The following is a 40561-nucleotide window of genomic DNA, read 5'->3' on the forward strand; positions in this document are numbered from 1 at the left end:
CCACCGCGCCGCCGCCGGTGTTGGCGACAGTCTGCTGCGCCGTGATCATGTAATAGCGGTCGATCGACAGGGTGATGGTGAAGAGCTGGCCCTGCCCGTTGTTCCAGCGCAGCGTGACCGGCGAATCCACGGCCAGAGGCCCGCCGCTCGCCTGCCAGCGGGTGCGTGCATCGGGCACGCGGATATTGCCGCCACCCGCATCGGCTACCCAGCCGAACTGCGCGAATTGCTGCGCCGGCGTTCCTGCCGGGCTGAAGATGCGGATGGGGCCGCTATCATCATCCACGGTTTCCCGGTGCGTCTTGAGCACGATATCGTCGATGCGCGCACCGACGGGATTGATCGAGCCGGCAATGCGCGGCGCATCGATCGGCACGCGCGCCCCGTCGGCGAGCAGGGTTCCGATATCGGCGCGTTCCCGCGCGATGTCCGCAGGATCGCTCAGGCCGCCTTCGCGCGTGTGAATGGCCGGGGCCGCCCCGCCATCACCATCGGCGAGCAAGGCGCGGTCGGCGGGCACATCCTCGCGCTGTGCCTGTCCCACCGTGGCGGGCTGCGGATAGAACTGGCTCATCGCCAGTTCCCAGCCGAGCAGCATCAGGCCGCACAGAACGACGGCCATGATGATATTGCGCTGATTGTCCAAGGTAACCGGTCCCGTCAGAAGTCTTGATTGGGCGATGCCCTAGGGCACCGGATCATATCCATGGCCCCCCCATGGATGGCAGCGCATTATACGCTTCGTCGCCAGCCAGCTACCCTTGATTGCGCCATATTTGCCCAGCGCCTCGATCGCATATTGCGAGCAGGAGGGCGCGAAGCGGCACGACGGCGGCAAAACGCGCGAGGGGCCGATCTGCCATAGCCGCGCGAGAAGGATGAGAGCCTGTTTCATGTCTGCCGTCCATAGCGGAAAATGCGGATCGTTCCACTCGGCCCGGAAACGGGCATCAGCGCCGCGATTTGCGCGACCGGGACCGGCCACCGCGCGGCGGGTCGCCCTTGCCCTCGCGGAGGCGTTCCAGCGCAGCGTCCAGTTCGGCGCGCAGCATGGCGAAATCCCGTTCGACACCGCCGTCGCGGCCGATGAGAACATGATCGTGGTCGGCAAGGCCGCCTTCCGGCAAGGCGGATCGCAGCAACTCGCGGAAACGCCGCTTCATCCGGTTGCGGATAACGGCGTTGCCGATGCGCTTGGTCACGGTAATCCCGTAACGCTTGCCCTTCCCGCCATTGGCATGCGCGAGCAGCACGAAGCCGGGCCGCGCCACCCGCATCCCGCGATTGGCGGCAAGGAAATCGGAACGTTTGCGGATAATCGCCGGCGCTTGCCCGGACGGCGATGCGCCGACCGCCGGATCAGGAATTTCCGATACGCTCAAATCAGCCGGCGAATCTACGAAGACAGTTACAGACCGGCGTCGAAGCGAACTCCGTCACCGAACCGGCTAGCATCACACCGCGCAGATCAGGCGCAGAGATTCTTCCGGCCGCGGCGGCGACGATTGCGCAGCACCTTGCGGCCACCGGGGGTCGCCTTGCGGGCGAAAAAGCCGTGGCGCCGCTGGCGCACGAGATTGCTGGGCTGGAATGTCCGCTTCATAACGTCCTCGAAAATATGGCGATGGTGCGGATTGTCCCCGCACCATGAAACAAGCAAATGAAAATGGCCGCCCCTGCAGAAGGCGACCCCTGTATGCTGCGCGCAACTACTGCAGCGGCGCGCCGGAGTCAAGATAGCCGCGGCGCAGCGCGGAGCCCGCCCCCGCGATATCCGCTTTCGCCAGGGTAACACCCTGCTCCGGCTGCAACCAGCGGCGCATCTCGCCCCCGGTAAGCCATAGCGCATCTTCGAACCCGACCGAATTGGTCATGGCGTAAAAGGCCTGCGCCTGCCCGGGCGAAAAGCCCATTTCCTCGTAATAGTCGAGATAGAACCGATGTTCGCGCGCCTGTGCGGGAAAATCCGCCGCCTGCCGACCTTCGGCATCCATCCATGCATGAACGGCAAATTCCGCACCCTCGGCAATCTGCCGCTGCGCCCCGGCCAGGAACAATTCGACAGCGCCGGACCGAACCGAACCGCCGCGCGGGACCGATGTGGCGATACCGCGCGCGCGAATCATCCGTCCCAGCTCGAAATTGGCGGTATCGTGGTCGGTCCCGGGGCACTCGACCATCTCGAGAACCGCTATTCCGGGATGATCGCGCAGCAGGGCCGCAAACTGGGCGGGACTGTGTTCATCGGTAACGTCCAGCAGAGCCACCCGCCGGTGGTCAAGCACCTGGAATGGCCCGTATCGCTGCTGCTGCTGCGCGCCCGCTTGTGCCGCGCCCATTTCGGCCGGGGTCGCCTGCGCCGGTGCCGCACCATTCGCGGCGATGGACGCCACTCCGGTCAGCGGCGATGCCGCAGCGACAAAGGTGAGCAGGTAAGAGCCGGATTTCCACATGAGGCAAAGCATGGCTGCAAAGCCCTTGCCGAAACCCCAAGCGAAATGCTTTCCGGGCCGTTCACCAAAGCGGCATGCGTGATTTTACCCGCCGGCGGCACTGCGCCCCCTCGACCCGCTGGAACTTTGGCGGCAAAGGGCAGGGAAAGAGCCGACAGGCGTTTACAGGGGGAAGCGGGCATGGTCGCCCTTATCGGCACGGTCGCCTATCTGGGTCTGGAAGCCCGCAAGGTCGAGGTGCAATGCCAGATCGCCTCGGGCCTGCCGCGCTTTGCGGTCGTCGGGCTGGCGGACAAGGCCGTGGGCGAAAGCCGCGAGCGCGTGCAATCCGCGCTGTCCGCCATGGGCCTCGCCCTGCCGCCCAAGCGCATCACCATCAATCTGTCGCCGGCCGACCTGCCCAAGGAAGGGTCGCATTACGATCTGCCCATCGCGCTGGCCCTGCTGGCGGCCATGGGCGTGTGCGATGCCGAACAGATGGCGGATTGGGTAGCGGTGGGCGAGCTGGCGCTGGATGGGCGCATCGTCGCATCGCCCGGAGTCCTGCTGGCCGCGATGCATGCCGCGGAACAGGACGTCGGCCTGATCTGCCCCGCCGCGCAAGGGGCGGAAGCGCGCTGGGCCAGCGGCGTGCCGGTCTGCGCCGCGCCCGATCTCGTCAGCCTGCTCAATCATCTGAAAGGCACGCAGGCGCTGCCCGAACCGGCGCGGGGGGAGGTGGCACCAGCGCCTCCGGTGGCCGATCTGAAGCAGGTGAAGGGGCAGGAAACCGCCAAGCGCGGGCTGGAAATCGCCGCTGCCGGAGGGCACAATCTGCTGATGAACGGACCGCCCGGTGCGGGCAAATCGCTGCTTGCGTCCTGCCTGCCCGGCATCCTGCCCGACCTGACTCCGTCGGAAGCGCTGGAAGTGTCGATGGTGCAGTCGGTCGCCGGAACTCTGGAAAACGGGCAGATCAGCCGCACCCGCCCCTTCCGCGCGCCGCATCATTCGGCCAGCATGGCCGCGCTCACCGGGGGCGGGCTGAAGGTGAAGCCGGGTGAGGTCAGCCTGGCGCATCTCGGCGTGCTGTTCCTTGACGAACTGCCGGAATTCCACGGCATTATGTAGCAAGCGCACCAAATGAATTACGGACGCATCGCGACCGCTGCGCTATGCATCGCGGATGGTTACAACGCACGCAATCACCGCCCTGCGCGATAAGCGGGGAGAACTCGCCGGATCGATCGACGCCCTCCAGGACCAGCTCCGCCAGGCATTCATCGACATGGACCACATAGACGCGACCCTGCGCATGTTTCAGCCAGACATAGAGCTAGACGAAATCAAGCCTAAGCCCCTCCCTCCGCGCCACAGGGCGTTCAAGGGACAGGTAACGCGGGCGATCCTCGCCATGCTGCGCAAAGAGGGTCCCATGGACGCAAAGGCGATCACGCTGCGTCTAATGGCCGAGCGGGAGCTAAACGTGAATGACAGCGGCCTACAGAAAGCCATGCACAAGCGGATAGGGGCGGCGCTGCGGAACTTGCGCGAGCGTACGCTGGTGCAGTCCGAACAGGGCAAGGGCGGGCTGTTGCGGTGGTCTATAGCAGGTAGCTGACCGCGCCCCATAACATGGCGAGGCTGAGGGCTAGAAGGGCGGCGAATTCGAGCTTGAGACGCATGGGGCGAGCATAAGCCCGCCCCACACTTATTCAAAATGCGAATGAGCCTTGCGCAGGCGGTGCATCGGGGAAATGTTGTCCTTTTAGAACTTCGCAAACCCGTCCCGGATTTACGCCTACAAGCGCAGCAATCTGATGCTGATAAAGGCCCTGTCCATAGCGCAAAAACTTAATGTGGCTCGCCATAGCGGGGGTCACACGGTTGCTCGGTGTTCTTTTGGTAGCCATTGTCGTTTCGCCTTTTGCAAAAGCGACTGCGGCGCATTGACATCGCATGATTGAGACTCCAGAGAGCCATCAACTAGCTAGTCACCGCGCTGCAATCGCGGTTCCTGAAAGCCCCTGAGTGTTAGCGCACTTGGGGGCTTTTTCTTGGTTAATCAGGAATCCCTAAGAGTCGAGTCTCGTTATGTTCCCCTTCCACGATTCGGTGGGGATAAACGGCGGATTATGCACCGCGCTGCCAGTAACCAGCCCACTGGCGGCTAACCTTGGCTTCAAGCGCAGCACCCGTAAGCGTCATGGCCTGACTGCCATTATCCACCCGGCGCATGTCCTCGCGCCATGCACACTCGCCAGCGTAGGCGTACAAGTACGGGCCCGCGATATGATGGTGCGTGCCGGTTTCCATGCGGCGCAAGCGGCTAAAATAGCTTTCGGCCTGGTTGGTGCAAACGCCCTTGTCCATGAACTGGACGGAGTGATTGACCCGGTGCGTATCCCAACCCGCGTGCAGCGCATCCCATCCGGTGCCTTCATCAGCGTGGATGGTGGCCAGTGTACCGACATGATCGCGGACATGGGGAACGGCATCGCCCTCATTGGCGACCACAAAGGGAAGCGAACGGCCGCCGCGCTCGCGCATGATGACAACGCACTGGCGCTTGCCTGAGCGGTTGAACGACAGGCGCCGGTCCTTGCGATCGGCCTTTTTGTTTTCGGGTTTCACATAGCCGCCGAAATAGCCGCCATCGATCTCGACCGTGCCATTGAGCTTCACCGTGCCGAATTCCTGCGCCATCGCTTCGCGCAGCTTGTGGAACAGCACGAAAGCCGTTTTGTATTGAACGTCCAGATCCCGCGAAGCCTGTAGGGCTGACAGCCCCTTGGCACCGTTCACGAACAGGACGATTGCGGCTAGCAGATCGGTGAAGGACAGCTTGCGCGAGGCAAAGATCGTGCCGCTGGTGACGCTGTACTGGTGATAGCAGGCGGTGCACTTGTACTTGCGGCGGCTCTTGAGGAAATAGCTGTCTGCACAACCACAACGGGGGCACACGGCCTCGCCATCGGTATCGGGCCAGCGCATCTCGCAAAACAGGCCGTAAGCCGCGTCTTCACCCATGCGATAAACCTTCGCGAGGGAGAGAGTGCGGGCTTTTGCCGAGAGTAGAAAATGCTGTGCCATGTAACTGTTTCCGTTGCCTATGCATCGTTTATAGTTACATCACGCACTCTTGTCAATGGCATATGTATCGCCTATGATGATAAAAACCATCAAAGGAGCGATCATGTCGGCGGTTAAGGATAAGGAATGGGATGACCGGGTGAAGGGCCTCTTAAAAGCCGAGCTTAAGCGTCGGAACGTCACCTATGCGGAGCTTGTTGGAAAGCTGGCGGATATAGGGGTGCACGATAGCGAGCCAAATATTCGTAACAAGATCAGTCGCGGAAAATTCACCGCGGTATTTCTGATCCAGTGCTTGGCGGCTATCGACTGTCAACTTCTTCATCTCCAGTCTGGTTGAGAAAAGTAATGCCTGGAACAGACTTTATCTGGTCGAAATTGCTAGGGTGGACAAAGACGGTGACAGACAAAATATCGCCACCGCGAATCGATACATCCTGAAACGGAATTACATTATTCAATACAAGCTCTGTCTTAGTCAGGATAAATTCGCAATTTCCAAAGCCAACTCCGTTTAAGTGACAGTTACGCAAGAAAAATATATTTGCGGGGCCGACAAGCTCACAATCAGTAAATTCTTTCCCCGCTACCGTTCGGGTTAGAGGATGAGCTATATCCTTAATAGATATTCTTTGACGGTGAAAATCCTTCTCAAGAGGATTAATCGCATCGGTGGGGCGGTCAGCGCTCACGCGATTGATTAATTTGGCTTCCGCGAACCGCTTTTTTGAATAACCGACGAGTGCAAAGATGGCCGCTGCGCAGAGCGCCCCCACTAGCGCGGCTGTGAACCAGCCATAAGGGCCGAAGCGATCAATCAGTGCAACGCCGGATGAAAACCACCCGCTCAATACGCCGGCAGTCAAGATACCTGTCCCGCGAGCAAGTTGCCAAAGGGCAATCCGCGATTCAAGCCGGTCAACGAGTTTCTGTAGCCGCTCCCACATATTCCAGTACTTGCCCCATTCCGCTCAAAGTGTGGAGTCGGTTCATAGCGCGCTGTTTCGATATTGCTCAAATTCCATCTCCATTAGGAGCGGCATTCGCAGCGTTGTCACTTTCTCCGATATGTCCGCCAGCATAGGCGCTGGCACCCGTAATCGGTTTGGTGCGCTTGCTACATAATGCCGGAATTCCAGCGCGCCGTGCTCGATTCGCTGCGCCAGCCGCTGGAAACCGGGCGGGTCGATGTCGCACGGGCGAATGCGCATGTCAGCTTTCCGGCGCGGGTGCAGCTCGTCGCCGCGATGAACCCTTGCCGCTGCGGCCACCTGGGCGATCCGGCGCTGGCCTGCAGCCGGGCGCCGAAATGTGCGGCCGATTACCAGAGCAAGGTGTCCGGCCCGATGCTCGACCGGATCGACCTCCATATCGAGGTGGACCCCGTCAGCGCTGCCGATCTCGCCCTGCCTCCGCCCGCAGAAGGCAGCGCCGAAGTGGCCGCGCGGGTGGCGGCGGCACGGGCGATCCAGACGGCACGCAGCGAGCAAAGCCGCGCCCGCACCAATGCCGAACTGGAGGGCGAGGCGCTGGAACGCTTCGCCACGCCGGACGGTGATGCCCGTGCCCTGCTGATGCAGGCAGCGGAAAAGCTGCGCCTTTCCGCTCGCGGCTATACCCGTATCCTTCGCGTGGGGCGCACCATAGCCGACTTGGCGAAATCGGAGGAGGTCCGCCGCATCCATATCGCAGAAGCGCTGAGCTACCGCCGGCAACCACCCCGCGCGTGAACCCCCGCTAAACACAGGAACGACAATGAACCCGACCGATTTTGTCGCCCCCACCCGCAGAACAATCGCCCACACCCTGCCCAATGGGATTATCTTCGATCTGACGCCGGAACAATTCGCCCGGGACTGGGCGATCGGCCAGTTCTATTTTCATCTATAGACCGCTTACGCGATCTTGCGAAATCTGGGTGTGGCGCTCGGGAAAGCCGACTATGTCGCGCCTATGTTTCCTCATCTGAGGCTGGGAACGCTGCCGAAAGGCGTGGGCTGAGTTCCTCGACACAGGGCATTCACTGCGCCACCTGTTCCCACCAATCGGCATAGGGGGTTTGGCGGATCATGTGGCGATTGTAGTCGGGGGCGCCATCCGTCCACCAGACCGGCCCTCTTTCACCGAGCGCCTCCTTGGCCGCCTGCACGCGTGCCCGCGCTTCGCCCGTCCTTGCAGTGTCTCCTGCGGCGGCACGCACGGTGCGGCGAGCTTCCATGAGCGCATCGACAAGCCGCTGCCGCTCCAAATCGGATAGCGCCGGGTTGCTGGCCCGCCAAAGCCGTCCCCGCACCACTATGTACCGCCCGTCCGGCGTTTGCGGAGGCGCGGTCGACACGCTCAGGCTGCGTCATCCTTCACGCCGACTTGGCTGCGGTCGGCAAAGCGCAGGTCGCGATGCGTCAACAAGCGGCCATCATGCCCCAATATCGAGACAGGGCCAACCGGCAGGCGGTCGCGATCGTCCACCAGAACGGGATTTTCGGGTACTCTCGTCCCGTATTTCTGCCCCCATTGCCGCAGGGCCAGCATGGCCGGCAGGAGGTCATGACCCTTCTCCGTCAGCCGGTATTCGACACGCCGCCGGTCATCGCGGCAAGGCTTGCGATCAAGGATGCCATGGTCGACCAGCTTGCCCAGGCGGTTGCTGAGTATGTTGCGCGCGATGCCCAGCTCGTTCAGGAAATCCTCGAAATGGTGTATGCGGTTGAAGCTGGCGCGCAGGATCATGAAGGACCAGCGTTCGCCCATGACCTCGAGCGCGTCCGGCAGGCCGCAGGCCGTCAATTCACGTAGCGGTTCGCGCAATATTGCCATCGGCCGTTCCTTTCGCGCTGACGTTAGCCCCCTCGGGGGCGAAGGCGCAATGATTCAGACCAGCAGGCCCAGCGATATCAGTTCCGCCTCCAGCGCCGCAGCGTCGGTGAAATGATGCGCGTGCCAGCCTTCCAGCCGGGCCGCGGCGACATTGTCCTGGTTGTCGTCGATGAACAGCATCCGTTCGGGCGGGAATCCGAAGCGCCGGGCAGCAAGGCGGTAGATCGCCGGATCGGGCTTCACCAGCCGTTCCTGTCCCGACACGACGATGTCGCGGAACCTGTCCAGAACGGGTGTCGTCGGGCGGAACATGGCCCAGAAATCGGCGCCGAAATTGGTAATCGCGAACAGGGGGATGCCGCGCTCGTCCAGCCGGCGGACAAGGTCGTGCGTTCCGGCCACCGGACCGGGAAGGGTTTCAAGGAAACGCTCCGCATAGGCTTCGATAAGATGGGCATGTTCCGGGAAGTCGGCCTTGCGCTCGGCCACCATTTCGGCGATCGGCCGGCCGGAATCGTGCTGGAAATGCCAGCTTTCGGGCAAGACGTTCCCGAGGAAATATTCCAGCGCTTCCTCATCGTCGATCAGCTTGACGAAGAGCGCCCGCATTTCCCACTGCACCAGCACGCGCCCGACATCGAACACCACTGCTTCGATAGGATCAGCCATCCGGGTATTCCTGCCTGTTGCTGCGCCCTCAATGGCAACGGCCCGCGCTCCTGTGCGGAGGCGAGCCGACTTGCCCCGTCCGGCCCGGGCCGGATCCAGCCGGGTTCAGCCCTGGCGGGCCTTGAAGCGGCGATTGGTCTTGTTGATGACATAGGTGCGGCCGCGGCGGCGGATCACGCGGCAGTCACGGTGACGGTTCTTCAGCGACTTGAGGCTGTTGCGGATTTTCATGTCAGTTCCCGAAAAGATTGGCTGCGGAAGATACGCCTCCGTGCCGGAAATTCAAGGCGCGCACCTATGCGGGCAGCCGACGCGAGTCAACCATTGTCACCCTCGGCATTCCGCATTTCGGCGAGCTTCGTCTCCCACCCCAGCGCATGTGCGACGATGGTGGCGAGATCGTGATGCTGGGGTCGCCACGGCAACGTGGCACGGATGCGCGAGGGATCGGATATCAGCGAGGCGGGGTCGCCCGCACGGCGGGGCTCAAGTGTCCGGGTGATGGCGGCGCCGGTCACGCGGTCGACCGTGTCCAGCACCTCCCGCACCGAAAAGCCGCGGCCATAACCGCAATTCATCGTCAGCGAGCGTCCGGGGTCAGCGATCAGGGCCTCCAGCGCCAGCACATGGGCAACGGCCAGGTCGCTGACGTGGATATAGTCGCGAACGCCGGTGCCGTCGGGCGTGTCGTAATCGCTGCCGAAGATGGCCACGCTGTCGCGCTTGCCCGCAGCGGCCTCCACCGCCACCTTGATGAGGTGCGTTGCGCCTGCCGTCGACTGCCCGCTCCGCATCTGCGGATCGGCACCCGCCACGTTGAAATAGCGCAGCGCGGCGTAATTCATCGGGTGCGCCGCCGCCACGTCGGCCAGCATCCGTTCCGTCATCAGTTTCGACCAGCCATAGGGGTTGATCGGAACCTTCGGCGCATCCTCGCTCACGGGCGAGATTTCCGGCACCCCGTAAGTCGCCGCCGTGCTGGAAAAGATGAAATGCGGAACGCCCGCCTCGATTGCCGCCGCGATCAGCGCGCGGCTGGCGGCGGTGTTGTTGGCGTAATATTTCAGCGGGTCCGCGACCGATTCGGGCACCACGACGCTACCGGCGAAATGCATGATCGCCCGCGTTCCCCGTTCCGACACGATGCGCGCGACCAGATCGGCGTCGGACACGTCGCCTTCGTAGAAAGGCACATCGTCCGGCACGGCGAAGCGGAAGCCGGTCACCAGATTGTCCAGCACCGCCACCGGCCAGCCGGCATCGCGCAGGGCCAGCACGGCATGGCTGCCGATATAGCCCGCGCCGCCGGTGACGAGGACGGGGCATTCGGTTTGCAAGTTCCTGTTCATGGGCTGGCGCTATCACGAAATGAAAGCCGCCATAACAGCAATTCGGCGCCTTCGCTTCCGGAAAAGGCGTATAATGCAACCGGGCAACGGTTGAGGCGTTGTAATTCCGACACTCGTCAGAGGATGCCAGTCATGAAGAAACTTACGAAGCTTGTCCTTGCCACTGCGGCAGCCACCTCGCTAGCAGCCTGCGCCACCGCGCCCGGGCCGGTGGAGGTCACGCGGTTCCACGAACCGGCCAGACTGGCACAGCTGGGGAATGGCACCATCCATATCGAAAGCGCGCCTGCCTTCGGCAACGATGTTCCAGGCACCGGCCCGGAATTCGGCTGGGACGATGACGGGCTGAACAGGCCGGCGACCGGCGGGCTGGAACTTTCGCTGTACAAGGCCGCGGTGGCCGAGGAACTGCGCCGCCTGGGCTATCGCGAGGTCGCCCTTGGCGCGGCCGGACAAGTGGCCGAAGTGCGCCTCGACCGCCAGATCATCGGCCGAGGGCAGCGCCGGGGGCCGGTGAGCGTCGGGGTCGGCGGCGGGACCGGAGGCTACCGATCGGGAATCGGCGTGGGCCTCGGCTTCAATCTCGGCGGCGGCGGCAGCGGCGATGAAATGCTGACACAGCTGGGGGTGACCATTCGCGATCGGTCCAGCGGCGAGCCCATCTGGGAAGGCCGCGCCGAATTTGCGGTTGACCCGGACTCGCCGCTCGCACAGGCGAATGCCAATGCCGCCACGGTCGCGAACGCCCTGTTCCGCGAATTTCCCGGCGTCAGCGGCGAAACCGTGGAAGTAAAGGTAGACAGGTGAAAGACATCCAGATCGACAGCCAGTTCGACAGCGGCAATATCGAGGTTCTCTCCATCGACGGCGCAGGCGCGCGTCTCGCCCTGAAGAAGGACAACAATTCCGACTTTCGCCAATGGTACCATTTCCGCGTCGCCGGCGCGGCAGGGCGCGAACTGGAGCTGAAGATCACGGGGTTGGAGGAAAGCGCCTACCCCGGTGGCTGGACCGATTATGATTCGGCTGTCAGCGAAGACCGCGAATATTGGGGCCGCGCGCCCTCCTCCTATGACAAGGCGGAAGACGGCGGTACGCTGACCATCCGCTATACGCCGGCGAGCGATCTTGCCTGGTTCGCCTATTTCGCGCCCTATTCGCTGGAACGCCACCACGATCTGATCGCCGAAAGCGCAGCGTCCGACGGCGTGTCCTGGCGCAGTCTGGGCCGGACGCTCGACGGACAGCCGCTCGACTGCCTTTCCATGGGCGAAGGCGACATGCAGGTCTGGCTCTACGCCCGCCAGCATCCGGGCGAAAGCATGGCGGAATGGTGGATGGAAGGCGCGCTGGAAGTGCTGACCGATCCCGCCGATCCCGTGGGCCGCAAGCTGCGCGATCTCTGCCGTTTCCACATCGTGCCCAATTGCAACCCGGACGGGTCGCGGCGCGGCCATCTGCGCACCAATGCCTGCGGCGCCAATCTGAACCGCGAATGGGATAACCCGGCCGCCGACAAGGCGCCCGAGGTGCTGGCGATTCGCAATGCGATGGATGAGACCGGCGTGGATTTCGCCATGGATGTGCATGGTGACGAGGCGATCGCGGCCGCATTCCTCGCCGGGTTCGAAGGCATTCCGTCCTGGAAACAGGAACAGGGCAATGGCTATGAAAGCTACCGCGCGCTTCTCGACCGCCGCACGCCCGATTTCCAGACGGAGAAAGGCTACAGCATCGCCAGGCCCGGCACCGCCAATCTGTCCATGAGCACCAATCAGGTGGCCGAACGCTTCGGCGCGGTGGCGATGACGCTGGAAATGCCGTTCAAGGACAATGCCGCGCTCCCCGATACCGAACAGGGATGGAGCCCGGAGCGTTCGAAGATGCTCGCGCGTGACTGCCTCGCCAGCCTGCTCGAATGGATCGAGACGCGCAAAGGCTAGGGATCAGGCGCGGCGGCGGATCGGACGACCCGCAGCCTAGTCGAGGCTCGCCGGTCCGAAAGCATCGGGGAGCAACAGGCTGAGCCGGGTGCTGCGGGTCTCCTGCGGCCCTACGCACAGGATGATGGGGTCGGTACGCCCCAGCTGCGCCAGTTCATTCAATATCTGCCGGCAACGTCCGCAAGGCGTGATCGGTTCGGCCCCCGGTCCCGTGACGGCCACGGCAATCAGGCCGCCGCGCCGTCCCTGCGCCATGGCCCTGGCCACCGCGACGGTTTCGGCGCACAGCGCAAGACCGTAGCTTGCATTTTCCACATTGGCGCCTGTCACGACCGACCCGTCGGCAAAGCGCAGTGCCGCGCCGACGGCGAAGTTCGAATAGGGCGCATAGGAGTGATCCGCAGCGGCGCGCGCGGCAGCGATCAGGGGTTCATCCAGGCTCAAATTCTGCTTCCTCCGGTCAATTTTGCGCCACCATCCAGCGTAGCGACCCGCTTGCGGCAGGGCTGCGAAAATATTCGTTCGCCGTCCACAGCAGCCATGGCCGTCCGGCATATTCAGGCGGAAACCGCGTGCGCGTCAGCCACAGGTTCCTCTCGAAACGAGGAGCGAGGCCGTAGGTATCCTCGAAATCCCTGTCGATCTTGAGCAGGACGGGTTTGCCGGCGTGAGTCTCGATCTGGTTGATCAAGGTGGTAAGCTCGCTTTCGACTGCCGCCTCGCTGACCCGCTCGGGGCAGTTCTCCGCAGTTTCGGCAAGGTGGATCACGGGCGGCAGCAGCGTTTCGTCGCGCGGGATCATGGTGACGAAATTGGCGGTCTGGCGATCCGCCATGATGCAGGGATCGAAACGATGCACCGCACCTGCCAACAGCCCCGCATCGCGGGCATCGGCCAGATTGTGCACGAAGGCGGGATCGCGTCCCGATGCCCCCCTGCTTGCATCCAGATAAGCGAAGCTGGCACCCAGCGCACGCAGGGTACGAAAATTCACCGCCCCATCGGCCGAACCGATCTCGACCCCCTGGTCCGGATATTCTGCCGGGTCGGGGGTCCAGTGGCGGATCTCCCACCACAGCCAAACCGCCGCTGCCCCGCCCAATATCGCCAGCAGCAGGACAATCCGCATCCTCCAGCCGCGCCTTTGTGCCTTCCCGCGCGCCATCCGCCCTTCAGCCCTTGATGTGCAGGACGCAGATGAGGGTGAACAGCCGGCGGGCCGTGGCGAAATCCGTTTCCACCTTGCCTTCCAGCCGTTCCTGCAGATTTTCCGCCGCCTGGTTGTGGATGCCGCGCCGGGCCATGTCGATCGTCTCGATCTCGGCCGCCGTCGCCTTGCGGATGGCCTGGTAATAGGAATCGCAGATGGCGAAATATTCGCGGATCGGCCGGCGGAACCGGGCCAGGCCGATCAGCAGCGATTCGAGCGGTTCCCCCGCCTCATCCGCAATATCCATCGCCAGCCGCCCGTCGCGCACCGCCAGGTGCAGCCGAAAGGGCCCGTGATGCCCGCGCTGTACGGATCGCACGGGTTTGAAAATGTTCTCCTCGATCAGATCGAAGATCGCCACCCGCCGTTCCTGTTCGACATCGGCATTGCGCCAGAGGATCGTATCCTCGTCGAGGGCGATATGGCTGATGCGGTAATCGGTGGCGGGTTCGGACATGGAAATCGTGCCTTCGCAGATCGCAGGCATCGCGCGCAAGGGGTTTGGCATTCATCCCCGTAATCCACAGGGGGCCGAAGCGCGCCTTGCGATTTCCGCTCTTGCCTTACGGCAGGCAGCAGGCCCATTGCAGCGCGCATGGCCGATCTCGAACTTCTCCTTCGCCCCGACGCCTCCGCTGGAACGGACAAGGCGCAGGGCCGCACCCTGCCCGCCAATATCGAAGCCGAAGCGGCGTTCCTGGGCGCGGTACTGATCGACAACCGCGTGGTGGAGGAATTGCAGACACCGATTCGCCCCGAGCATTTCTTCGAACCGGTTCATGCCCGTGTCTTCGAGCGGATCGTCACCCTGCTCGATCGCAATGCCGTCGTCACGCCGGTGACGCTGAAACCCTATTTCGAAGCGGACGAGGCGCTGAAGGAACTGGGCGGGATTACCTATCTCGCCCGGCTCACCGCTGACGGGCAAGGGCTGCTTGCGCCGCGTGAACTGGCCGAACAGATCTACGATCTCGCCCTGCTGCGCGAACTGGTCAGCGTCGGCCGCAACCTGGTGGAAGGCGCGCTAGATACATCCGATGCCGTGGCGCCGCTGAAGCAGATCGAGAAGGCCGAACAGGATCTGTTCAAGGTGGCGGAAGGCGCCTCGACCAACAATGAAGCCTCCAGTTTCGGCATGGCAACGCACAAGGCGCTCGGCATGATCGAACGGGCGATCAATTCCGGCGGCAGCATCAGCGGCAAGACCACGGGCCTGTCCAGCATCAACGAAAAGATCGGCGGCTTGCACGACAGCGATCTCGTCATCCTCGCGGGACGCCCCGGCATGGGCAAGACCTCGCTCGCCACCAATATCGCCTATAATTGCGCGAAGCGTCTGCTGCAGGACCGGCAGGACGGCATCGAGGAGAGCGTCGGCGCGGGCGTCGCCTTCTTCAGCCTGGAAATGAGCGCAGACCAGCTGGCAACGCGTATCCTTTCGGAACAATCCAGCATTTCCAGTTCCGCGCTGCGCATGGGCAAGATTAGCCGGGAGGAATTCCAGAAACTTGCCTTTACCAGCCAGACGCTGGCCGAACTGCCGCTCTATATCGACGATACGCCTGCCCTGACCATCGCCGCGTTGCGCACCCGCGCGCGGCGGTTGAAGCGCAAGCATGATATCGGGCTGATCGTTGTCGATTACCTGCAATTGCTGCAGGGGTCGGGCCGTGCGACCGACAATCGGGTAAACGAAATTTCCGAGATCAGCCGGGGCCTGAAAACGCTGGCGAAGGAGCTGGAACTGCCGGTGATCGCCCTGTCGCAGCTGTCCCGTGCGGTGGAACAGCGTGACGACAAGCGCCCGATGTTGTCCGATCTGCGCGAATCGGGATCGATCGAGCAGGATGCCGACATGGTCTGGTTCGTGTTCCGCGAAGATTATTACGTGGGATCGCGCGAGCCGAAGCGTCCCGTGGAGGGCGACGACATGGCGACGCATGACGCCCATGCCGCATGGGCGGCGGACATGGAACGGGTGTTCGGCCTGGCCGAGCTTATCGTGGCGAAACAGCGCCACGGTTCGACAGGCAAGGTGCGGCTGAAATTCGAACCGCGTTACACCAAATTTTCCGACCTGGCGGAAGGCGAATACGACAGCTCCTACGAGTGATCCCGGCCCCCGGTCAAAGGCCGAGGTTCAGGCGCCGCGAGACGGTGTAATCCAGTACGGACACCAGCAGCCAGCTGAGGCTCCAGCGCATGCGGTTCCACAAGGTTGCGCGGCACGCATGAATGGCAGGCGTGATTTCCCGCGCGCCTGCCATCTGCGTATCGACGAACTGGCGCATCCGCTCGGCCAAAGCGGCATCCTCGATCCGCAGCATCAGTTCCAGATTGAGATAGAGGCTGCGCATGTCGAAATTGGCGCTGCCGAAATAGACGGCATCGTCCAGCACGATCAGCTTGGTATGCAATTTGGTGGCGTCGAATTCCCAGATCGCCGCACCTTTCTTGAGCAGATAGGCATTCAGCAGCCGGGTTGCGCCGATGGTGGCGGCATTGTCCGATTTACCGGCGAGGATCAGCCGCGCCTCGCCATCGCAGGCGATGCGGCCTATCCGTTGCAGCAGCCGTCTGGGCGGCGAAAAATAGGCCATGACCATGTCGAGCCTGCGCGCGCGCGCCAGGTCGCGCCCCACACAGCTGGCCCAGCTCGACAGGCCCTTGGTAGGGCCGCCGACCAGCAGGCGGACAGGCCCATCGCCCGGCTCCCAATCCTTGATGATCCGCCTGAGTGCCTTCCATTTGGCTTTTGGATCGGCGGTCCATCCGGCAAGACGGTCGAACCATGTCACCAGATCCGCGACCACCCGGCCTTCGATGACGATCGCGAGATCGCTCCACCCCTGTTCCTGCGGCGGCGCGAAATAATCGTCCTCGACGTTGAAGCCGCCGACCATGCCGATGGTGTCATCCACCACTACGATCTTCTGATGGTTGCGGATCAGGTAACGCTGCGTCCAGCGCGAACTGAACTTGCATTCCTTGCCACCGGCGGCGTTGAACGGCGCAAAGAAATCATCCTCCGCATCCGACCCGAATGAGTCGATCACCAGCGTGCAGTCCACGCCCCGCGATGCCGCCCGCGTCAGCGCATCGCGCAGCAGGCGGCCGGTAGCGTCATCGGCGAAGATGTAGAAGCACATGCGAATGGAATGCCGGGCTTCATCGACCAGGCGGAGCAATCGATCCAGCCGACCCCGTCCGCCGGGGTAAAAGGTAAGCTCATGCCTTTGCGCCGCCGCTGAAAAGGTGCCGGGTTCGCGATAGGCCGCGCCCGCGCCTGCCGTGCGCCGATCATCCAGACTTCCCGTGCCTTGCCCCGTCATGCGAAAGGTCTCTGGACCGGCTGGCATGGACCTGCAAGCCCTGGCGGATTGTTGACTTTCGCGCCCGCTGCGCCTAATGCTTCGACCTTCTCGAAATATCATCTATCTGGAGTGCCATATGGCGCGCGTCACTGTCGAAGATTGTGTCGACAAGATCCCCAACCGTTTCGATCTCGTTCTGCTGGCAGCCCAGCGGGCGCGGGAAATTTCCGGCGGTTCCGAATTGACCGTCGACCGCGACCGCGACAAGAACCCTGTCGTTGCACTGCGTGAAATTGCCGAACAGACGGTGAAGCCGAAGGAACTGAACGAAAGCGTCATTGCCGGCCTGCAACGCATCCTGCCCGATGATGAGGACGAGGCCGACGAGATCGGTTCGCTGAGTCAGTCTGCCGAAGCATTGCGGATCACCGCATCTGCGCCGGCACGATCCACCTCCGTGGGTTCCGATTACGAGGGGTAGGCGCCCCATCTTCCAACAGGAAAGGCCGCGATCCGGAAAGGAAAGCGGCCTTTTTCATGTGCGGCGGGTCAGGACACCCTTGCGCGGCTCATTTGCCGCGCCCGGTCTGCTCCTGCAGCGCATCGATCATCTTCGATGCTTCGGCCTTGGACAGTTCATTGTCGTATTTTTCCGGCTGACCCGCTTCTTCGCACAATGTCTTCAGATAGCTGGCCTGCGCGCCGGTCATCTTCTCGTCGCCCGTGGTCCAACTATCCGGGTTCTTCTCGGCGTTGGACACGGGGTCGGATTTGGGGTGTTCACTCGGGGTAGGGGCACTCATCTCAAGATCTCCTTCGATCCTACAACCCACATGTTCACGGACTGTTCCCACCCTGGCCCTGGCCTGACGTGCAGTAAAATGCCCCGGCAATCGTAGATCACCGGGGCCATTCTGTCATTATTCGCAGTGCCGATCGTCAGGCACCCTGCGGTGCCGCATCTCCTGCACCGCCGAACCTCTTGCCCGATTTCGGAATGGCGGAACCGCGCACCGGCCTGACCTGTCGCGGCCCCTTCGGTTCGTCTGGCCGGTCGATTTCGCCATTTTCCAGCAGCTGGTCGATCTCCTGCCCGGTCAGCGTCTCATATTCGAGCATCGCCTGGGCGAGCAGATGCAGCTTGTCCTCCTGGTCGGTCAGAAGCTCGGTAGCGCGCTTGTGCGCCCCTTCGACAAGATCGCGGATTTCGGAATCGATCAGCTTGTTGGTTTCGTCCGATCCCATCGTGCGGCTGGTCTGCCCCATGCCGAGATAGCCTTCCTGGCTATGCTCATATTGCAACGGACCCAGCTTGTCCGACATGCCCCACTTCGTCACCATGTTGCGGGCGAGGTCGGTGGCATATTGAATGTCGGAAGACGCACCGGAACTGACCTTGTCATAGCCGAAGATCAGCTCCTCGGCCACGCGGCCGCCCATGGCGACAGCCAGATTGGCATGCATCTTGTCGCGATGATAGGAATAATTGTCCCGTTCCGGCAAGCGCATCACCATGCCCAGCGCACCGCCGCGCGGGATGATCGTCGCCTTGTGAATGGGGTCGGACGCCTCCTCGTTGATGCTGACGAGCGCATGGCCGGCCTCGTGATAGGCGGTCATCTTCTTTTCGTCTTCGGTCATCACCATGGAGCGGCGCTCGCTCCCCATCATGACCTTGTCCTTGGCGTCCTCGAATTCCTGCATCGCCACCAGCCGCTTGTTGCGGCGGGCGGCCAGCAGGGCAGCCTCGTTCACCAGATTGGCAAGATCCGCACCCGAGAAGCCGGGCGTACCGCGTGCGATGGTGCGGCCATTGACGTCGGGCGCCAGCGGCACCTTGGCCATATGTACGTCAAGGATCTTTTCGCGGCCCTCGATATCCGGCACCGGCACGACGACCTGCCGGTCGAAACGGCCGGGGCGCAGCAGCGCAGGGTCGAGCACGTCGGGCCGGTTGGTCGCGGCGATGATGATGATGCCTTCATTGGCTTCGAAACCATCCATTTCGACCAGCAGCTGGTTCAGCGTCTGCTCGCGCTCGTCATTCGAATTGCCCATGCCATGCCCGCGGCTGCGGCCAACCGCGTCGATCTCGTCGATGAAGAGGATGCAGGGCGCGTTCTTCTTTGCCTGTTCGAACATGTCACGCACGCGGGATGCACCGACGCCGACGAACATTTCGACGAAGTCGGACCCGGAGATGGTGAAGAACGGCACGCCCGCCTCGCCCGCGATGGCGCGGGCCAGCAGGGTCTTGCCGGTACCGGGGCTGCCGACCAGCAGCGCGCCCTTGGGGATCTGGCCGCCCAGCTTGGAAAAACGCGAGGGGTCTTTCAGGAATTCGACGATTTCCTCCAGTTCCTCGCGCGCCTCGTCGATGCCGGCAACGTCGGAAAACGTCACGCGGCCCTGCTTCTCGGTCAGCAACTTGGCCTTGGACTTGCCGAAGCCCATCGCTCCGCTGGCCCCGCCGCCTTTCTGCACCTGGCGCAGGGCGAAGAAGGCGATGCCGATGATGAGGATGAAGGGCAGCGAATTCAGCAGGATGGCGAGCAGCAGGTTCATCTGTTCCTGCGGCTGTCCCGAAAATTCGACGTCATTTTCGTCCAGCAACTGGGTCAGATCGGAATCGCCGGCCACGGGCACGGTCGTGAAGGCCTCACCGTTGCGCAGCTGCCCGGTGATCTTGTCGGGCGCGATCTGCACTTCCTGCACCTGGCCCGCCGCGACCTGGTCGCGAAAATCTGAATAGCGGATCTGGGATCCGGCATTCTGCCCCGCCCCGCCGAACATCGACACGACCAGCAGCAGGGCGAGAAATATACCGCCCCATACCATCAGGCTTTTCACCCAGGGATTCGGCCCGCCGGCATTCGGGTCCTGCGGTTCCTTGTTATCGCTCATCGAAGCATGATCCTTTCGTACCCATGGATAGATAGGTTGCCGGGGGTGAATGGCAAGATAACAGAGGTTGCCTGCCGCGCCGTCCCGATGCCGCAATCGCGTTGAAACCAAACGCTGCGGCAAACGCTGTTGCGAATGAGGCAGAACGCCGGACAGCATCGGAGAGGCAGGCACATGGCCGCACGCGCATATTGGCAGGGGCAGATCAGGCTGGCGCTGGTATCGATCCCCGTGGAAATCTACAGCGCCACGAAATCCGGTGCCCGCATCCGCTTCAACCAGATTCACGAACCTTCGGGCAAGCGCATCTCCTATGAGAAAACCGTCGAAGGCGTCGGCCCCGTCGACCGGGACGAGATCATCAAGGGCTACGAGATATCGAAGGGCAATTACGTCCTGCTGGATGACGCGGATTTCGATACGGTCAGGATCGAGAGCCGCAAGACGCTGGAACTCGTGCAATTCGTCGAGGCCTGCGAGATCGATCCGCTCTATTTCGAGAAGCCCTATTACGTGGTCCCCTCCGATAATCTGGCCGAGGAGGCCTTCGTCGTCCTGCGCGAGGCGCTGCGCAAGGCGAAGAAAGTGGCACTGGGCCAGCTTTCGGTGCGCGGAAGCGAGAAGCTCGTCGCGCTGAAGCCTTGCGGCAAGGGATTGCTGCTGGAAACCCTGCGGTATGCCGACGAGGTGCGGGCCGGTCAGACCTTCTTCGACGAGATTCCCGAGACGAAGCCAAAGAAGGATTTGCTGGACCTTGCGACGACCCTGATCGACCAGCGCAGCGCCCCATTCGAGGCCGATGCCTTCGAGGATCATTACACCGCCGCGCTGCGCAAGCTGATAGACCGCAAGGCGAAGGCCAAGGGCGGCAAGGCAGTCGTTTCCGACGTGGAGGAGCCGTCCGGCGAAGCCGGCGGCAATGTCATCGACCTGATGGCGGCGCTGAAGAAATCGGTGAGCGAGGAGAAGGCGGACAAGCCTGCCCGCAAGGCCACGGAAAAGAAGAAGAAGAGCGCCTGACATGGCGAAGAAATCCGCCAGCAGCAGAGCTTCGCTAAGCACCTACGACGCCAAGCGCGACTTCAAGCTGACGGCGGAACCGGCAGGCAAGGTGGAGAGCAGCGAGAGCGGCAACATCTTCATGGTGCAGAAACACGATGCCACCCGCCTGCACTGGGATCTGCGGCTGGAGGTGGATGGCGTGCTGAAAAGCTGGGCCGTGACCAAGGGCCCCTCGCCCGATCCCGATATCAAGCGGCTGGCGGTGCGCACCGAGGATCACCCGCTCGCCTACGCCACCTTCGAAGGCACCATTCCGAAAGGCGAATATGGCGGCGGTACGGTCATGCTGTGGGACCGCGGGCAGTGGGCGCCGGTCGAAGGCAAGAAGGCGAGCGATCTGGAGAAGGGCCATCTGCACTTCACGCTGGATGGCGAGAGGATGAAGGGCGAATGGCTGCTGATCCGCCTGAAGCCGCGCGGCAACGAGAAGCGCGAGAACTGGCTGCTGCGCAAGTTGCAGGACGAGTTTGCAGAGGCCGGCGACGCCCTCGTCCAGCGCGGCCTGACCAGCATTTCCACCGGGCGGACCATGGCGGAGATCGCCAGCGGCAAGGATGTGGACAGCGTCGCCGCGACGAGGAAGGCAAAAGCACCTGCTGTCAAGCGAGCAAAGAAGAAAGCGAAGCCCGGATCGGCCAGGCCGCCCGCCTTCCGCAAGCCGCAACTGGCCACGCTGGTCGATAATGTGCCGGCCGGAAATGGCTGGATGCACGAGATCAAGTTCGACGGCTACCGCGCTCTTGTCGCCGTGGCAGGCCCGAAGGTCAGCGTATTCACCCGCAGCGGCAAGGACTGGACCGACAAATTCGCTCCGCTGGTGGAGGAGTTCGCCGCACTGGGCCTCTCCCCCTGCCTGATCGACGGCGAGATCGTCGCCTACGGAGCTGACGGCAATCCCGACTTCTCGGCCCTGCAGGCGGTGCTGAAGCGCGGGCACGGCTCCCAAACGGCAGTCGATGCACTGTCCTTCCATGCCTTCGACCTGCTGGAGGTGGATGGAACCGACCTAGCGGAAGAGCCGAACATCGAACGCAAGGAAAGGCTGGAGGCGTTGCTGGCGCGGGCCGCCCCGCCCATCCATGTGGCCGAGCATGTCATCGGCGCGGGCGAGAAACTGCTGAAGACCATGTGCGACGCCGGGCAGGAAGGGATCATTTCCAAGAAGATCGATGCGAAGTACCGCCATGCCCGCAGCAAGGCCTGGTTGAAGGTCAAATGCACCCGGCGGCAGGAATTCGTCATCGTCGGATTTACGAAGTCGGGTGCGAAGGGTCGCCCTTTCGCTTCGCTGGTGATGGCGCAGAATGAAGGCGGCGAACTGGTATACAGGGGCCGCGTCGGCACCGGGTACACTGCCGACGATCTGGAGATGCTGGCAGGCAAGATGCGCCGCCTGGAACGCAAGACGCCTCCGGTCGAGGTGGACAAGGCGCAGATGCGCGGCGTCACCTGGCTGACGCCGAAACTGGTGGCCGAAGTGGGCTTCGCCGAGTTCACGGCCGATGGGAATATCCGGCACGGCTCGTTCCTTGGCCTGCGGGAGGATAAGGAAGCGGCAGAGGTCAAGTCGGAGCGCGCCGTAGAAGCGCCCGCCGCCGGGGATGAGATCGCCATCTCCAACCCTGATCGCGTTATTTTTCCCGAAAGCGGCCAGACCAAGGGCGAGTTGGCGGATTATTATGCCACCATCGCCCCGCTCATGCTGCCTTTTGCAGCGAATCGCCCCGTCAGCCTGGTGCGATGCCCACAGGGCCGGGCGAAGAAGTGCTTCTTCCAGAAACACGATAGCGGATCGTTCGGCGAACACGTCCATCATGTTCCGATCCGCGAGAAGGACGGCGGGACCGAGGATTACCTGTTCGTCGAGGACGCGCCCGGCATCCTGCAATGCGTGCAGATGGGCAGCATCGAATTTCACGGCTGGGGCGCACCCGCCACGGCAGTCGAAGCGCCCGACCGGATGATCTTCGATCTCGACCCTGACGAGGGTCTGGATTTCGACGATGTGAAGTCGGCCGCCAGGGACATACACGATCAGCTGGCCGATATCGGCCTGACCAGCTTCGCCATGCTCTCGGGCGGCAAGGGCGTGCATGTCATCGTGCCGCTGGGCAATCCGGGCGCGAAGGCTGGCGGGCACGATTGGGACACGCATAAGGATTTCGCGCGCCGCTTCGCCGAGGCCCTGTCCATGGCCGAGCCGGACCGCTTCACCGCCACCATGAGCAAGGCCAAGCGCAAGGGGAAGATCTTCATCGACTGGCTGCGCAACCAGCGCGGCGCGACGGCCGTCCTGCCCTATTCTGCCCGCGCCCGCGAAAATGCGCCGGTGGCGGTGCCCATATCCTGGGGCGAGTTGAAGAAGCTCGACGCCGCGAATGTCTTCACCATCGACGATGCCAAGCGGCTGACCGACCGCGCCGCATCGAAAGGCCTCGCCGGCTGGGGCTTCGCCACCCAGCGCCTGCCCGATTTCTGATGCGGATCAGCCGGCGGCAGGCGCTTTCTTCAGCAGGGCAGACCGGGTGCAGCGGCACACCACCTCGTCCCGCTGGTTCAGCAATTCATGCGTGAAGGTGACGATGCCGCTGCCGGGCCGCGATTTCGATTCCCGCAAGGCTGTCACCTCGCTCGTGGCGCGCATCGTGTCGCCGATGAACACCGGGTTCGGCATCGTCACCGCATCATAGCCGAGATTGGCGACCAGCGTGCCCAGCGTCGTGTCGCCGACGCTGAGGCCGACCATCAGGGCGAAGGTGAAAGTACCGTTCACCAGGATCCGGCCGAACTCGCTGGCGCCCGCAGCCTCGGCATCCAGATGCAGGGGCTGCGGGTTGTGAGTCATGGTGGTGAACAGCAGATTGTCCGTCTCGGTCACGGTCCGGCGGATCTCATGTTCGATCCGTTGCCCGATTTCCCATTCATCGAAAAACCTGCCTGCCATATCCACCCTGTTCCTTGCTCCGCGCGGTCAGATGGAGCGCGCGATAAGCATCTTCATGATCTCGTTCGATCCGCCATAGATGCGGCTGATGCGGCTGTCACGGAACATCCGGGCGATGGGATAATCGTTGATATAGCCCCACCCGCCATGCAGCTGCAGGCATTTGTCCACCGTTTCGCCCTGCAATTCGGTCAGCCAGTATTTCGCGATGCTGGCGGTGGTGACGTCCAGCTTCCCATCCAGCAATTTGGCGACGCAATCGTTGATGAACACCTTGGCCGCCGTGCCCCGCGCCTTCAGATCGGCGAGGGTAAACTGGGTGTTCTGGAAATCCCAGATCGTCTTGCCGAAGGCCTTGCGCTGCTTCACATATTCCGCCGTTTCATCCAGCGCGCGTTCGATCGTCGCCATCGCGCCCATGGCGATCAGCAGGCGTTCCTGCGGCAATTCGCCCATCAGCTGATAGAACCCGCGCCCTTCCTGCCCGCCCAGCACATTGTCGGCCGGCACGAAAACATCGTCGAAGAACAGTTCGGACGTATCCTGTGCATCCAGCCCGATCTTGTCGAGCTTCTTGCCGCGCTCGAAACCTTCAAGCCCCTCGGTTTCCAGGCACAGGAGCGAAATACCTTTCGCCCCTTCGTCGGGATCGGTCTTCGCCACGACCACCAGGAAATCGGCGATCTGGCCATTGGAGATGAAGGTCTTCGACCCGTTCAGGCGATAGCCGTTGCCGTCCTTCAGCGCCGTGGTGGTGATGTTCTGCAAATCCGATCCGACGCCGGGTTCGGTCATCGCGATGGCGGACACCAGTTCGCCCGTTACCAGTTTCGGCAGCCAGCGCTGCTTCTGTTCCTCCGTCCCGTGGCGGACGATATAGGGCAGGATGATGACATTGTGCAGGCTGGCGGCGAAGCCTTCGACGCCCTTGTGGCCGATCTGGTCCACCACCACCATGTCGTGCCGGAAATCGCCGCCATGGCCGCCATATTCCTCGGGCACGGACACGCCCAGAATGCCCGCCTCGCCCGCCTCGCGCCAGAAATCGCGTTCGACCTGCCCGTCCTCGCGCCATTTCAGCACCCGCTTTTCAGGTGCCTTCTGCTCGAAGAACTTGCCCACGGCGTCACGGAAGATGGCGATTTCCTCATCCGCCATGAAGTCGGGTTCGGGAATGTCGATAACGGGCATGGCGGTTTCTCTCCTGTTGGTTATTGTAGCCTTGCACTGGTATCGAAATGAAACCTATGTGCAAGCGGAATGCCGCAATCGAATGGCGTAGCACGGGGGGAAATGAAGGTTTGGAACTGATCGGGCCGACATCGCAAAGCTTCATGTCGCAGCGCACGCGCCTGCATTATGCCGATTGGGGCAATCCGGATGCACCGCCGCTGATCCTGCTGCATGGCGGGCGCGATCATTGCCGCAGCTGGGACTGGACGGCGGAACGCCTGCGGCATGACTGGCACGTGATCTGCCCCGATTTGCGCGGGCATGGCGACAGCGGCTGGAACGAAAATGGCTATTACCCGGCTGTCGGCTATGTCTATGACCTGGCGCAGCTTGTTCACCAGCTCGGCATCGCGCCGGCCACCATCGTCGCCCATTCCCTCGGCGGCAATATCGCGCTGCGCTATGCGGGCCTCTACCCGGAGAAGGTCCGCCGCCTCGTCGCCATCGAAGGGCTTGGCCCCAGCCCGAAGCGGCTGGAGGAGATGGCGCAGAAGCCGTTCCACGAACATTTGCGCGACTGGTTCGACAGGAAGCGGGAGGCGAGCGCCCGCTCGATTCGCAAATATGACAGCTTCGAAGAAGCGCTGGATCGCATGCACGAGGCGAACAGCTATCTCAGCCGCGACCAGGCCGTTCATCTGACCCGCCATGCCGTGCTGCACAACGAGGACGGCACCTATAGCTGGAAATTCGACCCGCATCTGCACGCCTGGCCGCCGGACGATCTCACCCCGGAGCAAAACCGCGAATTATGGGGTCGCATCACCTGCCCCACCCGGCTGATCTATGGCGACGACAGCTGGGCTTCCAACCCTGAGAAGGACGGGCGGATGGAGCATTTCGGCGGCAATGTCTCGCTCACCAGCTATGCGAATGCAGGGCACTGGGTGCATCACGACCGGTTCGAGGATTTCGTGACGGAAATATCCGCCTTCATCGCCGATTAGGGCCGTGCCTGCGGCCGGCTTACAAGCTGCGTGAGATTACTTCCTTCATGATCTCGCTCGTGCCGCCGAAGATGCGGGTGACGCGGGCATCGCGCCACAGGCGGGCGATCAGATATTCGTTCATGTAGCCCGCGCCGCCATGCAGTTGCAGCGCCGCATCGCAGACGCGGCCCTGCAACTCGGTGTGCCACAGCTTGGCCGCCGAAGCCTCTGCGGTCGTCAGTTCGCCCGCGATATGCCGCTTCAGCGCCCAGTCGATATGCGCCCAGCCGACCTGCAGTTCTGCCGCCAGCCCGGCCAGCGTGAATTTCGTGTTCTGGAATTCGAACACCGTGCCGCCGAAGGCCTTGCGGTCCTTGGTAAAACTTACGGCTTCGTCGAAGGCGCGCTGCGCCCCGGCCTGGCAGCCGATGGCGATGGAAAGCCTTTCCTGCGGCAGTTCCTCCATCAGGTGAACGAAGCCGCGCCCCTCCTGCCCCAGAAGGTTCGATTGCGGCACGCGCACATCGTTGAAGAACAGTTCCGAGGTGTCGGCGGAATGCTGGCCGATCTTGTCGAGGTTGCGGCCGCGTTCGAACCCTTCGGTGCCCGCATCGACCAGGATCAGCGAGGTGCCCTTCGCGCCCTGCGCCGGGTCGGTCTTGGCGACGACGATGACGACATCGGCATTCTGGCCGTTGGTGATGTAGGTTTTCGAGCCGTTGACGATATAGTGATCGCCATCCTTCTTCGCCGTCGTGGTGATGCCCTGCAGATCCGAACCGGTGCCGGGTTCGGTCATGGCGATGGCGGTAATGACGTCGCCGGTCATCATGCCCGGCAGATATTTCGCCTTCTGCTCTTCCGTGCCCAGCCGTTCGAAATAATTGCAGGTGATGTCGTTCTGCAACGTGAAGCCCGCGCTGCTGCCGATATAGGACAGTTCCTCGGCGATAACGGCATTGTAGCCGAAATCGAGGCCCAGCCCGCCGTTCTCCTCGGAGATGGTCGGGCACAACATGCCCGCATCCCCGAGCGCCTTCCACGCCTCGCGCCCGACGATGCCCTCTTCCTCATGCCGGGCAAGATGCGGGATCATGTGCTGTTCGAACACCTTGCGCACGGTGTCGCGGAACATCGCGTGGTCTTCATTATAGGCGGTGCGGGTAGTCGTATCGAGCATCATGGGCTTTGATCCTGTTCAGGTGCCTCGAGGTTAAGACGCCGTGCAATCTAGGCGATCACGCCTGTGTCACGCAATTCGGCGCAGGCAGCGGCGTCGAGGCCGAGTTCGGAAAGGATGGCGTCTGTATCCTGACCGGATTGGACGGCAGGATTCGGCACCGCACTTTGCGTCTCTGCGAAACGCGGCGCTGGTGCCGGCTGCATGCTGCCGCCGATCTCGACGAATGTGCCGCGCGCCTTGTTGTGCGGATGTTCCGGCGCTTCCGCCAGGCTGAGCACCGGCGCGAAGCAGACGTCGCTATGCTCCATGATCGCGCACCATTCGTCGCGCGTCCTGCTGCGGAACACATCGCCCAGCTTTTCCGCCAGACTGCCCCATGCGGAACGGTCCATCTGGCGATCGAATTCCTCATCCTCCTCCAGCCCCGCCAGCCGGCGCAATTCGGCGTAGAACTGCGGCTCTATCGAACCGATGGAGATGTATTTGCCATCGGCGGTTTCGTAGCTGTCGTAATAATGCGCCCCGGTATCGAGCATGTTCGCGCCGCGTTCGTCGCTCCACACGCCCATGTTCCGCATCCCCTGGATCATGCCCATCAGCACGGCGGTGCCATCGGTCATCGCGGCATCGATCACCTGCCCTTTTCCGCCATTTGCGACATGCAGCAGGGCCGATACCATGCCGAAGGCCAGCATCATGCCGCCGCCGCCGAAATCGCCTACCATGTTGATCGGGGGGGTCGGCTTTTCGCCCGCCCTGCCGAAATGATGCAACGCTCCGGCCAGCGCGATATAATTGATATCATGCCCGGCGGCCTGTGCGTATGGGCCGGTCTGGCCCCAGCCCGTCATCCGGCCATAGACCAGCTTCGGATTGTCGGCGATCAGCACCTCCGGCCCAAGACCCAGCCGCTCCATTACGCCGGGGCGGAAGCCTTCGATGATGCCATCCGCCTTGCCGCACAGCCTGCGCGCGAGATCTACGCCTTTTTCGCTCTTGAGATCGAGCGCGATGGAGCGCCGCCCCCTTGCCAGCACGTCTTTCACATTGGCAGGCGTCGTTCCGCCCCGTCGGCCGTCGGCGCGGTCAATGCGGATGACATCCGCCCCGTGATCGGCCAGCATCATGCCGCAGAACGGGCCGGGGCCGATGCCGGCGAATTCGACGATGGTAATGCCGGACAGCGGACCGGGCATTATTTGCCCTTCCAGTTGGGAGCGCGCTTTTCGGCAAAGGCGCTGGCCCCTTCGCGGGCATCTTCCGACATGAACACCTGCGGGAGCAGCTTCGCCTGTTGCTTGTAGCGTTCGGCGCGCGGCCAGCCGCGCGATTCCTCGATGATCTGCTTCGACACCCGCACGGCGAGCGGCCCGTTGGCGGCAATGCTGCGAGCCAGTTCCATCGCCCCGTCGATCACGCTGCCCGTGACAACGCGATTGATGAGGCCAAGGTCATACGCCCGCGCGGCATCGATGAATTCGCCCGTCAGTGCCAGTTCCATCGCCACCTTGTGCGGGATGAGGTCGGGCAGCACCATCAGGCCGCCCGCTGCGGCCGCCAGCCCGCGCTTCGCCTCAGGGATGCCGAATTTCGCCCCCTCGTGCGCCACCACCAGGTCGCAGGCGATCATCAGTTCCAGCCCGCCCGCCAGCGCATAGCCTTCGACGGCGGCGATCAGCGGCTTCACCGGCTTGCGTTCGGTCAGCCCGCCGAAGCCCCGCCCTTCGATAGACGGCGCCTCTCCGCGCAGGAAGCCCTTCAGATCCATGCCCGAACAGAAGGTGCCGCCCGCGCCGGTCAGGATGCCGACACGCAGATCGTCCTCGGCATCGAGCCGGTCAAGCGCCGCGGCGATGGCTTCGGCGGCCGCCTTGTTCATGGCGTTCTTCGCTTCGGGGCGGTTGATCGTCATGATCAGCACGCCGTCTTCCACGCGGGTCAACAAATCTTCGCTCATGCATTCTCTCCATCATTCACGCGGCCTTCTTCAAGGCCATCTGCATTTTCATTTGCAACCGATGCTGGCCAAGGCATAGGGTGTCGTCAATAATTTTCGCAAAAAAGCACGACGCACCGGTAACAAGGATCAGAACACATGGCCGAAGCCTATATCATCGACGCAGTTCGCACCCCGCGCGGTATCGGCAAGGTGGGCAAGGGATCGCTGGCTGCCAGCCATCCGCAGCATCTGGCCGCCACGGTGCTGAAGGCGATCCGCACCCGCAACGACCTCGACACGAAAACGGTGGACGACGTGATCTGGTCCACCTCCACGCAGAAGGGCAAGCAGGGCGGCGACCTGGGCCGGATGGCGGCGCTTGATGCAGGGTACGACATCACCAGTTCGGGCACCACGCTCGACCGTTTCTGCGGCGGCGGCATCACCACGGTCGCCTTTGCCGCCGCGCAGGTGATGAGCGGAATGGAGGATTGCGTCATCGCGGGCGGGACCGAAATGATGAGCCTGACGGCGCAGATGATGCAGGAGGAAATGCAGGCGGGAATCGCGCCGCTGGGCATGGGTTCGGGCAACGACCGCCTGCGCGAGGTGCATCCGCAGTCGCATCAGGGCGTGTGCGGCGATGCCATCGCCAGCATGGAAGGCTTCACGCGCGAGGAACTGGACGAGGTCGGTTATCGCAGCCAGCAGCGCGCCGACCGCGCCATCCGCGAAGGTCGCTTCGATCACAGCGTGGTGCCGGTGCTGGACGATGATGGCAGCGTCATCCTGGACAAGGAGGAGTTCCCCCGCCCGCAGACCACGCGCGAGGGGCTCGCCGAACTGCAGCCCAGCTTCGCCAAGATTGCCGACATGCCGCTCGACGATGAGGGCACGACTTTTCGCGGGCTGGTGAATCAGAAATATCCCGATCTCGACATCGAGCATTTCCATCATGCCGGCAATTCGTCCGGCGTGGTGGATGGGGCGGCTGCCGTGCTGGTCACCTCCGGCGATTATGCCGAGAGGCATGGGCTGAAGCCCCGCGCGCGCATCGTAGCGACCGCCAACATGGGCGACGATCCGACGCTGATGCTGAACGCGCCGGTTCCCGCTGCGCGCAAGGTGCTGGAAAAAGCGGGACTTACCGTCGACGACATCGACCTGTTCGAGATCAACGAGGCCTTTGCCGTCGTCGCGGCGAAATTCGTGCGCGACCTGGGGCTGGATTGGGATAAGGTGAACGTCAATGGCGGCTCCATCGCCATGGGCCACCCGATCGGCGCGACCGGATCGATCCTGATCGGGACGATCCTGGACGAGTTGGAACGGCAGGAAAAGCGATACGGCCTGGTTACCATGTGTGCGGCGGGCGGAATGGCTCCGGCGATCATCATAGAACGCATGACGAAATGAAGTTCGAGTGGTGAACGGGCGGACGAGGAGGGCGATCCGGTGCCTTGCGACAGGAACAATCGTGCCGATATGAGGGGCCCATAATTGCTTGCCGCCCTGCAGAAAGTTACGCCCCGTCATGCCCGCATCCGCGATCCATCCTTCCGCCCGGTTTCGGACTGATGCGCCACAGGCGGGGCGCGGGGGTTCGCCCGGCCCATTCGGCGGGTTGAACGATCACGCCGCCCTGCGCGCCGCCTGCGACGATGGCGCGGGGCTTTGCACCATAATCGGGATCGACGGCAGTTTTTCGCGTCGGCTGGGCGCGCAACTGGCGATTTCGGCGCGCGGTGAGATCGTCGGCAGCCTGTCCGACGGATGCCTCGAACAGGAACTCGTCACCTGCATGGACCGGGTGCGTCTGGATGGCCGGCCGGTGGTGCAACGCTATGGCAGCGGGTCCGACATCATCGATTTCCGTCTGCCCTGCGGCAGCGGCCTCGACATCCTGCTGGACCCTGCCCCGCGGCGCGATGATCTTCGCGAAGCCGTCGCCCTGCTGGACGGACGGCAACCGGCGGTGCTGCGCCTTCCGGTGCAGCAACCGGGCCTGCTGGACCGCCGGCATTATATCCCGGCGCCGAGGCTGCTGGTTTTCGGGCACGGCCCGGAGGTCGTTGCGCTTGGCAGACTCGCTGGCGCGGCGGGCGTGGCGTGCAGCAGTTTCTGCAAGGACGATCCCGCCTCCGGCCTGTCCCTCGGCCGCCCGCCGGCAGATGTGGAAGCAGATGCCTGGACCGCCATTGTCCTGCTTTTCCACGACCATGAATGGGAACTGCCGATCCTGGAATGGGCAGTCTCGACATCCGCTTTTTATATCGGCGCACAGGGCGGCGCGAATGCTCGCGAGGCACGCCGTGCGGGGCTGGAAGCGGCGGGACTGCCTCCCAGGCAGATCGAGCGCATCCGCAGCCCCATCGGGTTGATTCCGAAAGCCCGCGATCCGCAGGTTCTGGGCCTGTCCGTGCTGGCGGATATCATCGCGCACTATGAAAACTTGCACGACCGGGCCGCCGATGCGGGCTGATATCCTGCCGGTGGTCCTGGCGGCAGGGCGCGGCAGGCGGTTCGGCGGCGGCAAGCTGGATGCGGTGTGCGCGGGCCAGCGCGTCGGTTCGCATGTGCTGGCCGCCATTGCAAAAGCCGGCATCGCGCCGGGCGTGATCGTGGTTGCACCGGATATGCCGGCGTTTGCGAAAGCCGCGACGCATTGGCGAAAAGCAGTGAACGAGCGAGCGGAATGCGGCCTCGGCAGTTCGCTGGCGCTCGCCGCGCAGATCGCGTCCCGAGACGGTAATCCGGCGATGCTGGTCATGCTGGCGGACATGCCGCTGCTTTCACCCGCTTATCTGGTCACGCTCTCCGCCTGCCCGACACCTGCGGCTACTCGTTACCCGTCAGGCGCGCCCGGCGTTCCGGCGGTGTTACCAGCCTCGCTCTATCCGCGTCTGATGCAACTGGACGGCGACAAGGGGGCGACATCGCTGCTGGCAGACAGGAACGACCTGACCCTGTGCGAGCCGCCGCCCGACATGCTGACCGACGTGGACCGCCCGGACGATCTTGCCCGGGCGGCCCGCCTGCTCAGATGTCGGGAAGCTCGGCGATAAGCTTGTCCGGCGTCATCGGAAAGCTGCGCAGCCGGACGCCGCACGCGTTGTAGATCGCGTTGCAGATCGCGCCCGCACCGCCGCAGATGCCGAGCTCGCCCACGCCCTTTGCCTGGAGCGGGCTGGCGGCGGGGTCGCGTTCCTCGACCATGATGACATTCAGATGCGGCACGTCGCGGTTCACCGGCACGTGATATTCCGCCAGATCGTGATTGACGAGATGACCGTCGCGGCGGTCGAACATCATGCTTTCCGTCAGCGCGCTGCCGATGCACCAAACCATGCCGCCCATGCACTGGGATTTCGCGGTCTTTTCATTCAGCACCCTGCCGATGCCGAAAGCTCCGCTCATGCGCCGGACGCGGGTTTCGCCGGTATGGGCATTCACGGCGACCTCGGTGAAGAAGGCGCCATAGGAGGCTTGCGAGAAGTCATCTTCCGTATCACCCGGTTCAAGCTTCCCCAGTTTTTCGATATTCCTGCCGTTCAGCAGTTCAGGCAGCGATTGCCGCCTGTTGCTGTGAATGGCGAAACCGTCCTTCAGCGTCAGGTCCTCGTCCTTGCACCCGAGCATGTCGCATAATTCCTCGCGGATGGCCTCGCAGGCGATCTGCACCGCCGAGCCGCTGGATGACGCGCCCCAGCTGCCGCCGGAACCCGGCCCCGTGGCGAGATTGCTGTCGCCCAGCCGGACCAGAACGTCAGCGGGGTCCAGCCCCAGCATTTCGCCCGCAATCTGGCCCAGGACGGTGTAGGTTCCGGTGCCGATATCGGTCATGTCGGTGGCGACCACGGCCGTGCCGTCCTCCATCAGCGTGACGGATGCCTCGGCCTTGGCAATATTGTGGATGCGGGCGGCGGTAGCCATGCCGGTGCCGATCCACCATTCCCCCTCGCGCCGCTGCGCCGGACGGCGATCGTCATCGTCCCAGCCGAACGCTTCCGCGCCGGCCTTCAGGCACTCGGCCAGCCGCCGGGAGCTGTAGGGTATATCGTCGGAGGGATGGCGTTCGGGAATGTTGCGGAGGCGCAGTTCGACGGGGCCGATGCCGCTCTTTTCGGCCAGCTCATCCATCGCCGCTTCCAGCGCCTGCATACCGACAGCTTCGCCCGGCGCGCGGACGGAGCCGGCGGTCATGCGATGAATGCGCGCCATTTCGACCTTCAGCACGCGGTCCTGCCCCGGATAGAGGAAGGCGCTGGCCTGGGTGACCGGCTCGGCAAATTCCTCTTCCGGCAGGTTCGTGACTTTCGCCTCGTGTCCGAAGCCCTGAAGGCGCCCGTCCGAATCCGCCGCAAGGCGCAGGCGCTGCGTGGTTTCGGTCCTGCGAATGACGCTGTGGAAGACCTGCTGACGCGACAGCACCACCCGTACCGGGCGGCCCAGCTGCATCGCGGCGACCGATGCCGCCGCGACATCGGGGCTGATGCCCAGCTTCGATCCGAAACCGCCGCCGACATAGGGTGACAACAGATGAACGTTTTCCGCATCCAGGCCCAGGGAATCGGCCAACTCGTCGATATTGTAGTTCAACATCTGCAGGCTGGCATGCACGGTCAGCTTCGTGCCGTCCCATTCGGCCAGTGCGGCGTGGGGTTCCATCGGCGCGCTGTTGTGGCCTTCGGTCGTGTAGGTCGCGTCGATCGCATGGGCCGCTTCCGCCATCGCCTGCGGCAAGGCACCCTGCTGCACGGTTTCGGTGTCGGGCGCTTCTTCCCAGACTTTCGCATCTTCGGGGTTCAGGACAAGTTCGCCAGCATCATCGGCATTATAGGTGATCTTCAGTCGCCTGGCCGCATCGCGCGCCTGTTCGAAACTTTCCGCCACGACGACCGCGACGGGCTGCCCCCAGTAATCCACCTGGCGCACCTGCTGCACGGGCGCTTCACCGGCACCGCCCTGCGCGGGACGGGCGATCATGCGCTGATCGGAAATGACCGCCAGCACGCCGGGCATGTCCATGACCGATCCCTCGTCGATGGAAACCACTTCGCCCTTGCTGATCGTCGCCGTGACCAGAACGCCGTTCGCTGCATTCGAGGCCGGGAATTCCGCCGCATAGGTGGCGACGCCGCTGACCTTGTCCGGCCCTTCCAGCCGGTTCCTCGGCTTGCCGATAGTGCCCTGCGCCATGCGGTCGAGGAGGTTGCGTTCGTCCGGCTGGTCGAGAGTGATGCTCTTACTCATGTCGATGCTCCTGTCGCTTCGCGCAGCACGGCCTTCACCGTGCGCCGCGCCAGCGGAATCTTGAAATCGTTCTCGCCGTAGCCTTCCGCATCTTCCAGCAGCAGGTCGGCGACGTGATCGAACAATGCATCGCTCGGCTTCGCGCCGGTCAATGCCGCATCGATACGCAGATCGTGCCAGGGCTTGTGCGCCATGCTGCCGAAGGCGAGACTGGCGCGGGAAATTGCGCCTTCTTCCATGCGGAGGGCCGCGGCGATGGAAACCAGCGCAAAGGCATAGGACGAACGTTCGCGCACCTTGCGATACAATTGCGTGCCGCCGACCGGCGCCGGCAGGGTCACGCCGGTGATCACTTCGCCCGCCTCCAGAACATTGTCCAATTCCGGCCTCTCGCCGGGTAGCCGGTGAAAATCGCGCACCCTGACGCTGCGCGAAGCCTTGTCCGGCCCGGCAATCTCGACGGTAGCGTCCAGCGCATACATCGCCACTGCCATGTCGCCCGGATAGGTGGCGATACAGTTCTCGTTTGCTCCCAGCACGGCATGGATGCGGTTCCGGCCGTTCAGCGCGCTGCACCCGGTGCCGGGCTCGCGCTTGTTGCAAGGCATGTCGATATTCATAAAATAATAGCAGCGGGTGCGCTGGCACAGATTGCCGCCCGTGGTCGCCTTATTGCGGAGCTGCCCGCTGGCCCCTGCAAGGATCGCGCGGGACAGCAGCGGCCAGTCCGCCCTGATCCGCGGGTCGGCGGCGCAGGTGCTGTTCGACACCAGCGCACCGATGCGGATGCCGCCCTCGCCGGTCGGTTCTATCTTGTCGAGGCCGATCCGGTTGATGTCGACGAGCGTTTCGGGCGTTTCAACCTGCAGTTTCATCAGGTCGAGCAGATTGGTGCCGCCGGCGATCAGCGTAGCGCCGTCGCGGTCGAGCAGGGACGCATGGTCAAGGCCATCGGGCCGCTGATAATCAAACGGCCTCATCGTGCGTCCTCCTTCACCTGCGTAATCGCGTCCACGATGTTGGAATAGGCCCCGCAGCGGCACAGATTGCCGCTCATCCTTTCGCGGATTTCCTCAGGAGTCAGTTCGGCTTCGGCGGTCAGGTCCCCGGTGACGGCACTTGGCCAGCCGGCCTGCGCCTCGTCCAGCATCGCCTTCGCCGAACAGATCTGCCCCGGCGTGCAGTAACCGCATTGATAGCCGTCATGATCGACAAAAGCGGCTTGCAACGGATGCATGTCCTGCGGCGTGCCCAGCCCCTCGATCGTCGTGATCTCGTCATCCTCGTGCATCACCGCCAGCGTCAGGCAGCTGTTGATGCGCTGCCCGTTCACCAGCACGGTGCAGGCGCCGCATTGCCCATGGTCGCACCCCTTCTTGGTGCCCGTCAGGCCGCAGTCGCGACGCAGGAAGTCGAGTAGAGATGTGCGGGGGTCCCCTTCGAAGCCCTGCGTGGTGCCGTTGATTGCCAGTTTCATGAATGCTCCTTGATGCACCCCTCCAATGCACGAGGGGCAGAACGGTTCATATTCCTGACATTCCGTTCAGCGACCGATTCAGGCCGTTCAGCGACGGGGTCAGACCCCTCAGCGACGGGTTCAGGCCGTTCAGCGACCGGTGCAGGCAGGTGCGCCGAGAGGCCGGATGGAACGGAAAATCACGCCCCCGGTTCTATTCGCGAACACTCAGGAGAACCACATGAAGAACCGAGCCACCCTGATTGCCGGCGCCGCCAAAGCGAGCCTCGGGCTTTCACTGCTGATGGCGGCAGGCACAGCGCCTGCTCAACCGCGCAGCCAGGTAGAGTCCGTCGCGACGGGCGATGGAGTGGTGGCGGCAATGGAAGTCGCCGACGAACTCGACACGCCCTGGGGCATGGACTTTCTTCCCGATGGCCGCATGCTGGTGACGGAGCTTCCGGGCAATCTCGTCATCGTATCGCCGGATGGCACGGTTTCCCGCGCGGTTCAGGGCACACCGAATGTATTTGCCCAGGGTCAGGGCGGGTTGATGGACGTGGCCTTGCACCCTGATTTCGCGCGAAACAGCATGGTCTATCTCTCCTTCGCCGAACCCGGCGATGGCGGGCAGGCGGGTACCGCGCTGGGGCGCGGCAGGCTGGTGAACGACCGGATCGAGAATTTCGAGGTGATCTGGCGGCAGAACAAGCTGGTGGGGCCCAACCATTTCGGCAATCGCATCGTCTTCGCGCCAGACGGCAAGATCTTTCTGACCCTTGGAGAACGGTTCCAGTTCGGGCCGGCGCAGGATCTGTCGAACACCCTTGGCGCGATCATACGTCTGAACGATGACGGATCGATCCCTGCCGACAATCCCTTCGCCGGTCAGGCCGGGGCCGATGGCGCGATCTGGTCCTACGGGCATCGCAACATCGAATCCGCGGCAATCGATCCCGATACCGGGCAATTGTGGGTGGCCGAGATGGGACCCCTTGGCGGGGACGAACTCAACATGGTCAGGCGCGGCGTTAATTACGGCTGGCCCGTCGTCAGCTGGGGCATCAATTACAACGGGGTCGACATACCCAATCCGCCGGAATTCCCGCAATATGAAGATGCGGTGCATCACTGGAGCCCGGTCAGATCGCCATCGGGCATGATCGTCTATACGGGCGACATGTTCCCCGAGTGGCGGGGCGATATTTTTTTCGGCGCCCTGTCCGCAGGTGGGGTGGAGCGGGTGGACATGGAAAACGGCCGGGTGGTCGGAACCGAGTTCATCCCTTTCAACACGCGCATCCGCGAAGTCGCACAGGGGCCGGACGGCGCGATCTATCTGCTGACCAACAAGAGCGAAAGCGGGGGCGAGTTGTGGCGGCTGACGCGCATGGAAATCCGCCCCGCTTCGGCAGATGGCGGACGGAGCGGCCCGGGCGCGGCAACGCCGCGCTGAAGCGGCAGTGGGGCTGCACCCGAACGGAATGGCGCGCGCCGTATTTCAGGTTACGGCCCACGCCGGGCGAAACAGAAGCTGCCCATGCTGCAGGTGCTCTTCACATCGGGCTACACGCAAAACGCCATCGTTCATGCCGGTCGGCTGGATGAGGGGGTCCGACTGATTGCAAAACCGTTCACGCGTGAGCGGCTGGCGCAGAAAATAGGCGCGGTGCTGGCACTGCGGCCCGCCGCGCCGCTGCCCGGCTCGCCCCCACCCAATTCACGGCCGCCAGAAGGATATTTTCAGAGCAGACATTCGATGTGATCGTGGCAGATCTGGGGTTGCCCGACGGTTCCGGCGTGGACCTGGTGCGCGAGGCTCTGGAGCAGGACGAGAGCGTCGCCATGATCGTCGCTTCAGGCCGCGATGCCCGGAGTTCCTTCGAGGATCTGGCCCGGAACGGGCGGATCGCCCATATCGCCAAACCCTATGAGATCGCGGGCCTGCGGTCCGTCTTCATGGAAGTGCAGGCAGGCTGAGAAGACCGCGCCTTCCGAAAAACGATAACTGCGCCTCAAAATCGGCATGAGCCAGTGTTTTCGGCCAAAGAGAAATGCAACCAATGGCGCGGGTTCTCGTTGACTGGCAATATACCCAGGAGAACTCGCATGAAAGATATCGATCTGTCCAAAGGCGGTGCCAATCACCAGAAGGCGAAGGGCACGGACGACACGATGACCACCGCGCAAGGGGTTGCGGTTGCCGATGACCAGAACTGGCTCAAGGCAGGTGCGCGTGGTCCCGGCCTGCTCGAAGACCAGATCGCCAGGGAAAAGATCTTTCATTTCGATCACGAACGGATTCCGGAACGCGTCGTTCACGCGCGTGGCTACGGCGTACATGGCCATTTCGAACTGAAGGAAGCCATTCCTGAACTGAGCCGTGCCGCCATCTTCAACGAAACCGGCGTGAAGACGCCCACCTTCACCCGCTTCTCGACCGTCGCGGGGAACAAGGGCTCTCCCGATCTGGCGCGGGACGTGCGCGGTTTTGCCACGAAGTTCTACACCAAGGAAGGCAATTGGGATCTTGTCGGCAACAACATTCCCGTGTTCTTCATCCAGGACGCCATCAAGTTTCCCGATCTGGTCCATGCCGCAAAGCCTGCACCCGATCGCGGCTTCCCGCAGGCCCAGACGGCCCATGACAATTTCTGGGATTTCATCTCGCTGTCACCTGAGGCGATGCACATGGTCATGTGGATCATGTCCGACCGGGCGATCCCCCGCAGCTTCCGCTTCATGGAAGGTTTCGGCGTCCACACCTTCCGGCTGCTGAATGCCAAAGGCGAAAGCCATTACGTCAAGTTCCACTGGAAGCCGAAACAGGGTCTGCAGTCGGTCATCTGGAACGAGGCGCTGAAGATCAACGGCTCCGATCCCGACTTCCATCGCCGCGACATGTGGGATGCTATCGATGCCGGTGATTTCCCCAAGTGGGATCTCGGCATACAGGTGTTCGACGACAATTTCGCTGACCAGTTCGAATTCGACATTCTGGATGCGACCAAGATCATTCCGGAAGAACAGGTGCCGGTGCGGATCATCGGCACGCTGACGCTGGATGCAAATGTCGACAATTTCTTTGCCGAGACCGAACAGGTTGCCTTCTGCACGCAGAATGTCGTGCCCGGTATCGACTTCACAAACGATCCGCTTCTGCAGGGGCGCAATTTCTCCTATCTGGATACCCAGCTGAAACGGCTTGGCGGACCGAACTTCACCCATATCCCGATCAACGCGCCGCGTTGTCCGGTGCGTCATTACCAGCAGGATGGTCACATGGCGATGACCAATCCCAAGGGGCGGGTGAATTATGAACCCAACAGCTGGGACCACGGCGAAGGCCCGCGGGAAAATCCGCAGGCCGGCTTCACCAGTTTCGCCGAAAAGGTTGACGGCGTGAAACAGCGGGTGCGGAGCGAAATGTTTGCGGATCATTACAGTCAGGCGCGGCAGTTTTACATTTCGCAGACCGCAGTGGAGCAGACCCATATGGCCAATGCGCTCACCTTCGAACTGTCGAAGGTGGAGCGGGCCGACATTCGCACACGCATGGTCGGCCACCTGCTGAACATCGATGACGGCCTTGCACAGGAGGTCGCCGACGGCCTCGGCCTGGCCGAATTGCCGCCCAGAATCGAAGCTGCACGAGAGCCGTTGAACGATTTGCCGGCATCCGATGCCCTGTCCATTCTCAAGAACGGACCCGGCAGCTTCAAGGGTCGCAAGCTGGGTATCTACATCGCCGAGGGTGGCGATGCGGACATGGTGGATGCCTTGAAGGAAGCGGCGAAGGCTGCCGGAGGTATGGTCGAGATCATAGCTCCGCATATCGCGGGCGCCAAATTGTCGAATGGGCAAGTGGTCGCTGCCGATCAGAAAATTGACGGCGGTGCATCGGTGCTTTACGATGCTGTTGCCTTGGTGATGGGCAAGGCTGCCGCCGAAAATTTTGCCAAGGACAAGCCGAGCATCGACTTCGTCAACGATGCCTTCGCCCATGCCAAATTCATCGCCTACGCACCGGACGTACGGCCACTTCTGAGCGGTGCAGGTGTGGCGGATCGCATGGATGACGGCTTCGTCGAACTCACCGGCAAGAACATGACGGGCAGCTTTATCGACAAATGCGGCGAACTTCGCTTTTGGCAGCGGGACGCTGTCAAACAGGACTGACCGGATGTGACGGCGGAGGGGCAGGCGCTTGCCGCTCCGCTGTTCCACAAGGGAGCACGCCGCGCCTGCTCGCCAATGCCGACGGCTTCATCCGCTATCGTGCCCGCGAGAAGGACCGTGGTGCCTGTAAATCGAAAGAACGTCGCACGCCGAAGCTGGCGGCACGCAAGATCATGCGGTGTGTCCACGAAGGCGCTCGCGACCTGGCTTACGATATCGCCACCAGTGACGCCTATCTCGTCTCGCGCCGCCCGCGCAAGAAGGTCGAGATGCTGTTCGCCCACCTCAAATGCATCCTCAAGCTGGATCGTTTGCGCCAGCGCGGTTCGACCGGAGCAAAAGATGAGTTCCACCTCGCCGCCGCAGCCCAGAACCTTCGGAAACTGGAAGATGCAGCCGATGCCGAGCCTTGCACCCGCCTGAGCCGATCGGTGAAGCCGCTCGGCCATAGTGCGGAGCGGTCTTCAACCCGCGCCAGCAGCGACTTCTCCAACAGAATAGGGTCGCTAGCTGAATTGCCGGTTTTAGGCTTCGTGGACAAAGCTTGACCTGAGACTCGACCGCTGATTCAAGGCTACCTTTTGGAGGCAGCATTGGGTGAGCGGGTTGGTGTGTCGGGTGACGAGTGGGCTTTGATCGGCCCACTGCTACC

42 protein-coding genes and 4 pseudogenes (1 of these 46 cut by a window edge) are annotated in these 40561 nt (G+C 62.9%); 20 read left to right on the top strand and 26 right to left on the bottom strand.

The features are described from left to right. The 5 genes from yidC to HG250_RS09835 all read right to left on the bottom strand — a co-directional run. Positions 1-646, bottom strand: the start of a protein-coding gene (yidC, locus tag HG250_RS09815; RefSeq protein ID WP_170005125.1) for a membrane protein insertase YidC. 1190 nt of this gene lie to the left of the window's left edge; the window shows 646 of its 1836 coding nt (coding positions 1-646); it begins with the start codon at positions 644-646; the stop codon falls past the left edge of the window. Positions 647-685: 39 nt separating this feature from the next. After that, positions 686-895 (bottom strand): membrane protein insertion efficiency factor YidD, encoded by a 210-nt coding sequence (gene yidD, locus HG250_RS09820; RefSeq protein WP_170005127.1) that lies wholly within the window; start codon positions 893-895, stop codon positions 686-688. Positions 896-950: 55 nt separating this feature from the next. Continuing rightward, positions 951-1319: a ribonuclease P protein component gene (rnpA, locus tag HG250_RS09825; protein WP_420821325.1), complete on the bottom strand. Its 369-nt coding sequence runs from the start codon at positions 1317-1319 to the stop codon at positions 951-953. Positions 1320-1468: 149 nt separating this feature from the next. Then, positions 1469-1603, bottom strand: a complete 135-nt coding sequence (gene rpmH, locus HG250_RS09830; protein WP_170005129.1) for a 50S ribosomal protein L34 — start codon at positions 1601-1603, stop codon at positions 1469-1471. Between the two features lie 106 nt (positions 1604-1709). Then, the gene (locus tag HG250_RS09835) at positions 1710-2453 is read right to left on the bottom strand and encodes an alpha/beta hydrolase (protein WP_170005130.1); all 744 of its coding nucleotides are present in this window, start codon (positions 2451-2453) and stop codon (positions 1710-1712) included. Between the two features lie 180 nt (positions 2454-2633). Here HG250_RS09835 and HG250_RS09840 point away from each other — a divergent pair. Together HG250_RS09840 and HG250_RS09845 are read left to right on the top strand one after the other, a co-directional pair. After that, positions 2634-3548, top strand: a pseudogene (locus HG250_RS09840) (YifB family Mg chelatase-like AAA ATPase); the annotation flags it as partial. 70 nt (positions 3549-3618) lie between these two features. After that, positions 3619-4053: a hypothetical protein gene (locus HG250_RS09845; protein ID WP_170005132.1), complete on the top strand. Its 435-nt coding sequence runs from the start codon at positions 3619-3621 to the stop codon at positions 4051-4053. A 512-nt stretch (positions 4054-4565) separates the two neighbouring features. Here the strand turns inward: HG250_RS09845 and HG250_RS09850 are convergent. After that, entirely contained in the window at positions 4566-5525 is a 960-nt protein-coding gene (locus tag HG250_RS09850; RefSeq protein ID WP_170005133.1) for an IS1595 family transposase, read from the bottom strand. Between the two features lie 103 nt (positions 5526-5628). Here HG250_RS09850 and HG250_RS09855 point away from each other — a divergent pair, with 103 nt between their 5' ends. Next, positions 5629-5865, top strand: a complete 237-nt coding sequence (locus HG250_RS09855; RefSeq protein ID WP_170005134.1) for a DUF6471 domain-containing protein — start codon at positions 5629-5631, stop codon at positions 5863-5865. Here the strand turns inward: HG250_RS09855 and HG250_RS09860 are convergent. Next, a complete protein-coding gene (locus HG250_RS09860) occupies positions 5828-6391 on the bottom strand; it encodes a hypothetical protein (RefSeq protein ID WP_170005135.1) in 564 nt (187 codons plus the stop codon). The two genes, HG250_RS09855 and HG250_RS09860, sit on opposite strands and share 38 nt — an antisense overlap. A gap of 258 nt (positions 6392-6649) precedes the next feature. On the opposite strand from HG250_RS09860, the pseudogene HG250_RS09865 reads away from it, so the two are divergent. Further along, a pseudogene (locus tag HG250_RS09865) lies at positions 6650-7255 on the top strand (ATP-binding protein); the annotation flags it as partial. A 64-nt stretch (positions 7256-7319) separates the two neighbouring features. Next, a pseudogene (locus HG250_RS09870) lies at positions 7320-7526 on the top strand (DUF1993 family protein); the annotation flags it as partial. A 19-nt stretch (positions 7527-7545) separates the two neighbouring features. On the opposite strand, the gene HG250_RS09875 reads toward HG250_RS09870, so the two are convergent. The 5 genes from HG250_RS09875 to galE form a co-directional block, all read right to left on the bottom strand. Then, positions 7546-7863, bottom strand: coding sequence for a hypothetical protein (locus HG250_RS09875; protein ID WP_338103901.1), 318 nt, complete (start codon positions 7861-7863; stop codon positions 7546-7548). A gap of 2 nt (positions 7864-7865) precedes the next feature. Next, positions 7866-8342 carry a winged helix-turn-helix transcriptional regulator gene (locus HG250_RS09880; RefSeq protein ID WP_170005136.1) on the bottom strand — a complete coding sequence of 159 codons (477 nt, stop codon included), beginning with the start codon at positions 8340-8342 and terminating at the stop codon, positions 7866-7868. A gap of 54 nt (positions 8343-8396) precedes the next feature. Beyond that, a complete protein-coding gene (locus HG250_RS09885; RefSeq protein WP_170005137.1) occupies positions 8397-9011 on the bottom strand; it encodes an HAD family hydrolase in 615 nt (204 codons plus the stop codon). 105 nt (positions 9012-9116) lie between these two features. Beyond that, positions 9117-9242 carry a type B 50S ribosomal protein L36 gene (gene ykgO, locus HG250_RS09890; protein ID WP_007165381.1) on the bottom strand — a complete coding sequence of 42 codons (126 nt, stop codon included), beginning with the start codon at positions 9240-9242 and terminating at the stop codon, positions 9117-9119. A gap of 86 nt (positions 9243-9328) precedes the next feature. Further along, positions 9329-10360: a UDP-glucose 4-epimerase GalE gene (gene galE, locus HG250_RS09895; RefSeq protein WP_170005138.1), complete on the bottom strand. Its 1032-nt coding sequence runs from the start codon at positions 10358-10360 to the stop codon at positions 9329-9331. A 132-nt stretch (positions 10361-10492) separates the two neighbouring features. On the opposite strand from galE, the gene HG250_RS09900 reads away from it, so the two are divergent. Beyond that, on the top strand, positions 10493-11167 hold the full coding sequence (locus HG250_RS09900; protein WP_170005139.1) for a DUF4136 domain-containing protein: 675 nt from the start codon (positions 10493-10495) through the stop codon (positions 11165-11167). Then, positions 11164-12303, top strand: a complete 1140-nt coding sequence (locus tag HG250_RS09905) for a carboxypeptidase family protein (RefSeq protein WP_170005140.1) — start codon at positions 11164-11166, stop codon at positions 12301-12303. The genes HG250_RS09900 and HG250_RS09905 overlap by 4 nt, the downstream gene beginning before the upstream one ends. Positions 12304-12339: 36 nt before the next feature. On the opposite strand, the gene HG250_RS09910 is transcribed toward HG250_RS09905, so the two are convergent. The 3 genes from HG250_RS09910 to HG250_RS09920 are packed head-to-tail and all read right to left on the bottom strand — an operon-like array spanning position 12340 to position 13970. Continuing rightward, positions 12340-12741, bottom strand: coding sequence for a cytidine deaminase (locus tag HG250_RS09910; RefSeq protein WP_240957061.1), 402 nt, complete (start codon positions 12739-12741; stop codon positions 12340-12342). A gap of 22 nt (positions 12742-12763) precedes the next feature. Then, positions 12764-13432 (bottom strand): glycoside hydrolase family 25 protein, encoded by a 669-nt coding sequence (locus HG250_RS09915; protein WP_240957046.1) that lies wholly within the window; start codon positions 13430-13432, stop codon positions 12764-12766. Between the two features lie 43 nt (positions 13433-13475). Then, positions 13476-13970 (bottom strand): UPF0262 family protein, encoded by a 495-nt coding sequence (locus HG250_RS09920; protein WP_170005143.1) that lies wholly within the window; start codon positions 13968-13970, stop codon positions 13476-13478. A 138-nt stretch (positions 13971-14108) separates the two neighbouring features. On the opposite strand from HG250_RS09920, the gene HG250_RS09925 reads away from it, so the two are divergent. Next, positions 14109-15626, top strand: a complete 1518-nt coding sequence (locus tag HG250_RS09925) for a replicative DNA helicase (protein ID WP_170005144.1) — start codon at positions 14109-14111, stop codon at positions 15624-15626. 13 nt (positions 15627-15639) lie between these two features. Here the strand turns inward: HG250_RS09925 and HG250_RS09930 are convergent, their stop codons facing one another. Further along, positions 15640-16845 (bottom strand): phospholipase D-like domain-containing protein, encoded by a 1206-nt coding sequence (locus tag HG250_RS09930; protein ID WP_170005145.1) that lies wholly within the window; start codon positions 16843-16845, stop codon positions 15640-15642. Between the two features lie 118 nt (positions 16846-16963). Here HG250_RS09930 and rpoZ point away from each other — a divergent pair, with 118 nt between their 5' ends. Next, positions 16964-17308, top strand: coding sequence for a DNA-directed RNA polymerase subunit omega (gene rpoZ / locus HG250_RS09935; protein WP_170005146.1), 345 nt, complete (start codon positions 16964-16966; stop codon positions 17306-17308). An 88-nt stretch (positions 17309-17396) separates the two neighbouring features. Here the strand turns inward: rpoZ and HG250_RS09940 are convergent, their stop codons facing one another. Both HG250_RS09940 and ftsH read right to left on the bottom strand, forming a co-directional pair. After that, positions 17397-17630, bottom strand: a complete 234-nt coding sequence (locus HG250_RS09940; RefSeq protein WP_170005147.1) for a DUF3072 domain-containing protein — start codon at positions 17628-17630, stop codon at positions 17397-17399. 136 nt (positions 17631-17766) lie between these two features. Beyond that, positions 17767-19731: an ATP-dependent zinc metalloprotease FtsH gene (ftsH, locus tag HG250_RS09945; protein WP_170005148.1), complete on the bottom strand. Its 1965-nt coding sequence runs from the start codon at positions 19729-19731 to the stop codon at positions 17767-17769. A 174-nt stretch (positions 19732-19905) separates the two neighbouring features. Here ftsH and ku point away from each other — a divergent pair, with 174 nt between their 5' ends. Beyond that, the gene (ku, locus tag HG250_RS09950; protein WP_170005149.1) at positions 19906-20751 is read left to right on the top strand and encodes a non-homologous end joining protein Ku; all 846 of its coding nucleotides are present in this window, start codon (positions 19906-19908) and stop codon (positions 20749-20751) included. 1 nt (position 20752) lies between these two features. Beyond that, the gene (gene ligD, locus HG250_RS09955; RefSeq protein ID WP_170005150.1) at positions 20753-23272 is read left to right on the top strand and encodes a DNA ligase D; all 2520 of its coding nucleotides are present in this window, start codon (positions 20753-20755) and stop codon (positions 23270-23272) included. A gap of 6 nt (positions 23273-23278) precedes the next feature. Here the strand turns inward: ligD and HG250_RS09960 are convergent, their stop codons facing one another. Then, on the bottom strand, positions 23279-23737 hold the full coding sequence (locus HG250_RS09960; protein ID WP_170005151.1) for a MaoC family dehydratase: 459 nt from the start codon (positions 23735-23737) through the stop codon (positions 23279-23281). Between the two features lie 27 nt (positions 23738-23764). Continuing rightward, the gene (locus HG250_RS09965) at positions 23765-24928 is read right to left on the bottom strand and encodes an acyl-CoA dehydrogenase family protein (protein WP_170005152.1); all 1164 of its coding nucleotides are present in this window, start codon (positions 24926-24928) and stop codon (positions 23765-23767) included. Positions 24929-25071: 143 nt separating this feature from the next. Here HG250_RS09965 and HG250_RS09970 point away from each other — a divergent pair, with 143 nt between their 5' ends. After that, positions 25072-25917 (top strand): alpha/beta fold hydrolase, encoded by an 846-nt coding sequence (locus HG250_RS09970; RefSeq protein WP_420821321.1) that lies wholly within the window; start codon positions 25072-25074, stop codon positions 25915-25917. A 19-nt stretch (positions 25918-25936) separates the two neighbouring features. On the opposite strand, the gene HG250_RS09975 is transcribed toward HG250_RS09970, so the two are convergent. From HG250_RS09975 to HG250_RS09985, 3 genes are read right to left on the bottom strand one after another with little or no spacing between them, the layout of a single operon-like run. Then, positions 25937-27079, bottom strand: a complete 1143-nt coding sequence (locus HG250_RS09975; protein WP_170005194.1) for an acyl-CoA dehydrogenase family protein — start codon at positions 27077-27079, stop codon at positions 25937-25939. 50 nt (positions 27080-27129) lie between these two features. Beyond that, positions 27130-28278, bottom strand: coding sequence for a CaiB/BaiF CoA transferase family protein (locus HG250_RS09980; RefSeq protein WP_170005154.1), 1149 nt, complete (start codon positions 28276-28278; stop codon positions 27130-27132). Continuing rightward, complete coding sequence (locus HG250_RS09985; protein ID WP_170005155.1) at positions 28278-29039, bottom strand: crotonase/enoyl-CoA hydratase family protein; 762 nt, start codon at positions 29037-29039, stop codon at positions 28278-28280. Before HG250_RS09985 ends, HG250_RS09980 begins: the two co-directional genes overlap by 1 nt. A 138-nt stretch (positions 29040-29177) precedes the next feature. Here HG250_RS09985 and HG250_RS09990 point away from each other — a divergent pair, with 138 nt between their 5' ends. From HG250_RS09990 to HG250_RS10000, 3 genes are all read left to right on the top strand, one after another. After that, positions 29178-30437: an acetyl-CoA C-acetyltransferase gene (locus HG250_RS09990; RefSeq protein ID WP_170005156.1), complete on the top strand. Its 1260-nt coding sequence runs from the start codon at positions 29178-29180 to the stop codon at positions 30435-30437. A 118-nt stretch (positions 30438-30555) separates the two neighbouring features. After that, positions 30556-31503: an XdhC family protein gene (locus HG250_RS09995; RefSeq protein ID WP_170005157.1), complete on the top strand. Its 948-nt coding sequence runs from the start codon at positions 30556-30558 to the stop codon at positions 31501-31503. Then, positions 31493-32086, top strand: coding sequence for a nucleotidyltransferase family protein (locus HG250_RS10000; RefSeq protein ID WP_170005158.1), 594 nt, complete (start codon positions 31493-31495; stop codon positions 32084-32086). The genes HG250_RS09995 and HG250_RS10000 overlap by 11 nt, the downstream gene beginning before the upstream one ends. On the opposite strand, the gene HG250_RS10005 is transcribed toward HG250_RS10000, so the two are convergent. The 3 genes from HG250_RS10005 to HG250_RS10015 are packed head-to-tail and all read right to left on the bottom strand — an operon-like array spanning position 32061 to position 35751. After that, on the bottom strand, positions 32061-34274 hold the full coding sequence (locus HG250_RS10005; RefSeq protein WP_170005159.1) for a xanthine dehydrogenase family protein molybdopterin-binding subunit: 2214 nt from the start codon (positions 34272-34274) through the stop codon (positions 32061-32063). The two genes, HG250_RS10000 and HG250_RS10005, sit on opposite strands and share 26 nt — an antisense overlap. Next, on the bottom strand, positions 34271-35254 hold the full coding sequence (locus tag HG250_RS10010; protein WP_170005160.1) for an FAD binding domain-containing protein: 984 nt from the start codon (positions 35252-35254) through the stop codon (positions 34271-34273). The genes HG250_RS10005 and HG250_RS10010 overlap by 4 nt, the downstream gene beginning before the upstream one ends. Beyond that, a complete protein-coding gene (locus tag HG250_RS10015) occupies positions 35251-35751 on the bottom strand; it encodes a 2Fe-2S iron-sulfur cluster-binding protein (RefSeq protein ID WP_170005161.1) in 501 nt (166 codons plus the stop codon). Before HG250_RS10015 ends, HG250_RS10010 begins: the two co-directional genes overlap by 4 nt. A 220-nt stretch (positions 35752-35971) precedes the next feature. Between HG250_RS10015 and HG250_RS10020 the strand changes: the two genes are divergently transcribed. The 5 genes and pseudogenes from HG250_RS10020 to HG250_RS10040 form a co-directional block, all read left to right on the top strand. Beyond that, positions 35972-37186, top strand: a complete 1215-nt coding sequence (locus tag HG250_RS10020) for a PQQ-dependent sugar dehydrogenase (RefSeq protein ID WP_170005162.1) — start codon at positions 35972-35974, stop codon at positions 37184-37186. A gap of 84 nt (positions 37187-37270) precedes the next feature. Beyond that, the gene (locus HG250_RS10025) at positions 37271-37495 is read left to right on the top strand and encodes a response regulator (protein WP_170005163.1); all 225 of its coding nucleotides are present in this window, start codon (positions 37271-37273) and stop codon (positions 37493-37495) included. Then, complete coding sequence (locus tag HG250_RS10030) at positions 37492-37710, top strand: response regulator transcription factor KdpE (protein ID WP_338103902.1); 219 nt, start codon at positions 37492-37494, stop codon at positions 37708-37710. Before HG250_RS10025 ends, HG250_RS10030 begins: the two co-directional genes overlap by 4 nt. A gap of 129 nt (positions 37711-37839) precedes the next feature. Continuing rightward, positions 37840-39909: a catalase gene (locus tag HG250_RS10035; RefSeq protein ID WP_170005164.1), complete on the top strand. Its 2070-nt coding sequence runs from the start codon at positions 37840-37842 to the stop codon at positions 39907-39909. A 164-nt stretch (positions 39910-40073) separates the two neighbouring features. Beyond that, positions 40074-40332, top strand: a pseudogene (locus tag HG250_RS10040) (transposase); the annotation flags it as partial. Between the last annotated feature and the right edge of the window lie 229 nt (positions 40333-40561).

This window comes from Pseudopontixanthobacter vadosimaris (genome assembly GCF_012979275.1).
GTDB classification, from domain to species: Bacteria; Pseudomonadota; Alphaproteobacteria; order Sphingomonadales; family Sphingomonadaceae; genus Pseudopontixanthobacter; species Pseudopontixanthobacter vadosimaris.

What these genes read in the sequence shown, in the direction of transcription:
- ligD (WP_170005150.1), top strand. Translation starts at nt 20,753, where the DNA reads ATGGCGAAGAAATCCGCCAGCAGCAGAGCTTCGCTAAGCACCTACGAC.
- rpmH (WP_170005129.1), bottom strand. Translation starts at nt 1,603, where the DNA reads ATGAAGCGGACATTCCAGCCCAGCAATCTCGTGCGCCAGCGGCGCCAC.
- HG250_RS09930 (WP_170005145.1), bottom strand. Translation starts at nt 16,845, where the DNA reads ATGACGGGGCAAGGCACGGGAAGTCTGGATGATCGGCGCACGGCAGGC.
- HG250_RS10000 (WP_170005158.1), top strand. Translation starts at nt 31,493, where the DNA reads ATGCGGGCTGATATCCTGCCGGTGGTCCTGGCGGCAGGGCGCGGCAGG.
- galE (WP_170005138.1), bottom strand. Translation starts at nt 10,360, where the DNA reads ATGAACAGGAACTTGCAAACCGAATGCCCCGTCCTCGTCACCGGCGGC.
- HG250_RS09885 (WP_170005137.1), bottom strand. Translation starts at nt 9,011, where the DNA reads ATGGCTGATCCTATCGAAGCAGTGGTGTTCGATGTCGGGCGCGTGCTG.
- HG250_RS09925 (WP_170005144.1), top strand. Translation starts at nt 14,109, where the DNA reads ATGGCCGATCTCGAACTTCTCCTTCGCCCCGACGCCTCCGCTGGAACG.
- HG250_RS10035 (WP_170005164.1), top strand. Translation starts at nt 37,840, where the DNA reads ATGAAAGATATCGATCTGTCCAAAGGCGGTGCCAATCACCAGAAGGCG.
- HG250_RS09990 (WP_170005156.1), top strand. Translation starts at nt 29,178, where the DNA reads ATGGCCGAAGCCTATATCATCGACGCAGTTCGCACCCCGCGCGGTATC.
- HG250_RS09960 (WP_170005151.1), bottom strand. Translation starts at nt 23,737, where the DNA reads ATGGCAGGCAGGTTTTTCGATGAATGGGAAATCGGGCAACGGATCGAA.
- HG250_RS09970 (WP_420821321.1), top strand. Translation starts at nt 25,072, where the DNA reads ATGTCGCAGCGCACGCGCCTGCATTATGCCGATTGGGGCAATCCGGAT.
- HG250_RS09880 (WP_170005136.1), bottom strand. Translation starts at nt 8,342, where the DNA reads ATGGCAATATTGCGCGAACCGCTACGTGAATTGACGGCCTGCGGCCTG.
- HG250_RS10025 (WP_170005163.1), top strand. Translation starts at nt 37,271, where the DNA reads ATGCTGCAGGTGCTCTTCACATCGGGCTACACGCAAAACGCCATCGTT.
- HG250_RS09900 (WP_170005139.1), top strand. Translation starts at nt 10,493, where the DNA reads ATGAAGAAACTTACGAAGCTTGTCCTTGCCACTGCGGCAGCCACCTCG.
- HG250_RS09850 (WP_170005133.1), bottom strand. Translation starts at nt 5,525, where the DNA reads ATGGCACAGCATTTTCTACTCTCGGCAAAAGCCCGCACTCTCTCCCTC.
- yidD (WP_170005127.1), bottom strand. Translation starts at nt 895, where the DNA reads ATGAAACAGGCTCTCATCCTTCTCGCGCGGCTATGGCAGATCGGCCCC.
- HG250_RS09965 (WP_170005152.1), bottom strand. Translation starts at nt 24,928, where the DNA reads ATGCCCGTTATCGACATTCCCGAACCCGACTTCATGGCGGATGAGGAA.
- HG250_RS10005 (WP_170005159.1), bottom strand. Translation starts at nt 34,274, where the DNA reads ATGAGTAAGAGCATCACTCTCGACCAGCCGGACGAACGCAACCTCCTC.
- ykgO (WP_007165381.1), bottom strand. Translation starts at nt 9,242, where the DNA reads ATGAAAATCCGCAACAGCCTCAAGTCGCTGAAGAACCGTCACCGTGAC.
- HG250_RS09920 (WP_170005143.1), bottom strand. Translation starts at nt 13,970, where the DNA reads ATGTCCGAACCCGCCACCGATTACCGCATCAGCCATATCGCCCTCGAC.
- HG250_RS09855 (WP_170005134.1), top strand. Translation starts at nt 5,629, where the DNA reads ATGTCGGCGGTTAAGGATAAGGAATGGGATGACCGGGTGAAGGGCCTC.
- HG250_RS09845 (WP_170005132.1), top strand. Translation starts at nt 3,619, where the DNA reads ATGGTTACAACGCACGCAATCACCGCCCTGCGCGATAAGCGGGGAGAA.
- HG250_RS09940 (WP_170005147.1), bottom strand. Translation starts at nt 17,630, where the DNA reads ATGAGTGCCCCTACCCCGAGTGAACACCCCAAATCCGACCCCGTGTCC.
- HG250_RS09975 (WP_170005194.1), bottom strand. Translation starts at nt 27,079, where the DNA reads ATGCTCGATACGACTACCCGCACCGCCTATAATGAAGACCACGCGATG.
- rpoZ (WP_170005146.1), top strand. Translation starts at nt 16,964, where the DNA reads ATGGCGCGCGTCACTGTCGAAGATTGTGTCGACAAGATCCCCAACCGT.
- HG250_RS09985 (WP_170005155.1), bottom strand. Translation starts at nt 29,039, where the DNA reads ATGAGCGAAGATTTGTTGACCCGCGTGGAAGACGGCGTGCTGATCATG.
- HG250_RS10020 (WP_170005162.1), top strand. Translation starts at nt 35,972, where the DNA reads ATGAAGAACCGAGCCACCCTGATTGCCGGCGCCGCCAAAGCGAGCCTC.
- HG250_RS10010 (WP_170005160.1), bottom strand. Translation starts at nt 35,254, where the DNA reads ATGAGGCCGTTTGATTATCAGCGGCCCGATGGCCTTGACCATGCGTCC.
- HG250_RS09915 (WP_240957046.1), bottom strand. Translation starts at nt 13,432, where the DNA reads ATGCGGATTGTCCTGCTGCTGGCGATATTGGGCGGGGCAGCGGCGGTT.
- HG250_RS09995 (WP_170005157.1), top strand. Translation starts at nt 30,556, where the DNA reads ATGCCCGCATCCGCGATCCATCCTTCCGCCCGGTTTCGGACTGATGCG.
- HG250_RS10015 (WP_170005161.1), bottom strand. Translation starts at nt 35,751, where the DNA reads ATGAAACTGGCAATCAACGGCACCACGCAGGGCTTCGAAGGGGACCCC.
- ftsH (WP_170005148.1), bottom strand. Translation starts at nt 19,731, where the DNA reads ATGAGCGATAACAAGGAACCGCAGGACCCGAATGCCGGCGGGCCGAAT.
- ku (WP_170005149.1), top strand. Translation starts at nt 19,906, where the DNA reads ATGGCCGCACGCGCATATTGGCAGGGGCAGATCAGGCTGGCGCTGGTA.
- HG250_RS09980 (WP_170005154.1), bottom strand. Translation starts at nt 28,278, where the DNA reads ATGCCCGGTCCGCTGTCCGGCATTACCATCGTCGAATTCGCCGGCATC.
- HG250_RS09835 (WP_170005130.1), bottom strand. Translation starts at nt 2,453, where the DNA reads ATGTGGAAATCCGGCTCTTACCTGCTCACCTTTGTCGCTGCGGCATCG.